Origin of the sequence: Haliscomenobacter sp. (assembly GCF_041740695.1) — a bacterium.
Taxonomy (GTDB): Bacteria; Bacteroidota; Bacteroidia; order Chitinophagales; family Saprospiraceae; genus Haliscomenobacter.
Window position 1 is genome coordinate 1 of record NZ_JBGSLK010000093.1, and the last position, 57671, is coordinate 57671.

General features: G+C 46.9%; 50 protein-coding genes (1 of these 50 running past the window's edge). 14 read left to right on the top strand and 36 right to left on the bottom strand.

What is annotated here, in order from left to right; all coding sequences use genetic code 11:
- Positions 1 to 110 precede the first annotated feature (110 nt).
- The 7 genes from ACEW9O_RS18380 to ACEW9O_RS18410 all read right to left on the bottom strand — a co-directional run bounded on the left by ACEW9O_RS18380 (position 111) and on the right by ACEW9O_RS18410 (position 8863).
- Positions 111 to 821: a Bax inhibitor-1 family protein gene (locus ACEW9O_RS18380; protein ID WP_373551649.1), complete on the bottom strand. Its 711-nt coding sequence runs from the start codon at positions 819 to 821 to the stop codon at positions 111 to 113.
- Positions 822 to 904: 83 nt separating this feature from the next.
- Positions 905 to 2587, bottom strand: a complete 1683-nt coding sequence (locus tag ACEW9O_RS18385; RefSeq protein ID WP_373551650.1) for a glutamine--tRNA ligase/YqeY domain fusion protein — start codon at positions 2585 to 2587, stop codon at positions 905 to 907.
- 58 nt (positions 2588 to 2645) lie between these two features.
- Positions 2646 to 4490, bottom strand: a complete 1845-nt coding sequence (argS, locus tag ACEW9O_RS18390) for an arginine--tRNA ligase (protein WP_373551651.1) — start codon at positions 4488 to 4490, stop codon at positions 2646 to 2648.
- Positions 4491 to 4657: 167 nt separating this feature from the next.
- A complete protein-coding gene (locus tag ACEW9O_RS18395) occupies positions 4658 to 5230 on the bottom strand; it encodes a hypothetical protein (RefSeq protein ID WP_373551652.1) in 573 nt (190 codons plus the stop codon).
- A 44-nt stretch (positions 5231 to 5274) separates the two neighbouring features.
- Positions 5275 to 7305: a type I pullulanase gene (pulA, locus tag ACEW9O_RS18400; RefSeq protein ID WP_373551653.1), complete on the bottom strand. Its 2031-nt coding sequence runs from the start codon at positions 7303 to 7305 to the stop codon at positions 5275 to 5277.
- 77 nt (positions 7306 to 7382) lie between these two features.
- Positions 7383 to 8180, bottom strand: coding sequence for an anti-sigma factor domain-containing protein (locus tag ACEW9O_RS18405; protein WP_373551654.1), 798 nt, complete (start codon positions 8178 to 8180; stop codon positions 7383 to 7385).
- 128 nt (positions 8181 to 8308) lie between these two features.
- Positions 8309 to 8863: an RNA polymerase sigma factor gene (locus ACEW9O_RS18410; RefSeq protein WP_373551655.1), complete on the bottom strand. Its 555-nt coding sequence runs from the start codon at positions 8861 to 8863 to the stop codon at positions 8309 to 8311.
- A gap of 173 nt (positions 8864 to 9036) precedes the next feature.
- Between ACEW9O_RS18410 and ACEW9O_RS18415 the strand changes: the two genes are divergently transcribed.
- A complete protein-coding gene (locus ACEW9O_RS18415) occupies positions 9037 to 10311 on the top strand; it encodes an MgtC/SapB family protein (RefSeq protein ID WP_373551656.1) in 1275 nt (424 codons plus the stop codon).
- Here ACEW9O_RS18415 and ACEW9O_RS18420 read toward each other — a convergent pair.
- Positions 10297 to 11265 carry a hypothetical protein gene (locus tag ACEW9O_RS18420; RefSeq protein ID WP_373551657.1) on the bottom strand — a complete coding sequence of 323 codons (969 nt, stop codon included), beginning with the start codon at positions 11263 to 11265 and terminating at the stop codon, positions 10297 to 10299. The genes ACEW9O_RS18415 and ACEW9O_RS18420 overlap by 15 nt on opposite strands.
- Positions 11266 to 11650: 385 nt before the next feature.
- Between ACEW9O_RS18420 and ACEW9O_RS18425 the strand changes: the two genes are divergently transcribed.
- Both ACEW9O_RS18425 and ACEW9O_RS18430 read left to right on the top strand, forming a co-directional pair.
- Positions 11651 to 12826, top strand: coding sequence for an alkaline phosphatase (locus tag ACEW9O_RS18425; RefSeq protein ID WP_373551658.1), 1176 nt, complete (start codon positions 11651 to 11653; stop codon positions 12824 to 12826).
- Between the two features lie 155 nt (positions 12827 to 12981).
- Complete coding sequence (locus ACEW9O_RS18430) at positions 12982 to 14127, top strand: acyl-CoA dehydrogenase family protein (RefSeq protein ID WP_373551659.1); 1146 nt, start codon at positions 12982 to 12984, stop codon at positions 14125 to 14127.
- Between the two features lie 138 nt (positions 14128 to 14265).
- On the opposite strand, the gene ACEW9O_RS18435 is transcribed toward ACEW9O_RS18430, so the two are convergent.
- The 7 genes from ACEW9O_RS18435 to ACEW9O_RS18465 form a co-directional block, all read right to left on the bottom strand.
- Positions 14266 to 14988, bottom strand: coding sequence for a Crp/Fnr family transcriptional regulator (locus ACEW9O_RS18435; RefSeq protein WP_373551660.1), 723 nt, complete (start codon positions 14986 to 14988; stop codon positions 14266 to 14268).
- Between the two features lie 199 nt (positions 14989 to 15187).
- Complete coding sequence (locus tag ACEW9O_RS18440; protein WP_373551661.1) at positions 15188 to 16111, bottom strand: DUF4249 domain-containing protein; 924 nt, start codon at positions 16109 to 16111, stop codon at positions 15188 to 15190.
- Positions 16112 to 16193: 82 nt separating this feature from the next.
- On the bottom strand, positions 16194 to 18872 hold the full coding sequence (locus ACEW9O_RS18445; RefSeq protein WP_373551662.1) for a carboxypeptidase-like regulatory domain-containing protein: 2679 nt from the start codon (positions 18870 to 18872) through the stop codon (positions 16194 to 16196).
- An 83-nt stretch (positions 18873 to 18955) separates the two neighbouring features.
- Positions 18956 to 19963: a FecR family protein gene (locus tag ACEW9O_RS18450; protein ID WP_373551663.1), complete on the bottom strand. Its 1008-nt coding sequence runs from the start codon at positions 19961 to 19963 to the stop codon at positions 18956 to 18958.
- 131 nt (positions 19964 to 20094) lie between these two features.
- Positions 20095 to 20679 carry an RNA polymerase sigma-70 factor gene (locus ACEW9O_RS18455; RefSeq protein ID WP_373551664.1) on the bottom strand — a complete coding sequence of 195 codons (585 nt, stop codon included), beginning with the start codon at positions 20677 to 20679 and terminating at the stop codon, positions 20095 to 20097.
- A gap of 49 nt (positions 20680 to 20728) precedes the next feature.
- On the bottom strand, positions 20729 to 21361 hold the full coding sequence (locus ACEW9O_RS18460; RefSeq protein ID WP_373551665.1) for a phosphatase PAP2 family protein: 633 nt from the start codon (positions 21359 to 21361) through the stop codon (positions 20729 to 20731).
- Positions 21339 to 22964, bottom strand: a complete 1626-nt coding sequence (locus tag ACEW9O_RS18465; protein ID WP_373551666.1) for an LptF/LptG family permease — start codon at positions 22962 to 22964, stop codon at positions 21339 to 21341. Before ACEW9O_RS18465 ends, ACEW9O_RS18460 begins: the two co-directional genes overlap by 23 nt.
- 238 nt (positions 22965 to 23202) lie before the next feature.
- Here ACEW9O_RS18465 and ACEW9O_RS18470 point away from each other — a divergent pair, with 238 nt between their 5' ends.
- The 5 genes from ACEW9O_RS18470 (at position 23203) to ACEW9O_RS18490 (ending at position 26001) form a co-directional block, all read left to right on the top strand.
- The gene (locus ACEW9O_RS18470; protein ID WP_373551667.1) at positions 23203 to 23709 is read left to right on the top strand and encodes an RNA polymerase sigma factor; all 507 of its coding nucleotides are present in this window, start codon (positions 23203 to 23205) and stop codon (positions 23707 to 23709) included.
- A gap of 5 nt (positions 23710 to 23714) precedes the next feature.
- A complete protein-coding gene (locus ACEW9O_RS18475) occupies positions 23715 to 24236 on the top strand; it encodes a hypothetical protein (protein ID WP_373551668.1) in 522 nt (173 codons plus the stop codon).
- Positions 24237 to 24374: 138 nt separating this feature from the next.
- Entirely contained in the window at positions 24375 to 24899 is a 525-nt protein-coding gene (locus tag ACEW9O_RS18480; RefSeq protein ID WP_373551669.1) for a DUF4252 domain-containing protein, read from the top strand.
- Entirely contained in the window at positions 24896 to 25441 is a 546-nt protein-coding gene (locus tag ACEW9O_RS18485; protein WP_373551670.1) for a DUF4252 domain-containing protein, read from the top strand. Before ACEW9O_RS18480 ends, ACEW9O_RS18485 begins: the two co-directional genes overlap by 4 nt.
- A 32-nt stretch (positions 25442 to 25473) precedes the next feature.
- On the top strand, positions 25474 to 26001 hold the full coding sequence (locus tag ACEW9O_RS18490; RefSeq protein ID WP_373551671.1) for a DUF4252 domain-containing protein: 528 nt from the start codon (positions 25474 to 25476) through the stop codon (positions 25999 to 26001).
- Positions 26002 to 26074: 73 nt separating this feature from the next.
- On the opposite strand, the gene ACEW9O_RS18495 is transcribed toward ACEW9O_RS18490, so the two are convergent.
- Positions 26075 to 27394, bottom strand: a complete 1320-nt coding sequence (locus ACEW9O_RS18495) for a peptidoglycan DD-metalloendopeptidase family protein (protein WP_373551672.1) — start codon at positions 27392 to 27394, stop codon at positions 26075 to 26077.
- A 239-nt stretch (positions 27395 to 27633) separates the two neighbouring features.
- Between ACEW9O_RS18495 and ACEW9O_RS18500 the strand changes: the two genes are divergently transcribed.
- Both ACEW9O_RS18500 and nth read left to right on the top strand, forming a co-directional pair.
- The gene (locus ACEW9O_RS18500; protein ID WP_373551673.1) at positions 27634 to 28806 is read left to right on the top strand and encodes an AIR synthase-related protein; all 1173 of its coding nucleotides are present in this window, start codon (positions 27634 to 27636) and stop codon (positions 28804 to 28806) included.
- Entirely contained in the window at positions 28784 to 29446 is a 663-nt protein-coding gene (gene nth, locus ACEW9O_RS18505; RefSeq protein ID WP_373551674.1) for an endonuclease III, read from the top strand. The genes ACEW9O_RS18500 and nth overlap by 23 nt, the downstream gene beginning before the upstream one ends.
- A 231-nt stretch (positions 29447 to 29677) precedes the next feature.
- On the opposite strand, the gene ACEW9O_RS18510 is transcribed toward nth, so the two are convergent.
- Together ACEW9O_RS18510 and ACEW9O_RS18515 are read right to left on the bottom strand one after the other, a co-directional pair.
- Positions 29678 to 31828: a T9SS type A sorting domain-containing protein gene (locus tag ACEW9O_RS18510; protein ID WP_373551675.1), complete on the bottom strand. Its 2151-nt coding sequence runs from the start codon at positions 31826 to 31828 to the stop codon at positions 29678 to 29680.
- 49 nt (positions 31829 to 31877) lie between these two features.
- On the bottom strand, positions 31878 to 32633 hold the full coding sequence (locus tag ACEW9O_RS18515; RefSeq protein ID WP_373551676.1) for an MbnP family protein: 756 nt from the start codon (positions 32631 to 32633) through the stop codon (positions 31878 to 31880).
- A gap of 243 nt (positions 32634 to 32876) precedes the next feature.
- On the opposite strand from ACEW9O_RS18515, the gene ACEW9O_RS18520 reads away from it, so the two are divergent.
- Entirely contained in the window at positions 32877 to 33653 is a 777-nt protein-coding gene (locus ACEW9O_RS18520; protein ID WP_373551677.1) for an MbnP family protein, read from the top strand.
- A gap of 95 nt (positions 33654 to 33748) precedes the next feature.
- On the opposite strand, the gene ACEW9O_RS18525 is transcribed toward ACEW9O_RS18520, so the two are convergent.
- The 17 genes from ACEW9O_RS18525 to ACEW9O_RS18605 all read right to left on the bottom strand — a co-directional run bounded on the left by ACEW9O_RS18525 (position 33749) and on the right by ACEW9O_RS18605 (position 51651).
- On the bottom strand, positions 33749 to 36058 hold the full coding sequence (locus ACEW9O_RS18525) for a TonB-dependent receptor (RefSeq protein WP_373551678.1): 2310 nt from the start codon (positions 36056 to 36058) through the stop codon (positions 33749 to 33751).
- Between the two features lie 94 nt (positions 36059 to 36152).
- Entirely contained in the window at positions 36153 to 37004 is an 852-nt protein-coding gene (locus ACEW9O_RS18530; protein ID WP_373551679.1) for a DJ-1/PfpI family protein, read from the bottom strand.
- A gap of 106 nt (positions 37005 to 37110) precedes the next feature.
- Positions 37111 to 39255, bottom strand: coding sequence for a T9SS type A sorting domain-containing protein (locus ACEW9O_RS18535; protein WP_373551680.1), 2145 nt, complete (start codon positions 39253 to 39255; stop codon positions 37111 to 37113).
- 43 nt (positions 39256 to 39298) lie between these two features.
- A complete protein-coding gene (locus ACEW9O_RS18540) occupies positions 39299 to 40048 on the bottom strand; it encodes an MbnP family protein (RefSeq protein ID WP_373551681.1) in 750 nt (249 codons plus the stop codon).
- A 146-nt stretch (positions 40049 to 40194) separates the two neighbouring features.
- Positions 40195 to 40782, bottom strand: a complete 588-nt coding sequence (locus ACEW9O_RS18545) for a DUF2911 domain-containing protein (RefSeq protein ID WP_373551682.1) — start codon at positions 40780 to 40782, stop codon at positions 40195 to 40197.
- Between the two features lie 2 nt (positions 40783 to 40784).
- Positions 40785 to 41594 carry an MbnP family protein gene (locus ACEW9O_RS18550; protein WP_373551683.1) on the bottom strand — a complete coding sequence of 270 codons (810 nt, stop codon included), beginning with the start codon at positions 41592 to 41594 and terminating at the stop codon, positions 40785 to 40787.
- Between the two features lie 197 nt (positions 41595 to 41791).
- On the bottom strand, positions 41792 to 42181 hold the full coding sequence (locus tag ACEW9O_RS18555; protein ID WP_373551684.1) for a hypothetical protein: 390 nt from the start codon (positions 42179 to 42181) through the stop codon (positions 41792 to 41794).
- Between the two features lie 131 nt (positions 42182 to 42312).
- The gene (locus ACEW9O_RS18560; RefSeq protein ID WP_373551685.1) at positions 42313 to 42690 is read right to left on the bottom strand and encodes a hypothetical protein; all 378 of its coding nucleotides are present in this window, start codon (positions 42688 to 42690) and stop codon (positions 42313 to 42315) included.
- Between the two features lie 69 nt (positions 42691 to 42759).
- Entirely contained in the window at positions 42760 to 43674 is a 915-nt protein-coding gene (locus ACEW9O_RS18565; RefSeq protein ID WP_373551686.1) for a hypothetical protein, read from the bottom strand.
- Between the two features lie 11 nt (positions 43675 to 43685).
- On the bottom strand, positions 43686 to 44705 hold the full coding sequence (locus ACEW9O_RS18570; RefSeq protein ID WP_373551778.1) for a cytochrome-c peroxidase: 1020 nt from the start codon (positions 44703 to 44705) through the stop codon (positions 43686 to 43688).
- Positions 44706 to 45012: 307 nt separating this feature from the next.
- Positions 45013 to 45840 (bottom strand): MbnP family protein, encoded by an 828-nt coding sequence (locus ACEW9O_RS18575; RefSeq protein ID WP_373551687.1) that lies wholly within the window; start codon positions 45838 to 45840, stop codon positions 45013 to 45015.
- A gap of 426 nt (positions 45841 to 46266) precedes the next feature.
- Positions 46267 to 46656, bottom strand: coding sequence for a hypothetical protein (locus ACEW9O_RS18580; RefSeq protein WP_373551688.1), 390 nt, complete (start codon positions 46654 to 46656; stop codon positions 46267 to 46269).
- A gap of 263 nt (positions 46657 to 46919) precedes the next feature.
- A complete protein-coding gene (locus ACEW9O_RS18585) occupies positions 46920 to 47393 on the bottom strand; it encodes a hypothetical protein (RefSeq protein ID WP_373551689.1) in 474 nt (157 codons plus the stop codon).
- 46 nt (positions 47394 to 47439) lie between these two features.
- Entirely contained in the window at positions 47440 to 48069 is a 630-nt protein-coding gene (locus ACEW9O_RS18590) for a hypothetical protein (protein ID WP_373551690.1), read from the bottom strand.
- A gap of 37 nt (positions 48070 to 48106) precedes the next feature.
- On the bottom strand, positions 48107 to 49057 hold the full coding sequence (locus ACEW9O_RS18595) for a hypothetical protein (RefSeq protein WP_373551691.1): 951 nt from the start codon (positions 49055 to 49057) through the stop codon (positions 48107 to 48109).
- 78 nt (positions 49058 to 49135) lie between these two features.
- Positions 49136 to 50308 carry a helix-turn-helix domain-containing protein gene (locus tag ACEW9O_RS18600; protein ID WP_373551692.1) on the bottom strand — a complete coding sequence of 391 codons (1173 nt, stop codon included), beginning with the start codon at positions 50306 to 50308 and terminating at the stop codon, positions 49136 to 49138.
- Between the two features lie 173 nt (positions 50309 to 50481).
- Positions 50482 to 51651, bottom strand: a complete 1170-nt coding sequence (locus tag ACEW9O_RS18605; RefSeq protein WP_373551693.1) for an ROK family protein — start codon at positions 51649 to 51651, stop codon at positions 50482 to 50484.
- Positions 51652 to 51855: 204 nt separating this feature from the next.
- Between ACEW9O_RS18605 and ACEW9O_RS18610 the strand changes: the two genes are divergently transcribed.
- Entirely contained in the window at positions 51856 to 52938 is a 1083-nt protein-coding gene (locus ACEW9O_RS18610) for a glycoside hydrolase family 10 protein (RefSeq protein ID WP_373551694.1), read from the top strand.
- 66 nt (positions 52939 to 53004) lie between these two features.
- Here the strand turns inward: ACEW9O_RS18610 and ACEW9O_RS18615 are convergent, their stop codons facing one another.
- Entirely contained in the window at positions 53005 to 54114 is a 1110-nt protein-coding gene (locus ACEW9O_RS18615; protein ID WP_373551695.1) for a M12 family metallopeptidase, read from the bottom strand.
- Between the two features lie 243 nt (positions 54115 to 54357).
- Between ACEW9O_RS18615 and ACEW9O_RS18620 the strand changes: the two genes are divergently transcribed.
- Both ACEW9O_RS18620 and ACEW9O_RS18625 read left to right on the top strand, forming a co-directional pair.
- Positions 54358 to 55980 (top strand): ABC-F family ATP-binding cassette domain-containing protein, encoded by a 1623-nt coding sequence (locus ACEW9O_RS18620; RefSeq protein ID WP_373551696.1) that lies wholly within the window; start codon positions 54358 to 54360, stop codon positions 55978 to 55980.
- Positions 55981 to 56026: 46 nt separating this feature from the next.
- Positions 56027 to 57671, top strand: partial view of a glycoside hydrolase family 2 protein gene (locus ACEW9O_RS18625; protein WP_373551697.1) — the 5' portion only. It continues 1163 nt past the right edge of the window; 1645 of the gene's 2808 nt are visible here — the first part of the coding sequence; the start codon lies at positions 56027 to 56029; its stop codon lies beyond the right edge, outside the window.

The following is a 57671-nucleotide window of genomic DNA, read 5'->3' on the forward strand; positions in this document are numbered from 1 at the left end:
TCGAGGGGTCGGGGTTCCAAAGTTCCAGGTTCCATCCGGCACTTCGACTTCGCTCAGTGACCGGATGGAACCTGGAACTTTGGAACCCCGACCCCTCGAACCTTTAGTAGTTAGTCATTCGAGCGTCCAAACAAACGCAGGAGGTACAAAAACAAGTTGATAAAGTCCAGATAAAGCGTCAACGCGCCCATAATGGCTTCCTTATGATCCTCTTCAGTACCTTCATTCCCGATGATGTTCATCTGTTTGATCTTCTGGGTATCATAAGCCGTCAAACCTACAAAGATCAGGATACCAGCATAGGTGATGATCCAATACATGATCGGGTGGCGGAAAAAGATGTTCACCACGGAGGCAATCACCAAACCAATCAAGGCCATATAGAGCAGGTTACCCGCTCTGGTCAGGTCCTGTTTGGTGAAATAACCGTAGATACTCATTGCCGCGAAAGTTCCTCCGGTAATCAGGAAGGTGCCCACGATAGAGGCGCCCGTGTACATGATAAAGATGCCCGACAAAGTCACCCCGTTGAGCACTGCATACAGCATGTACACCAGCGTAGCCGTGGCTGCAGACATGCGCGTAACTGCGGCGGCGAGGTAACCCACCATCAATAATTCACCAATGATTAAGCCCCAAAAAAGCAGCTTGTTGCCAAAGATCAATTGGAGCAAAGCTGGTGAGCTCGACACCAAATAAGCCACTGCCCCCGTTAGTGCCAGCCCGATCGACATCCAGCCGTATACTTTGGTGATGAAACGCGCCTGTTCGGCTTCGATGGATGCTTGCCTTTGATCACCTACAAAAGGATATTCATTCATTTTTAATTGGGTTTTTGTTTAAAAAAAATACCGATTGTGAAACAAGTTTAAGGATAGTTTTGGTTCCACACAAATTTAATTGCTCAGGGTTTATAACTATCCTTCAGTCCCACAGTAAGATTGAACACCGGGCGCTCAGGTGTACCATCCTGATCGGCGCAGAAATACCCCATGCGCAAGAATTGGAAGCTGTCGCCAGCTTTGGCCTGAGCCAGACTGGGTTCCAATTTAGCATTCGGGATTACTTTGAGGGAATCAGGATTGACAAACTCGAGGTAATCGCGGTCTTCATGGTTGGTCGGTTCTGGATCCGTGAATAGTTTATCGTACATCCGCACTTCGCCATTCACTGCCTGAGCGATCGATACCCAGTGCAACACACCTTTGGCTTTGAGGCCGGAGGTATCGGAGCCCGAGCGACTATCCGGGAAGTAAGTACAATGCAGTTCTGTAATCTGACCAGTAGCCGGATCTTTTTGTACCGCATCACACTGAATAATATAGGCACCTTTCAGGCGTACCATTCCACCTGGTGCCAGGCGGAAAAATTTCTTGGGCGCATCTTCCATAAAGTCTTCCTGCTCGATGTAAATCTCGCGGGAAAAAGGAATGGTGCGGGTGCCCGCGTTAGGATCCTCTGGGTTGTTCTCCAATTCCATCTGCTCCACTTGCCCTTCTGGATAATTGGTGATGACCACTTTGAGGGGGTCGAGCACTGCCATGGCGCGGGTAGCGGTTTGGTTCAGGATTTCGCGGACCGAAAACTCCAACAAACCGTATTCAATGGTATTGTCGCGTTTGGCAACTCCGGCGCGTTCGCAAAAATTAATGATGCCTTGCGCTGGATAACCGCGGCGGCGCATACCGGAAATGGTGGGCATGCGTGGATCGTCCCAACTGGTCACATGACCTTCGGTGACCAACTTGAGCAGTTTGCGCTTGCTGGTGATCAGGTACGCCACGTTCATCCGGGCAAACTCAATCTGGCGGCTGGGGAAAATGCCCAGTTTTTCGATGTACCACTCGTACAATGGGCGGTGGTGGATGAATTCCAGCGAACACAAGGAATGCGTGATGCCTTCGATCGAATCACTTTGTCCGTGGGCGAAGTCGTACATCGGATAGATGCACCACTGATCGCCAGTACGGTGGTGGTGGGCGTGTTTGATGCGGTACATGATGGGGTCGCGCAGGTGCATGTTGGGAGAGCTTAAGTCACCCATGGTGCGCAGCACCCGGGCACCATCGGGGAACTCCCCGTTTTTCATGCGTTCAAACAAGTCCAGGTTTTCTTCGATGGAACGACTGCGGTAAGGGCTGGCCTGCGCAGGTACGGCGGGATTACCTTTCAGCGCTTCGATTTCTTCCTTGCTGGAATCGTCGACGTAGGCTAGGCCTTTTTTGATCAGTTCAACCGCATAAGTGAAGAGTTGGGGGAAGTAGTCGGAAGCATACAACTCGTTGTCCCAGTTGGCACCCAACCAGCGTACATCGGCACGAATGCTGTCCACGTACTCTACATCTTCGGTAACGGGGTTGGTATCGTCAAAACGCAGGTTGAATTTGCCCTGGAAACGTTGGGCAATGCCATAATTAACCGTGATGGCCTTTGCGTGGCCGATATGGAGGTAGCCATTGGGCTCTGGCGGGAAACGGGTGTGAATCCGGCCAGCGTGTTTGCCATTGGCAATGTCTTCTTCGATGATTTGCTCGATAAAATTCAGTGAACGTTCTTCTTTTTCAAGCAATGGTTTGTCGGCACTCATATTTGTTTGGTTGTAGGGATTCAATGAAGTCTTTTCCAAAACCTTACTGGATAATGGATTACATCCGCTCCGGCGTCTCAATGCCCAGCAAATCCAGACCCATCCGTAGGGCATTCCGCACTGCGATCGACAACTGAATCCTGAATGCTTTGGCTGCTTCCGATTCCGCTTGCAAGATGCGATAATCGTGCCAGAAGCGGTGAAAAGCCTTGGCCAATTCATAGCTGTACATCGCCACCATGGAGGGGTCGTAGGTTTCAGCTGCCTGTTTGATGACCTCTGGGAACTGATAGAGTTGGGCGATGATGTCCTTTTCGGCAGTTTCCAGGCTTGTATATTCGCTGGCCGCACTCAGGTCGGGATTTCCAGCCTTGTTGAGCATGGAGCTGCAACGTACGAAGGCATTTTGTACGTAAGGGCCCGTTTGACCCTGCAAGTCAACCGACTCTTTGGGGTCGAAAATCATGCGCTTCTTGGGGTGTACTTTAACGATGAAAAACTTCAAAGCGGCCAAACCAATTTTACGAATGACTTCTTGTTGGGCTTCGGGCGTCATATCGGCCAAAGAGCCCCGTTCCTTACTGTTTTCCCAAGCTTCCTGAACGACTTCCGCAATGAGGTCATCGGCATCTACTACGGTACCTTCCCGCGATTTCATTTTGCCGCTCGGCAAATCCACCATGCCGTAAGACAAATGGAACAAACCACTCGCATAAGGCTCACCCAGACGCTTCATGATTTCAAAAAGCACCTGGAAATGGTAGTTTTGTTCATCGGCCACCACGTAAATCATTTTCTCCGCCCCAAAATCCTGGTAACGCATTTGGGCGGTACCAATGTCCTGGGTGATGTATACCGAGGTGCCGTCTTTGCGCAGCACCAATTTTTTATCCAATTTGGCGTCTTCCAAATCGATCCATACCGAGCCGTCTTCGAGGCGGAAAAAGACCCCGGAGTTCAAACCTTGGTCGACGGTTTCGCGCCCGAGCAAATAGGTGTTGGATTCGTAATAGAGCTTGTCAAAAGTGACACCCAATTTGTCAAAAGTGGAATCAAAACCCGCATAAACCCAGCCGTTCATCCGCTTCCACAGCTCGATGGTTTCCGTTTCGTGGGCTTCCCAAGCGAGTAGCATTTCACGGGCTGCTTTGCCCAGGGTGCTGTATAGGTTGAAATACTGGTCTTTGTACGTTTTAAAAAACGCTTCGGGGCTTTGATCGGCTTTTTTCTTTTCGGTGTAAATGGCCAAAGCCTCTTCGCTTTGTTGCCAGGTTTTGTATTCTTCCTGGAATTTCTGTTCAAACAACACGTAGTAGTCGCCTACAAAGTGGTCGCTCTTGGTGTTGGTTGATTCGGGAGTTGCGCCTGCTCCAAATTTTTTCCAGGCCAACATACTTTTACAAATGGCGATGCCCCGGTCGTTGATGATTTGTACGCGCACGACGTCGTAGCCCGCGGCTTCGTAAATTTTGCTCACCGACCAGCCCAACAGAATATTGCGGATATGCCCCAGGTGCAGGGGTTTATTGGTATTGGGGGAACAATATTCCACCATGACCTTGCGGCCATTGGCGGGTTGGGTGCCGTATTGCGGATTTTGGTAAATGTCTTGCAAAAACTCCAGCCAGTACTGATCGTCAACCACCAGGTTCAAAAAGCCCTTGATGACGTTGAAATCTTTGATGTACTGCACTTGCTCCACTAAAAAAGCGCCCAATTCCTGGCCGATGGCCTCGGGACTTTTTTTGATGTGTTTGGTAAAAGGAAAAACAACCAGTGTATAATCTCCTTCAAACTCTTTACGGGTCGTGCTCAAAGGGAAGTCTTCCGCCTTGATTTCCAGGTTGTACAATTGCGCAGCGCCTTGAACGACGCCTTGCTGAATGATGTTGACAATGTTCATTTGTCTGGGTATGTTGTAGATTGAGTGGCAAAAATAGAAAAAAAGTTGAGAAGGTTTAGGGAGGTTGAGAAGGTTGAGGCTACCGCGAGCGATTTTGACAATGTCCTTGTCTAAGTCGCTCGCGGTAGCCTCAACCTCCTCAACTTTCTCAACCTCCCTCAACCTACTTATTTCATTTTGCCATAAAGATATTCCAAAACTTTGCCTGTCGCGGCTTCACCTGACAGGCGGAAATCGTCTTTCGCACCCCGGTATTTTTTCACTGCACCTTTGTTGGTATCATCTGGTGAAGCACCCTCGCGGCTTTCTGCACCGATCAGGTCTTTGGGGCCGTAGTAAAAGCGATTTTGTACAAAACCACTTTCGGTCAAAGCAAGTTCCTTCAAATATACCGGACGGCGATCCTTGAGGTAGTACCAGCTTTCCAGTTTGGGCGTTTTGCAATAAACCATTTGTGGCATCCCTTCATAGGAATAGACGAATACCTCGGTCTTTTCTTTGCCATTAAAAACGAAATTGGGGCCAGCTACATTCATACTATCCTGAACCGCATCAATACCTTTGACCAGCTTTTCAACTTCAGCAATGGATTCAGGACCAGTGATGGGTGGGGCATCCACTTCAAACACGTCATTGGGGCCCAATACTTTGGTTTCCCCATCGTTCTTTCCATCATTTTTGCAGGCTACAAAGCCCAGCAAGAGCAACAAACTCAATAGTAAAATGCTTTGATTTTTCACTTTGATCAATTTAACAAGAATAATAAATTCGCGCAAAGCTAAGATTATTTCTCCATCCCTCCACTTTGCCCGGGAGCAATTGGTGTGTAAAGGATTAACGCAGAATAAGCGGGTACCAGCACACCAGAGTTGCGAATTACGGGGGGATTTTTGACATCAATGGCCATACCGTTGCCCACTACTTTCCATTCTGCCAGGGGTAAAGTGACTGCGTGTACTTTATCCGAACCGTTGTAAATCACCGCAATGGTATGCCAGGGGTCACCATTGGCGTGGTTGGAGATGAGAAACCCGGTCAGGTTATCTTCCGTGGTAGGGATGAACTTCAAGTGTTCCCGAATCATCGCTGCTGAAGTCATGCGGAAGGCCGGATGGCTTTTGCGTAGGGCAATCAGGTTTTTGGTGTAATCAAAAATCTCCTTGTACTGGTATTTACGCGTCCAATCGAGCTGATTGATTTCGTCGGGTTTGTTGTAGGAATTTTCCTCGCCTTTTTTGGTGACGACCATTTCGGTGCCTGCATGCAGGAAGGGTACACCTTGGGCCGTAAGCACCATCGATAAGGCTAAACGGTACATTTTGATGCGTTCCTCATCCAAGAGCATGGGGTTGTTGATGGCCAGGCGATCCCAGAGGGTATGGTTGTCGTGGCAAGAGGCATAAGTGATGGTTTGATCGGGGCTATTTGCCCAGGCGGCCTTAGAATAGTTGACTTTGGAATAATCTACTTCGGGATGCCAGGTAGAGGCGACCACGCCAAATTTTACACTTTCTTTCAAACCAGGTTTGCCGCTGACAAAACCTTTTTCAGTATGGGTAAACACGTGCCCCCGAATGGCATCGCGCATGTCGTCGCTAAAAGCAGCCACTTTGTCCAACTTGAGCACATTGGCTTTGGTGGCTTTTTGGTCGTCGGGTAGGGGAGATGCCCCAGCCGTCCAACCCTCACCATAAAGGTAAATCGTTGGGTCAATGGCATGCACCGCTTTGCTGATCTGGTTCATGGTTTCGATGTCGTGAATCCCCATGAGGTCGAAGCGGAAGCCATCCACATGGTATTCTTTGACCCAGTGCAACACAGACTCGATGATGAATTTGCGCACCATCGGGCGCTCCGAAGCGGTTTCATTGCCACAAGCTGACGCATCCGAAAAACCACCTTTGTCATTCTGGCGGTAGTAATAACCAGGGACCAATTGATTGAAGTTTGAAGGTCCGGTAGCACCCGTGTGGTTGTATACGACGTCCATCACCATGCGGATGCCCGCGTTGTGCAGCGCACTTACCATTTGTTTGAACTCGCGGATGCGCACCGCCCCATCGGCTGGATTGGTACTGTAACTGCCTTCGGGCACATTGTAGTTTTGGGGGTCGTAACCCCAGTTGAATTGGGGCTCGTTGAGTTTTGACTCGTCGACCGACAAGTAGTCAAATACGGGTAATAAATGGAGGTGGGTGATGCCCAGTTCTTTGAGGTGCTCCAGACCAGTGGATTGGCCTTCGGGGTTGCGGGTTTTTTCCTCGGTCAATCCCAGGTATTTGCCTTTGTTGCTGATGCCTGAAGAGGAATGGGTGGATAAATCTCGCAGGTGCAACTCATACAAAATGATGTCGGTAGGATTCTTGAGGCTGGGACGGGTATCGTAATTCCAACCCGAAGGATTGGTGGTTTTTAAGTCAATGACTTGCGCTCTTTTGCCGTTGGTACCTACTGCATAGGCATAAGGATCGGGAACCTCATCGTACCATTTACCCGCTATTTGGGCTTGAAAGGTGTAATAACGCCCTTGTAAATTGCCTTTAACCGTAGCCACCCAGGTACCTTGGGGGCCTTTTTTCATTTTTATGGACTTGGAAGCTTTCCCACCCAGGCTTTGTTCATAAAAGCGGAGGATAAGTTGAGCCGCAGGAGGAGACCATACTTTGAAAGTGGAAGACTTGGCTGTATAGGTAAGTCCTAGATCGGTACCCTCATAAACGGGGTAATCATTGAAATTTTCAGTAGGTTGGTCCATTGCTGCAATGGACAGGAGACTCAGGATCATCAATCCAAATTTTGCTAATCTATTCCTCATCACCAGACGGTTTTTTGAAGAGGTAAAATTAGCAAAATTTGGGGCGATATAGAAAATAGACTTTATGAACAGAAGATTTAACCTTGATTTAGAACAGCAGCACTGGCACCTTTGACATCGGTAGGCGATGGCGAGCCACCGAATGGTTCCAGAGAAATGGCAAAGGCTTCAGGTTTGTTTTTGAACTCAAAACTCACCAAACCTTTTTGGAGCGCTTCCCAATCCACTACCCCAATACTTACAGGTTTGCCACCTACAAAGGCCCAAAGTTGATATTGTTTGCCGCGGGGATCATCAAGGTTTTCCAGTTTCAGATGCGCCAATCGGGCATTTTTGTTCCAGTAAACGGATGCAATCGGCTGATCAGCAGCTTTAACGACCAATTTTTCAGCACAACAGCTCCCTTTCAACTCGTTCAATTCCTGCTCCGTGACTTGTAGCCTACTGCTGATTACCTGCTCGTTGGAACGCAAATTTTCTGTAGTCTTTTTCAGTCCAGCAATTTCTTGCTGCGCCGATTGTTTGCCCATGTACATCCAGCCAGCTAGGGCTAAACTTACCACTGCCGCAGCCATTGGCCAAAGTAAAGACAAAGTACGCTTAGGCAAAGTCGTTACAATAGGTTCCACAATAGCAACAGTGCCAGGCGCAGTAGCGGACATGATATTGGACAAAATATGAGCAGGTGGAGTTAGACCTTCCAGGGCATGGTAAGTTCCCATGGCCTCTTCCACTTCCGCGATTTCTTCCCGAATTTCTGGATATTGGGTAGCCAGTTTTTCAACTGCCTCCCTTTCTGCGTCATTCAATTGATCCAAAACATACATTTCTATGACGCCGCTATCCAAATATTCCTGAATATTGAATTTTTCCACTTGTTAGAGGATTAATGGTTATTTATTCATTAAGAGACAACAAACCTGTTTAAAACGATCCGCACTTAAGCGGTAAAATCAAAAGGTCTTGGTTTGTTTGTGCTCTTTTAGGTTCACAAATTCTCGCATTACAACTTTTCATTGCGCAAAATTTTACGTAACTCACCGATGGCTGCACGGGCACGCGTTTTTACTGTGCCCAGGGGTATCCCCAGCAGTTCTTCGACTTCGGATTGCGTATAATTTTGGTAGTACAACAAGTCAATCATTTGACGATGACGGTCATCCATTCGGTCAAGCACTTTGCGCAAACCCACATCGGGAATCTGCGCTTCAGATTTGGGGCCCTTAACATCAGATACGAAGTTATCCATCTGATCGGTTTTTGATCGCTGCGAAACGACGCGCGATCGGGTGTGGTCTAAAGCAGCATTTTTAGCAATGCGCATCATCCAGCCGAGCAGTGAACCCTTGTCTTCTTGATACTGATTTCCCCTTTGCCATATTTTGATGAATACGTCCTGGAGTATCTCCGAGGCGTCCTCTTGATTTCCTATTGTCTTTACGATTAATCCATAAAGTGCAGAAGAATAACGTTGATAGAGCATGGGAATGACAGCACGGTCACCGTTCTTGACCATTAGAATGAGTTGGGAATCGGGAATTGTGATTTTTTGTTCCATAAAGTAATTTGTCAGACGCTGCAACAAAATAGAGCAGGGAACTTGTTCATGAAATCTTTCAAAATGCTTAAAGAATCTTTAAACGCTCCATTTTTTACAATTCATAAGGCAAGTTAAAAAAATTAGTAGGTTAGGCCAAAGTTTTGCATATTTAATGGATAAACCGTAGGCAATTGAACATTTCAGACTTTTTCGACAACCCCTTTGGAACCTTTGTCATTGGCCTTTTGGTAGCCAGTGGAGTGGGCTCAATCATTGGACTGGAACGCGAATTTAATACCCATGGAGAGGCTGCCCATTTAGGTGGACTCCGTACGTTCACACTTATTGCGCTGGCTGGGTTCATCGTTGGGGAACTTGCCCAACACACCCATATTTATTTGTTGTTGGCCGCTACCACGGGGTTTATGGGTTTGATAGGAGTTGCTTATTTCATTCAGGCGCAAAATCAAAGACTGGGTTTGACTTCGGAATTGGGCATGTTATTGACCTTCTTTTTAGGTATTTTGATCGCCTATGGCTATATCCAGGAGGCATTGGCGGCAGTTGTGGTCATCACGACCATCTTATCCCTGAAAGAGCAACTACACAACATTGTCAAAAAATTGACCAATGAAGAGCTATTTGCCTTTATCAAATTCATCATTCTGGCGCTTTTGATTTTACCCATGTTGCCGAATCAAACTTTCGGCCCAGACAATTCCATCAATGTACGGGACTTGGGTTTGATTGTGATGGTAGTCCTGACTTTTAGTTTTGGTGGCTACCTCTTGCTGAAATTTGGGAGCCCGAATAAAGGAATTTTGCTGTCGGCATTAATCGGTGGCTTGTTTTCATCCACGATGATTGCCTGGGTTTTTGCTTCACGGAGCCGGGAAAGGCCGGAATATGGGCCTGTATACGGTGCCGGGATTGTGCTGGCCTCTTCGGTTATGTTGGTGCGGGTATTTATTTTGACTGCCATTTTTGCCTATCCAGTAGCCAAATTGTTGATTTTACCTTTGTCGATGATGTTGCTGGCCAGTGTTGTACCTGCCATTGTCAGTTGGCGCAGAGATGAACAGGTTCAAACCGGAGCGCTGGACGCCGGGAATCCGCTAGATATTAAAAATGCCTTATTCTTTGCAGGTTTGTACATTGCGACCACCCTGTTGATGTATTATACCCGCGAATGGTTGAGTGCTTCGATGGTGTACGTCAGCGCTGCCATTACGGGGATTGCTGATATTGATGCCATTACCTTGAGTACGGCCAGATGGGCTGCGACTCATCAAGAGGAAGGCACTGTGGCTCAACGCCTGATTCTCAGCGCTATTTTTTCCAATTCTATTTTTAAACTGAGTGTCAGTTTGATCCGAGGTGTTCCAGCGTTGCGCATTGCCACATTGAAGGGCTTTGGCTTGGTCCTTGGTGCAGGTGTATTGTATTTGGTTTTAGTTACTTTGTGATGCAAGCAATTTGCCAGCATCCCGTGAGAAGAAGGAGTTGATGTACCGAATGCTTTCTTTTTTGGAATTTTCCTTCAAGTAGGGGAAACCTTCAATGGATTGGATGAAGGCATTTTGTTTGCCCTTGTATAAGCTCAGCGTCTCCTCCCAAATGGCTTTATCCGCTTTAAACCCTAAAAAGGCCCGCTCTTTGACCGTTTGAATGTTGGTACCCGTGGCAGGCACAGCGTACCCCGCATTCACAAAACCACTGAAGTCGAAATCGTGTGGAATGACCACCATCTTGCCACCGCTAGTTGGTTTAAAATACTTAACATTTTTTTGGCCTTTGGCGATGCTCCAGTCGGTATTTCCAATCATGTATTGAAAAACGGCGACACTGTTTTCACTTTTCAAGTCGAGTGAATCGCGATTGGCGACAAAACAATCTTTACATTCTTTAAGGTTCAAGCGCTGGGAAATTTCGGCATCGTCTTCCACGAGAAAAGCAAAACGGACTATTTTTTGATGCGGTTGGTTGGTATTGATGTAAGTTACTTTTAACAACTGAGTCCGATAGCTGTAGGGGGAAATTTGCTGGTACAAGCCATACGCTAGGTACTCGCGCAGGAGATGCTCATCCGATTCATGGTCTTCAAAGCAGTGGGTTACCCATTTGAGATCGTTGAAGCTGGCGAAACCTTTGGCCTGCAAGTCTTTTTTAGGAAAAACAACCTTGACGGGCGGGAAATCACAAAAAAGTCGGCGGTAACGTCCCCGCACACTCAATTTTATATTCCAGGAAACGGAATCTCCGCTAGCATTTTTATACTTTATGCTTGCGGGGAAAGATTGATCCTTTTTGCGCAGTTCATTTAATGCTTCAAAATCCAACACCATGATAACTTCTTGGTTTTCAATTTGCCCTAAGGCCTGGAAAATGGAAGGAATCTGAGCACTTAACGTGCTTGACATCAGCAGGGATATACTTATTGATAAAACAAAAATCCAGGGTTTTTCGATCTGATTTCTCATGGTGTACTTTAACTTGTGAGTAAATAATCAACTAAGGGGCGATAAAAAAATAAGTGTTCATTTTGGCAAAGGATTAGATGAGTAAACGGTTCATTTAAAGTGCCTTATCTAATCCTTTGGCTCAGAAAAAATGAACACTTATTTTTGCCCCACTACTAAGACAGGTTAATTGAAAGTAAGGTTACTAAAGGAAATGTTAAGATAAAAGTTGAACTTGGGTGGCAATGCCTGCAAATTTTTATCTTTGCTCCCCAATTTAGCATTTTTAAAAACCGTTCAATTCAATATAATTGGTTACTTTCCCCAAATCTAATCTGGAGATGCGATGTTGAGAAGATTGCTACAACAAATATCGGGTAAAATGTTGCTACTGTGTAGCCTGAGTTTCCTGTTTTGGGCTTGTGGGAGCACTGCACCTGTTGAAAGCGCTCTGCCTGAGAGGCCCAAAAATGTCATTTTACTGATCGGTGATGGGATGGGTTTGTCCCAGATCAGTGCAGCGATGTTTAGCAACAACGCCAAGCTCAACCTGGAACAGATGCCCGTTTTGGGCTTTCACAAATCCTACTCCTACGATGATTTGGTGACGGATTCCGCTGCTGGAGCTACTGCTTTTGCCTGTGGCATCAAAACCTTTAATGGGGCCATTGGGGTAGACAAAGATACGTTGGGGGTTAAAACCATTTTGGAAGAAGCCGAAGAAAATGGTATGGCTACTGGCTTGATTGCTACTTCTACGATCGTACACGCTACGCCAGCCGCTTTTATCGCCCACGTAGTATCCCGGGAGCAATACGAAGAGATTGCTGTGGATATGCTCAAAACAGAAGTGGATCTGCTGATTGGTGGCGGAAAAAAGTATTTTGACCGCCGTGAGATGGACAACCGCAATTTGTATGAAGAACTGGCCCAAAAAGGATACAAGGTCACGGACTATTCCTTGGAAGACATGCACGAAATGCGCTGGGACCCTTCCGAGAACCTGGTCTACCTCACCGCGGATAAACACCCACTCAATGTTGGTGCGGGTCGGGATTATTTGCCCTTTGCTACTCGACGCGGGTTGGAGTTTTTGGAAAAACGGGGTAAAGACAAAGGTTTTTTCATCATGATTGAGGGCTCTCAAATCGATTGGGCCTGCCATGCCAACGATGGGAAATTGGCCATTAAAGAAGCGCTGGATTTTGATCGTGCCGTGGGCGAAGCCTTAAATTTTGCCCGCACCCGGGGCAATACCTTGGTCATCGTAACCGCCGACCATGAATGTGGAGGCATGGCGCTAAACCCAGGTTCAAAATTGAATAAAATTGAAACGGCATTTACAACCATCAACCATACCGCGAGTATGATTCCGGTGTTTGCCTATGGTCCAATGTCGAAGCAATTTGCCGGAATTTTTGAAAATAGCAGTATCCATCAGAAGATGCGCAAAGCGCTGGGCTTTGCCGAACAAAAAGGCCAACCTTCCCGTGGAAGCGCCAATGGTCAGGAAAAACCCTGAGATCAGGTTTACTTCCCAACTGCAAGATTTTTTTTCCCCTAAACTGAACAATTCAAAAGCTGTTTTATTATAAAGGAGCTTTTGGAAACAACTATCGCTGCGCGGTTGTCATCATAGGATGGTTAAACCGTGTAGTAGGTGCAAAATATAGTTTTATGAATGTCGAAACCTTGGAAAATTTGCAATTAATCAAGGAGAGTGCCCGTGATTTTGCTGAAACGTACATTCGACCTCACGTGATGGAATGGGACGAAATTTCTCACTTTCCGGTAGATATGTTTCATCAGATGGGCAATTATGGCTTTTTGGGTGTCTTGGTACCCGAACAGTATGGTGGAGCAGGGCTGGGATACCAGGAATACATCACGGTCATTGAGGAGATTGCCCAGGTATGTGGGTCAATTGGGCTATCCGTAGCGGCACACAACTCGCTGTGTACGAACCATATTTTGTCTTTCGGGAATGAAGAGCAAAAACATCGATACCTGCCTAAGCTGGCCTCTGGAGAATGGATTGGAGCCTGGGGACTTACGGAACCCAATACGGGTAGCGACGCAGGCCGCATGAAATGTGTTGCTGAGCGCGATGGCGATTACTACATCATCAACGGCGCTAAAAACTTCATCACTCACGGTGCATCCGGCAATGTTGCAGTGGTGATTGTGCGTACCGGAGAATTGTTGGACAGCCACGGGATGACCGCTTTTGTGGTCGAAAGGGGCACTCCTGGTTTTTATGCGGGCAAAAAAGAAAACAAGCTGGGCATGCGGGCTTCCGAAACTGCCGAGATGATTTTTGACAACTGTCGCCTACACAATAGCCAAATCCTCGGCGAAGTAGGAGAGGGTTTTATCCAATCCATGAAAATTCTGGATGGCGGGCGCATTTCTATCGCTGCGCTTTCTTTGGGGATTGCCAAGGGGGCTTATCTAGCGGCCTTGAAGTATGCCAAGGAGCGCCATCAATTTGGGCAAGCCATTGCCAATTTTCAAGCCATCAGCTTTAAACTGGCGGATATGGCGACCAAAATTGAAGCATCGGAACTTTTGGTGCGCCAGGCTGGTGAACTAAAGGATCAAGGGAAGAATGTGACCAAACTATCGGCGATGGCCAAATATTTTGCTTCGGAAACCGCCGTGGAAGTATCTACCGACGCCGTGCAGATTCACGGTGGTTATGGCTACATCAAAGATTTTCCAGTGGAGAAGTTTTACCGCGATGCCAAATTGTGCACCATCGGTGAAGGAACCAGCGAGATTCAAAAGCTGGTGATTTCGAGGGAAATACTGAGGGGGAAGTGATGAGTGATGAGTGAAAAGTGAAAAGTGAAAAACAGGTACACCTGTTAGTTTTCACCTGTTTGGATTTATTTTTCTGAGCTTAAAGTTTGGAATTAAAGTGAAAGTGCATTTTTTCACTTTTCACTTTTCACTTTTCACTTACATCAGCCTCGCCAAATCCCGCACCAAAATCTTACCCCTGTTGAAATAGATCAGATCGGATTTGCGCAACTCATTCAAGACCAAGGTTACGGTTTGACGGGAAGTACAAGTGATATTGGCGATGTCTTGATGGGTAAGTGAATGCCGTAGAAGCATTTCATAACCTACTCGCTGGCCACGATCGGAAACCGAATCTTTGATGAAGTCTACAATCCGGGTGCGAGCGTCTTTAAAAATCAGGGACTCCATTTTTTGTTCAGCCAGGCTCAGGCGACTGCCCAGGTAAAGCATCACCCGATTACAAAGTTCGAAGTTTTGGCGCATCAGCCGACGGAAGTCCTCCACCTTGACGGCAAACAAAACCACTTCTTCTTTCATGGCTTGGGCGAATTCCTGACGGCGCACTTCGCCAACCAATCCCAATTCTCCAAACATCGCTAAAGGGTGAATCAAGGCTTTGATGACTTCCTTGCCATCGTGGGAGGTAGCACCAATTTTGATGGCACCTTCGGCAAGCAGGTACAGCACCTCAGAACTTTCTCCTGTCTCATAGACGAAGCCATAACGGGTTTTTTCCCGATGCTCCATCTGATTGGCCAGTTGCATTTTTTCCTCCGGGCTAAGGCAAGAAAACAGGGGGTACCGCTCAATAAAAGCCATTTTGGCTTCTAAACTATTGCCCAAATTCTTTTTGCGGGTATTACTTGCGTATATGGTCATGAGTCAAGAGTTTTTTCAGAAGTGTAGATTATTTTGAATCAACACAACCTTGACACATAAGAATTGGCTTACCCCCACGCCAATGCGCATTTTTTTGGGGAAAAATGAAAAAAAAGAAAGGAAAGTCGTCGAATGATGACAAAAACTAGATAAAAGCTAAGGAAGGGTGAAAAATGCACCTTTATTTTTGCCGCACTACTTATTGTGGCTTGAGGCTGACTATTTTTTCAGCCTGACTATAGCCAGCGAAGACGCCTTGGCCATTGCGGATATTGTTGTACAAAACTACTGGGTCAGAAAAAGGTTGGTCACTATTGTTCTGTTGGCGACTCACCGTGGAGTGGAACAGGTAGTACTCTTCCGACACGGAGCGCAGTTCAACGATCATTTCGTCAAGGTTTCGGACATCCGAGGGCATCCGAATACTAATCGGAATCGGAATCCGGATGGCATTGCCATCGATGGGTTTGTCTTCGATTAAAAAACCACCATCATAATTGGCGACAATGTAATTGGTATTGATGTCTGAACTAAAAATCAATTTTTTAATTTGTTCAATTTGCTCTACTCCATCTTTTTGTACAACCACATTTTTTTGGAAAATATTGACATGATAAAAATTGCGCTCCATCCGCGGATCGGTAAAATAGATGGCTAAATCAAACTTATAATTTACAAATCCAGGATCGTCGGCAGCAGCGACCAATTTTTCAATTTTTACACTATCCAGATTGACGCTTTCCGGAATCCTACTGGTTGCAGTAACTGATCTAAAACCTTTGGCAGAAACTTTCACGGTATATTCAACGCCGACCCGAGGTTTGATCACTTCACTGGTATAAAAAGGAGTTTTCATCTCTCGAATATCACTTAAATTAAGCCTTTCCATTAACAGGTCAGATTCCCAAATTTCTACGGTGGCATTGGTGATGTACTCGGTAGGGCCGTTATCCAAAGGGGATCGACTTTTAGAAACCTGCACCTGGATTCCATCTAATGTTGTAAAATTAGAAATGACAACCAAACTAGGGGTGTAATTTCCCAGCGGCAATTGAGGCTTTTCACACGCAAAGTTGAGCAGTAAAAGACCAATAGATAATATGCTGTATAGCTGTTTTTTCACACTATGTCATTGATGTATGCTGAAATGACGGTTAAAAAGGCCGAGTGGTTGGCCTTTTTTGTAAAAAACTAGACAAATTTAACTAAAATTTTACAGAATAGTTGATTGAAGGTAAAAAAGGTAGGAGGTGAACCCCAACTAGCTTAGAATCTTTCTTCAACTCGCCATTCTCCACTATATATACAGTACGGAGTTGATAGTACAATGGATTGCGGCGACTATAGACATTGTATGCACCTACTTGTATGTGGTGTTGAGGTCCTTTGGAGGATAAAAAATGAAAATTCAGGCCAATGTCAAATCGATGGTATGCTGGCAATCGTTGGCTGTTTTTTGGCCCATAGTCAATCACGGTAACGGGCGGAGATACGCCGGGGATTTCAAGCGTAAAAGCATCAATGGGTACATTGGTGGCCAACCCAGAGCTGAAGGTCCAGGAAGCAGAGAGGTCGATTTTAGCTGAAAAACGAAAATCACTCCAAATTTTCAAATCGTGCCGATGATCGTATTTAAAGGGGTAACGTTCGCCAAGATTGATTTTTGGGAAGACCCGATCAGTGCGGCCCAATGAATAGGCAATGTAAGCATCGATGATTCTATTGTTTTTGCGCAGCATCAGGTCAAGGCCAAAAGCACGGCCTGACCCAATGGTGATGTTTTGTTCCCAGTCATCCAAAAAATCAGCTCCTTCAGAATAGTTGACCAGGTTTTTCATCTCCTTGTAGTAGCCTTCCAGGGCGACATTCCAGCCGTAGTTTAGATTTTTTCGAAGACCCAGGGTGTATTGCCAGGCCAATTCAGGCCCAATCTCACCAGTGGAAGGAACCCACAAGTCGGTAGGTAAACCAAGGTTGGTACCAGACAAAAGGTGCAAGAACTGACTCATTCTACTGACCGACGCCTCCAAATAGGTTGAGTCACTCAGGAGATAGGAGAGGGCCAAGCGGGGCTCCAAAATGGAATAATTCCGCTGATCCACATTCCAACCCGACCAGTTCAAACCATAATTGAGGTACAAACGCCGGGACAACATCCGCCTCTCATTTTCCAGGTAAAATGCCCAGCCAGTGGTATACACTTTACGGCTGATTTTCCCATCTGGTGAAATGTATTCCTGGAAATCGTCGTCATACTCCTGAATACCGGGTACAAAATGATTGTGTTGTACCCGCAATCCAAAGCGTACCTTATTTCCGGGGGCGATGTCCCAGTGAAAATCAGTTCGAGCTCCAAAATCGCGAATACTGGACAGGTAGCGGCCATAATCGGCATCAAAGTGGGTTTGTGGGGGAGCGCTAGAGAGGATATTCACGGTATCACTTGACGCTGTAGTAATGTTGACATTGAGCTGACTAAAGGTAAAAGTTGTATTGGAAAAAAGTTTTTTCCCTAAAATATGGCTCCAACGCAAGGAACTCCCGGTATTGGTCCAATACAATTTCTCCCGATAAACTTTTCGAAATCGATAAACTTTAAAACGATCATCCACCAATAAGGAAAGGGTATCCTGGGAGTCTCCGGTATTGCCAAAGTGATCTTGGCCACGGTAGAAACTGAAAAAAAGGCGATCTTTTTCTGAAAGCTCTATGTTGAACTTGGCATTAAAATCATAAAAATTATAATTGCTTTGCCCTTTTTCTCCCTTGCGAGATTTGTAATGTTGAGAATAGGGTTTGAGCATCCAATTGAGTAATGAAGTGCGACCAGCCAGCAACAAAGAACTTTTGTTTTTGACGATCGGCCCCTCCAAAGTTAAACGACCAGACACCAGACCTAATTCCCCGCTTGCAGTCCAAAATTCTTTGTTACCATCCCGCATCCGTACATCTAATACCGACGAGAGCCGCCCGGCATAACGCGCCGGAAATGCACCTTTAAGCAATTCCGCGGATTTGACAATGCTGGTATTAAAAACCGACAATACCCCTGCCGCATGGTTGAAATTGTAAATGGGCACATCGTCGATGATTACCAAGTTGTGTCCCGATTCTCCACCACGAATAAATATCCCTCCTACACCATCAGGCCCACTTTGAACTCCAGGAAGCATTTGTACTGCACGGATCAGGTCGGTCTCACCACCAATTTTAGGCATACGTTGCAGCTGATCCAGATCAAAGCTGTATTTCCCAATGCTCATGCCTTCACTTTGCATCGCAGCGGGGATAACCACCCCTTCGATTTGTTGGCTTTCTCGGTGCATTATAATGCGTAAGAAGGTATCTCGCTGCAAGTTGATGTTTAACGTATCAGAATGAAACCCAATGTAAGAAATACTGATGCGGGTACGCCCTTGAGGAAGCGTCAGGCTAAAGATACCTTGTTCATTAGAATGGGTACCCTCATCGTGGTTGATGGCGAAAATATTTGTACCCATCAACGTTTCGGCACTTCCCCCAGTTTCTACAATCCCTTGAATGGTATACCGTGAACGGATTTTAGGAGTCAGCATCACTCGGGTAATGATAATGCCTGCTGGATCGGATTGATAGGCAAATCCAGTATTGGCTAAAATGGCATTGAGGATGTTTCGAATGCTCTGCCGTTTAAAAACAAGTGGGAAGTTGTTGCGTTTGGGCAATTGGCTATCAGAAAAAACAATGTTAAGGTCATAATATTTGCGCAGTTGCTGCAAGGCTTTGGCAGGAGATTGGTCCTCAAAAGTAATGGATACGATACGATCAAGGGCTTCTTGCGCATGCAGGGAAGAAACCAATAAAAAACAGAACATCATCAGCTTGGGTAGAAGTTTCCCCTTCATACTGCTGATTTCGACAAAGCGATTAGGCGAATGGGAATAATCGCTCTGTGTTTATGATAAGCTAATTCTAGCCCAATCTAAGTTTATTTAGGACAAGCCTTTCCTTCCAAACGGAAAACAGTGGAACTTGTTATATCCAAGTGGAAATCTCCAGTTTTTGCCAACAATTTCAGACTGGATTCGGGGTTGTCTAACTCGAAGTTCCAGGTGAAAATACATTTGGCAAGCTGAGGATCAGAGAATTCCAAACGATAATCAGAATAGCGGCGCATGATTTCTTGTGCTTCGCCCAAAGTTCGGCCCACGAGTTCTATTTTACGGGTTCTCCACACTTTCGTAGAGGCAAAAACCTGATTGTTGTTGCTTGGTACTTTGCTCGGCTGCTTTTGGATCGTGTGGATATACCCTACATAATTTGCAGCAACCTCAATTCTTTGCTTGTTATCACCCTTACCCATCAAAGCAACCCGCCCCGACATCACCTGCACTTCCGTTTGGGGTTCTGTCTTTAAAGCGCGTACATTGAAACTGGTCCCTAACACTTCGATCAAACCATGCGGAGTCTCGATGCGGAAGGGCTTTTGGGGATTGGCCTGTACCTCAAAGTACGCTTCACCACGCAGTTTTACATTGCGTACCTTGCTATTCTTTAAGTTGGGGTCAAAACTCAGTTCACTGTTGTTGCTCAACCACACTACCGAATGATCGGGCAATTCGATTTTTTTGGTTTGCCGTTTATTGGTCGCTAGAGAATTGAATTCGCTGGACGTAGAACTAGGGTTGATCACCCACCAGGCTGTAGCCAATAGTGCAACAATCGAAGCAGCAATCAACCAAGCCCGAGGAACCAATCGACGCACTGTTGTATTTTCTGGGGTGTGGTTTTCCTGGATTTTGGATTGAAATTTTTTCCAATTGGCTTCTACGTCTGGCTCAAAAGATTTTGATTTATAACTCCCCGCTTTTTGCCAAATGGTTTCCAATTCTTGATCCAGTGCAGAAGCATCCGAACCAGCGTCTGTGCGCTTAGATTCTGGATCTACATCTCCATTTTTCCACTGTTGAACTAAAAATCGAATCTTCTTCTCCATTGGCCTGAATATTGTGTAGGGTCTAGTACTGTTTCGTTTTTCCTTAGACACAAAGAAACTTACATACCCCTATATCCGCACAGCGTTTTTCCATACAATTATGCCGTATAGCAGACAAACGCAACTAGATTTTAGCCCCCCAACCATAAAAATAACAAAATCAAGCCACTTTTTAAATGGGGGAGTAGTCGTTGACGAAGGTATTTGAGGGCTTTGGATACCTGATTCTCTACCGTTTTTTCAGCAATGCCCAGCTCGGTAGCGATGTCCCGATACGATAATTCTTCATATCGACTGAGTACAAACACCATCCGGCATTTTTCTGGCAATTCGTCAATGGCGGCATCGACCAGTTCCTGTAATTCTTCACTACGCAGCAGGTCTATAGCGTCACTTTCTTCAATGGCGATTTCGGGCATACGTTCCTCTGAAGTCCACTTGCGGTTGTCTCGCAAATGGTTGAGGGTGCGATTGAGTACTGCGCGCTTGAGGTAGGCTCGCAATGAGGTGGAAATAGTCAGTTTGTCCCGTTTACGCCACAATTCATACAACACTTCTTGCACCAGATCCTGGGCCAAATGTTCATCGTGTGCTACGCGATAGACCACCTGACACAATTCAGCAAAGTACCTGCGAAACAACCATTCAAACGCTTTTTCAGCATTTGTGGACAACAAGTCAAAAAATTCACGGTCGTTGTTCGGCGTAGTCTGCAAACAGGATTTGGTTTAGGAAATGAAAAATGAAAAGGGAAGATAAAAAGATTTATACTCTTGCTAATATTTTTTGTTCAATTTGATTCAGAACGTAATAAGCCAAGATCCCGAGCCCAACACCCAAGATGGCCCCTAAGTATACATCTTCAAAAAAATGCTGAACGAGATACATTCTTGAAAGGCCCACCAGTGAAGCAATGCAAAAACAGGTGATGCTCAACCAGGGTTTGCGAGGAAAACAAAAAGCAAAAAAAGAAAAAAGTGCAAATGCCGCCATAGTGTGACCCGAAGGGAAGCTGGTCAGGCCTTTGTGCATCTCTATGCCAGGAATCAAGTGCAATTGAGCCAATAACCCTTGCTGTTCAAAATACCGATAGGGGCGGGGGTGGTGGAACAAGGTTTTTCCCAACCATGCTACCAGCGAAACGGCTACACCCAAGAGGGGAATCCCCCAGGCCGCCCGGCGTTTGTACACGAATAAAATGAGGAACACCGCCAAATAACCATAACCTTCACCTACTTTGGTAAACCAGCGGAAGAAAAAATCGGCCCAGGAGCTTCGATGATCATTCAATTGAATCAACAAAGTGCCTTGGTTAGCAAATAATAGTGGAATACCACCCAGCAGGAAAAGGGCAAAAATCGTGAAAAACCAAGGATTATCCTTGAAAAGCTTTGGCATTTCTGATTCGATTCAAAAGGTTTTGGAAAAAATAACTCAAGCCTTCAAACAAGTTTAAAGGTTGATCATTCATGGCTTTGTAGGTCAGCCACATGCCGAGAGGCATCAAAATGATGCAAGGGATCCAGGCCGCTAAGTAGGCTGAAACGACGAAGGTTTCCGCAATTTTGCGGCAAAAGATGGTCAGAATCACAAAAAACATAAAAAATACAATCGCGACGAGCAGGGGATACCCAAATCCGCCCTTGCGCACAATGGCGCCCATCGGTGCACCAATGAACATAAAAATGAAACACACTGCGGCAATGCTGTATTTCATTTGCCAATCGTAAATGAACTTGACCCGATTTTCTTTGGTCGCATCCAAAGAAGAAGCGGTACTAAAGGTCTGGTTTTGTACCCCCCGTGCTGCTGATTCGGCACGCCCACGCAAGGTCGCTTTCTCTGCATCACCAAAGGTATCGGCAAATTTAGTCACCACCCCAATCGGTTTGACCCTTTTCAAAATGGTGGAGCGGGCTACCCCAATGCTGATGCTGTGCGTTGAGTCGAAAGTGGATTCGATCGGTGTCGAAACATTGAGTGGAGTGGGCCCTGATCCCGAGTTACTGACCTGATCGGGTTTGCGCGTATTGGCTCTTTTGAGTTCTTCACGCAGGTAAGTACTGTCTACCTTAAAAATAGACACGTAATTGGCCACATAGTTGCCGGCTACAACGGTGCGCTTGTGGATATCGCGGGCCATTGAGTCAGCCGCTGCCTTGAGCGCACGGGAGTCCATGGTCTGGCGGCTTTGTTTGAACAATTCCTCGTTGGTCCGGCTCATTGAAAATTCACTCAGGTCAAAAACTTTGGTGAATTGTTTGAAACCCGTACGGATAAAGGGGTACTTGCTTTGGCTACTCGCCTGGTAGCCCCTGGATTCAATACATTGGGTGCCATTGCGCAGCCGCATGACAAAGATGTTGCCACCTTCAGCGCTAAACATTTCACCATCTTTGGCGGTGATGACGGTGTATTTCCCGGAGTTCGACTCGGTATGGTCGTAAATGATCACATCTTTGATGGTGCGGCCATCGCCCATTTTTTGGCCAATGTGAATGGTGAAGCCCTGAAAGTCGTCGTTGAATACGCCTACATCCAGGCGCAAGGCCGGTTTGGTTTGTTGGATATCCCACATCCGTGAGCCAAACTTGAGGTTGGCCGCAGGAATCATATAATCGGAACAATACCAGGAAAAGGCTACGGCAAAAAGGGCAAAAACCAGCAATAGGCGCATGATGCGTACCAGGGACAAGCCTGCTGATTTCATACTGGATAGCTCGTAATGCTCCGCAAAATTCCCCATCAACATGACCGAAGAAAGCAGAATGCCCAGTGGCAAAGCCATCGGCACAAAACTCACTGCCCGATAAGACAATAATTCAATGACAGTGAAAAAGCCCAAACCTTTTCCAGCTAGATCGTCGATGTAAATCCACAACATCTGCATCAACAACACAAACAACGACACCGAAAAAGCCACCAAAAATGGAGGAATAAAGCTGGTAATGACCAGCTCGTCGATCCTTTTTAGTTTGGGCAATTTGCTTAAAATACTCATTCGCTACACGTTTCGAAACTTAAAGTATAGGCTCACTCGCAAATACGATGCAATTTCCATGAAAAACGCTGCACTTGCAAATCGTTTTTTGAAAAACAGCGATAAAACAGGGCTTTCAAAGTTTTTTCAAAAAAAATTTACTTTGCTGTAACTTTATTTTTTCCCTGTCGTCTTCCATTTGTTTACGCCTTGGGGACAATAAAAATAAGTGTTCATTTTGCCCCACTACTTAGGATCTATGAACCCGACTGATTTTAAAAACACCATCCTGCCATACAAGGACAAAATGTTCCGCCTGGCTTTGCGCTTGTTGAACAAGCGGGAAGAGGCGGAGGATTTGGTCCAGGAAGCCTTGATTAAACTCTGGCAGCAGCAGGATCGTTTGGCAGAGGTGCAAAACCTGGAAGCCTGGGTGATCCGCCTGACCAAAAATCAGTGCATCGATCGCCTTCGCGGCAGCAAAAATGGGCACAAGGAATGGAAAGATGGCCTGGACTGGGCAGATTCCACTCCCTTGCCCGATGCACGCACCGAATCGGCAGATACCATGAACAAGTTACAAAAACTCATGGAACGCCTGCCCGAAAACCAACGCCTCGTGATGCAATTGCGCGATGTAGAAGGCATGAGTTACCAGGAAGTGGCCGAGGCATTGGACTTTCCACTGGCTCAGGTGAAAATCAACCTATTCCGAGCGCGGCAAACCATGAAAAGCATTTTAAGTAGTAGAACCCCACAAGTTTAAATACCATGAAACAGCAGCAAATTCAATCCCTTTTAGACAAGTATTTCGCTGGCGAAAGTAGCCTGCAAGAGGAAGCCCAACTGCGGCAATTGTTACAAACAGAACCCATTTCAGCAGAACATTTGAATTACCGCGAATGGTTTCAATTGCTGGAAGAAGAAGCTGAACTGAGTTTGGGTGATGATTTTGATGCTAAAGTGATGGCCGCGATCGAAGCCTCCAATAAGCCAAAACCAGTGATCCGCACTCTTTCAGTAGCCTGGGTCTTGCGCATTGCCGCAGTGTTCGCTCTTGTCGCTACTGGATTGTGGTGGCTGGTTCGCTCCAACCCAGTCGAGCAGCCCATTGTGGCTGAGGCAGAGGTGAAAGTCATCGATTGGTCCAAATACGAGCCCAAAACGGTTGAAGAAGCCTATGAAGTTACCCGTAAAGCCTTGCGTAAGGTAGCCACTGAATTCAACGAAGGCACCGCCATTGCTACCCAGAGTATTGATAAAATGGGGGAAATGGGGAAACTGATTAAATAAGTTGAGGAGGTTTAGGAAGGTTGAGAAGGTTTAGACTACCGCAGCGATTTTGACGGTGTCCTTGTCCAAGGCGCTGCGGTAGCCTAAACCTTCTCAACCTCTCTAAACCAAACAGACATCCTTTTTAAATCAAGCAATATGAAAATCAAGCATTTTTTCACCCTGGCCATCATTGCAATGGCCGCTGTAAATGGTCTGGCTCAAGGGACTACGAATACCGCTGCCAGTGCCATTGACAAGTACTTTTCCAGTTATGTGGAGGACAAACGTTTTGATGTGGTGTACATCAGTCCAAAATTGTTCCAGATGATTGGCCGGATCGATTCCAAAATCCTGGACATGGAGGATGACGCTGAAGCCAAAGCGGTGCTGGATATGGCCAAAGACCTCCAGGGCTTGCGCATCCTGACCACCGACGAAACGCCGGAATTTTTTTATAAGGAAGCCAAAGCCAAAATCAATACCAAGGAATACGAGGTACTGCTGACGGTGCGCGACAAAGATGGCGACAATGTGGAATTTTTGATCAAAGAAACCAATAATGTCATCCAGGAACTCCTCCTCTTGTCCGGTGGTAAGGATGAATTTGTGCTCTTGAGCTTCATGGGCAACCTGGATTTGAACAAAATCACCCGTTTGGCCAAAGAAATAGAGAAGAAATGAGAACGGCGATCCTCCTCCTGACCCTGGCCGCCCTGAGTAGCAGCTTATCTGCTCAAAGCTCAGTAGGCGAATTTTACCAGAAATTCAAAAAGCAGGAAGCCGTTACCAACTTCAAATTACCCGGTTGGCTGGTCTGGATTGGCACGGGGCTCGTTTACAACAGCATTAAGGATGAAGAAACCCGTACCTGGCTGCGCCTGTCGCGCAAGATGGGTAAAATTCGCCTGTTGCAGAGTGAAAACAGCAACAGCATTACCAAGGAGGATTTGTCAAACTTTGTCGGCGGTCTCAAAGCCAACAACGGATATGACGATTTGGTCTACGTTCGCAACGAAGACACCGACCTCAACATCATGATTCGGGAAGGTTCTAAAGGTCGGCTCAAAGAGCTCCTGGTTGTGGGCAGCGATGATGGGGAAACCATCTTCCTGAGCGCCAAAACCCGCCTGCGCATGAAAGACATCAACGAGGTGCTGGATCATTACCTGAAGGAACTGGGTTGGAAAGAAAAAGCCAAAGCCAAAAAATTACCTCAAGCCTAGCTGCTACTTAGCAGCACAAACTCATCAACACCATGAAGAAGATTATTTTTAGCCTGGCACTGCTGGGCCTGGGCTTCGCCTTGCCCGCTCAAAACCAGGTGGTACAGGATTTTATGCGCAAATTCGGCAAATACGAACAAGCTACCCGCCTAAACATCGGTGGCCTGTTCCTCAAACTCGCCGCCAAAGACAGCGACGACGATGAAGCCATGCGCATCATGCGTAGCATCTCCAGTCTGCATCTGCTCAATTTTGACGAGGGGAACCCCGTGGAAGCCAACGACGTCAACCACCTGATGGAACAACTGAGGGCCGACAAATTTGAAGACCTGGCTTATTTCAAAGGGGACGATGCCCATGTGCGTTTCATGATCAAAGAAAACAATGATGTCATCACGGATTTGGTCATGATCGTCAAAGGTGAAAAGAATTTCTTGCTACTCAACCTGGAAGGCCGCTTGAAGTACACCGATTTGAATGATTTCAACATGGAGGTGAACGGGAGTAAGGAGTTCAAACGACTGCCCGAGGATCGGAAGAAATTGCCGAAGAAGGTGTGAGGTTACGTTCAATAAAAAAGGGTCAAGTTTTGAATTCAAAACTTGACCCTTTTTTATTGGAATTAAGGCCTGCTTATGGCGCTACCGCCCCTTCCACCTTAATCTCCTTCAACATCTCCATATACTTGTCGCGAATCGGTGCGAATTTCTCCATTTCAGTCTTCGGCAGTGGCTCCGGTGGTGGCAATTTCAGGCCATTGTGATTTACCTGACGGCCATTCATCCAGAAGCGGAAACAAACGTGTGGGCCAGTTGCCAAACCTGTTGCACCCACATAACCAATCACTTGACCCTGAGAAACCCGTGCTCCTGGGTGAATACCCCGCGCAAATGCCTGCATGTGCAAGTATTGCGTTTGTACCTGACCAGTGTGTTTGATTTTGACAAAATTGCCATTGCCACCCCGGCGGGTAGCTTCCAGCACAGTACCATCACCCACGGCAATGATCGGAGTGCCATAAGGCGCCGCGTAATCTGTGCCAAAGTGGGGGCGAACCGTGCCCAAAATCGGATGCAAACGACGCATATTGAAACCCGAAGAAATGCGTACATATTTAACCGGTGCACGCAGGAAGCCCTTTTTCATCGGGCGACCATCCTGATCGTAATAACCAGTGTACTGTGCGCTTTCATAGTAGAAAGCAAAGTTTTCCTTGTTGTTGGTTTTGTACAAAGCGGCATGTACTCGACCCGGATCAACCGCCTGACCTTCCACGTAGTGTTGATCGTACACCGCTTTAAACTCTTCACCACGATTGAGGTGGTGGAAATCTACACTCCATTTAAGAGCTTCTTCCAGGGATTTGATCAGGGCAGGATCTGCACCGCTGCGCTCCATCGACTCCCAGAGTGAAGACTCCACAATTACCCCCGAAGAGCGGATGGCCGTGGTGATGGGTCTTTCGATTTTTTCGATAAACAAAGAATCCTTGAGGTGAAAAACGTAGTATTTGTACAAATTGGGCTCATAGATCATGTAATCTGGCCCTTGAGTAGAATCTTTGGATAAAATCAGGTAAGGTTTACCTGCGGTGAGGTCGCGTACATCAAACACGTCGCGGCTGTTCCGCACCAGGTTGTCAATGTCGGCATATTCCATGTTGTGGCTCACCAAAATGTCCCCCAGATTTTCGCTGCGGTGAAATTCGGACTCAAATACCTGGAAAGTATCGAGTGCAAAACCATATTTGATGGTTGGAACCACTACGGGGAAAGCACCAATGGGTGCGTTGCGGTCTTTGCCCAGTAAAGAAGCCTTGAGGTGGCGGGAAGTGCTGGGCGATACGGCTAGCGTTAAAATCAATCCCAAGCCCAGTGTACCGATTATGACCCACGTCCAGTTGAGCCGCGTGAGTTGCTCACGCAGTCTAAAAGGAATTTTTGTGTTCAACACAGTTTGCAGTTTATAGGTCTAATGCTCGCTATCGATTACCGTGCGAATAGGGGGGATATGTGAGCACTGCCTAATGTTACGAATAATGCCTTTGTGCAAATATAGGATACAGAACGGAAGGACAAAAGGAATGTTGTGATTTTTACACACCCTAACAGATTCTTTTTTGTCCACAGCGCAGTGTCGTCGGGACAAGTCTTGTATATTTGCGGCACATTTTGTCAACCACAAATTAAAAAATGGACCAATACCGCTATGATCAACGGGGCGTTTCGGCGAGTAAAGACGAAGTACACGCGGCGATCAAAAATCTAGATAAGGGTTTGTATCCCAATGCTTTTTGTAAAATCATTCCCGATGTAGCGGGTATGGATCCCGATTATTGCAACTTGATGCACGCCGATACTGCCGGCACCAAAACCAGCCTCGCTTACCTGTACTGGAAAGAAACCGGCGACCTGAGTGTGTGGAAGGGCATTGCGCAGGATGCCATCGTGATGAACCTCGATGACATGGGCTGTGTAGGCTGTATCGACAATATTTTACTTTCCTCTACCATTGGCCGCAATAAAAACCTCATCACTGGTGAAGTCATCAGTACCCTCATCAATGCTACCACCGAACTGGTTGATCAACTGACTGCTCTGGGTATCAACGTTTTTTTGACCGGAGGCGAAACCGCTGATGTAGGCGACATTGTACGCACCATCGACGTAGGCTACACCGCTTTTGCCCGTATGCCTCGTGTTGAGGTCATCAGCAACAACATTCAGGCGGGTGATGTAATCGTAGGTTTGTCTTCAGCAGGCCAAACGACTTACGAAACTGAATACAACGGCGGCATGGGCAGCAATGGCCTGACTTCGGCCCGGCACGATGTACTCGATCATGACTACGCGGCAAAATACCCCGAAACCTTTGATCCTGCCACTCCCGAAAGTTTGGTGTATTCGGGCAAACGTAAACTGACCGAAACGATAAATATTCAAGGGCAGGAAATTCCGATTGGCAAGCTGATTTTGTCACCCACTCGTACCTTTTTGCCCTTTATCAAGCCCCTGCTGGAGCAATTGCGCCCCCACATTCACGGCATGATTCACTGCACGGGTGGCGGCCAAACCAAGGTTTTGAAGTTTTTGGACAATAAAAAAGTCGTCAAAAATGACCTGCTGCCTACCCCGCCATTGTTCCAGTTGATCCAGGCCGAATCGGGAGCTACCTGGAAGGAAATGTACCAGGTGTTCAACATGGGGCAACGTTTGGAGGTGTACCTGCCCGCGGCTTATGCCCAGCAGGTGATCGAGCTGGCGCAGTCTTTCAACATTGAGGCCAAAGTGGTGGGACACGTTGAAGAAAATCAATTCAATCAGGTCAGTATCTACAGCCCTTATGGACACTTCGAATACCAATAAACCTCAACGGGCACCCGGTCGCCGCCAAAAAGCAGCGGCGATCATGCAAATCCTGGAGGACCTGTATCCCGAAACACCCATCCCGCTGACACATAGTGATGCCTACACTTTGCTGGTGTCGGTACTGCTTTCTGCTCAGTGCACCGATGAGCGGGTCAATAAGGTCACACCGCATCTTTTTGCCCTGGCAGATAACCCTGCGGCGATGCAACAACAACCTGTAGCGGCGATCCAAGACATCATTCGTCCTTGTGGCCTGGCGCCGCGCAAAGCCCAGGCGATTTGGGATTTGTCGGGCATTTTGTTGCGGGAACACGGTGGGGAAGTGCCCCAATCCTTTGAAGCATTGGAAGCCCTGCCTGGGGTAGGGCACAAAACCGCCTCGGTGGTGATGAGCCAGGCTTTTGGTGTACCCGCATTCCCCGTGGATACCCATATTCACCGCCTCGCCGAACGTTGGGGTTTGAGCAGCGGCAAAAACGTAGAGCAAACCGAAAAGGATTTAAAAGCACTTTTTCCTCGTGAAAAATGGAACAAGCTGCATTTACAAATCATCTTTTTTGGTCGGCAGTATTGTCCGGCACGGGGGCATAAGCGGGAGGCCTGCCCGATTTGTAGTTTGTATGGGAAAAAGGGTTGAAAAAGGTAAGATTTTAAATAAAAACATTGAAAATCAAATATTTATGTATTGATTACTGTTTGGCTTATCGCCTTCTTTTCTAAGGTGAACTAAAGTGTCTAATGTGGTGAAATCATATCCTGCTCGGCAGTTTTTTTTCTTTTCACCACCTTAGAAACCTTAGTTCACCTTAGATGTCACCATAGAAAATTTGTGCCCGTTGCACACAATAGGCAGACTTCAACTTGTATTTTATCGAATCACTATCCGTTTAACCGCATTGCCTTCCTTCGTACGAATGTGTACAAAATAAACTCCGCTTGGCAAATTCACACTTGTCCGCAGGTTTTGCAAGTCACTAGACTTGCCCAAATCTTGAATCCTTCGCCCCATGTTGTCAAACAAAATGATCCCTTCCACTTTGGTATTGGCATTTTCCAACTGAATGGCGAAATGGCCATCATTGGGATTGGGTACAATACGAATGGATGCGTTTAAGGCTGGATTGAAGTCTTTTGTGCCCGTGACTACCGTCGGAAGTTCAGAGAGTGCATTGGAATACACAGAATTGAATTCTGTAGAAACAAACACCCGGGTAGTCACAAAAGAAATCCTGTGCACGCCCGTATAACTCGGCAAATTGAACTGATTCCCACCCGCGATCCAGGTTTGGCCATTGTCCGAACTAGCCAATAAACCACCCTTGTAGCTGGCAAAAATATAACCATTGTAATAGGCCATGTCCTGAATTTTGCTACCGTCCAGGCCCATCAAAGTGGTATGTGATATGGATGTAGCCGCCGTTGGAGTCCAGCTGGCGGCGTCGAGATTGGCCACAAATACCCCAGCACCATCGGTTCCAGCAAATAACTTGTTACCATTGGTAGCCACTGAAGTTACTCTAAGATTGCCAAGTCCAGTGTTTATAGCTGTCCAGGTTCCTGAGGCCGCCTCGCGGGTAAAGACCCCTTGGCCCAGGGTGCCCAGCAGGATTTTGCTACCGTAAAATGCCATTGAGGTGAGCAAGGTATTCGCTGGCAAGCCAGCTTGAATGGAACTCCAGGTGCTGCCGTTCAACTGAAATACGCCATAGTTGTCGTCCAGGATGTAGACGTTGCTACTCGAGGCGTAGATTTTTTTAATATTCAAGTTGAGCAATCCTGCATTCAAGGCAGTCCAGGTTTTTCCAGTATCGGCACTGATAAACACGCCACCATTTTGGGTTGAGGCGTACAGGCTGCTGCCGTAAAACTTCAGGTAGGTGACATTGAGACTATCGGACAGACCCTTGTTGGCGCGGACATAAGTGGAAGCCAAGTCCCGACTGACAAAGACCCCTTTCTCCGTAGCGGCTACCACAATCCTTTCACCACTGGATTCCAGGGCATAAGTTTCAAGGTTGTTGAAATTGGTATTGCGGCTCACCCAGTTGAGAGCGCTAGCTGGAGTGGTGTAAATGCCTTCTATGCGGGTGCCCAGAACTACTGTAGTCCTAAAGCCCAGAACCACGGTAACATCGACTGTGGCTAGTCCGCTATTGGAGGGAGCCCAGGTAGCGCCCGTGGAGGAAGTATAAACCCCTTTGTTGGTGGTCAAAAACCAATTGTCGCCATTGTTTGCAATGGAACGCATGGTCGTTCCAGCAGGCAAGCCGGGTTGGATGGTACGGTAGTTGATGTTGCCCGTCACTGCGCTGGCATTGGACAAAATGAACAGGCCATCCATGTTGATGACCGCCAGCTCATTGGTTTTGGCATTGTACGAGATGGAGTTGGTGCCACCCACGTCAAGGGTTTTTCCATCGCTGAAACTGTCCCATCCGTTGCCGTCTTTGGTCACAAATACCCCACCTTCGCGGGAAGAAGCGATGATCCGGTTGCCGAGTTTTAATAAACCGGTGATCGTGGTGCCATTCAACCAGGCGCTATTGAGGAATTTCCAGGTTGCACCCTTGTCGGTGGTTTTGTATACGCCACCACTTTCGGTGCCCGCGATTAAGGTATTGGCGTCTAGCGCTACAAGAGAGGTAACTTTTAGATTGGTCAAACCATTGCTGATTCTCACCCAATGTTTGTCGGTACCGACCACACCACTGTAAATGTAGACCCCATCATCCAGGGTTCCGGCGAATAAATTGGTCCCAGAGTGGGCAAGGGCGGTTATTTTGCCGCTTCTCAAGCCTACAGGCAAAGCCCTCCATGCCGTCAACCTGGAGTTGGTACTCTCGTAAACGCCACCGTTGAAGGTACCAATGTATACGGTAGAATCGTTGCTGATGGCTACACTGACTGAGCCACCGAAGGGGCCTCTGGAGCCAAAATGTGCGCTAAGCTTCTGGCTGGAAAACAGCAAGAGGGCCAGCAAAGCGAGTATATTGACGGAGAAATGGTAAAGATGTTTCATGAATGAATGTTGTTGGGTGTTAAACAATAATGAGCCATTAATCCAGTGGTTATTCGTAGTTAAACATGGACGGGATGTTCTTGGCGATTTTCTGCCCCAGAGCAGCGTTGTTTTCGGCAGCGGTTTTAACGCTCAGCGACGCAGCTTGATTCAGGGTGATTCCAGTAAAAAGTTTACTGTAGTCGACGATGATGTGCCCGTATACATATGCATCCTCTTCAATGGCGAATTCTTTTTCGCCCAGTTGGACTTGTACATAATTGACATTGGTACCGATTTTATATACAAAAGGCACAGGAGCTTTATCCATGTTGAGCGAAGTGTCGATTTTCCCTTGAACGTTCAAAAAGACGTATCCGCCGGGTTGGGCGGTATTTCCCCACCACATGCTGGGTTGATTGAGCATTGCGGAATCACTTGGCGTTGTGGGATTCAAGGCATTGATACTCGGTGGGAGGCCCACTTTGAAGCGGATCGACTTGTACGTGCCTATCGGTACCTGACCAATCTCATAGGTGTGCACTTTGAGGTTCTTCAGGAAACTTTTGCCTTTGATCGCGTACAGGGAACCGTCGGCTTTGACCAACTGCACATCCGAAATGTACAACTGGGAAAAGTCCAGAGACATGCTGCGCCCCTCGGGCGTTTCGTAATTGATGCCGTACAAGTCTACTTCTTGTAAACCTACATAGGCATGTAAATGCAGTAGGAAGGTGCCTTTTACGGTGGGTTCCTCGGGCTCGACTGCCTCGTTGGAGCATGCGGCAAGGAGGAGCAGGGTGAAGATTGGCAATAGGTTTTTCATGGTCAACTCGGTGGATTGAAACTTGTTAACAAGTTGCGTTAGGATTGGAAATAGGTAAAGCTTTACCCTATACTTCTTTTAATGCTCTTGGGTTGCCTTTTTCTATTTTCTTTTATCAGCAAAGGCCGCTCTCCTCCACTGCCCAAAATCATTGTCCACTCCCGACTAAATCCCACATTTTGGAGTTTATTTGATGGGAAAAATCTATTTTTGAATAGTTTGATCAAAAAAGCCTTTAAAACCATGAATAGAATCAATTTTTTACTTTCCCTGTTGCTCGCTTTCAGCCTCTTGACCTGCGACAAAAATGACGACAACAACGATAGAGGCGGCGAATTGACCCTCAATTTTCGAGGTTTTTTTGACCAGAACAAACTGAAAATGTTCAACGCAGATTATCCTTACGAGGACAATACGAAGCTGCGTTTACAACTGTTTCAATTTTACATTTCGGATGTAGCTTTATTAAAAACCGATGACCCCAAGGGGGATAGCCTCCAACTCATTGATGTTGAACTTGTGTCTTTCAAAAACATCCAATCCGATGACGCGGCGCAAAAAGGCATTTCCTTTAGCCTCAAAAATATTCCACCGGGCACCTACAAAGGCCTCAAACTGGGGCTGGGCGTTTCGGCGGACCTCAATGCGGTAGGCCCAAGCAGCTATACCCCCCCCCACCCATTGGACGACAATTATTGGTCCTGGGCCAAGGGCTACGTTTTTACCAAAATTGAAGGCAATGCCGATTTGGACAATAGTGGGAAATTCGCTACCAAACTCACTTTCCACGTGGGCGAGAATGAATTTTTTCGTAAAAAAGTGTTTTTGACAGACATTGTCATCAAGGACAAAAGCAGCAGCAATTTTACCCTGGATGTTGACTTGCACCGCGTGTTGGCTAAATCTGCCAGCGATTACCTGGATTTCCGCAAGGTGACTCAGGATCATACGGTGGATAAGTCCATTGCCAAATTTATTGCGGATAATTTGCAGGAAGCCTTGAAGATTCAGGAAAAATAAGGTACTCAAAGAGAGCATAAAAGCGCCAATCAGATTTAATGCTGACTGGCGCTTTTTTCTTTGTCTATTGTATGCTGAAAGACTTTTGTGAAAAATCAGATTTTCACGCTTAAAGTCATGCCCACCATTCGCGGCGCACCAAGCATATACGAACCAAAAGTACCCCAACCGAGATACCTGGCATCGTTCAGATTGCGCCCCCACAACGCCAGATCAAAATGGGTACTGGTCAAACCCGCGCGGGCGTTGATGATGCTGTACCCTTTTTGTGATTCAGTGTTTTCAAAGTTCAATTGGTATTCACCCGTGTAGCGGTATTCACCTCGTACAAAAACGGCGAGTTTTTGCTTCGACGATTTGAAAGGCACCGTGTATTGTGCAGCTAGCATGGACTGAAATTTGGGATTGTAAATCGCATGATTGCCTTTGTAATCCTTCACCGCGAGGGTAGCAAAATCAAAAAGCGGCAAGCGGGCATACTCACTGCTTGAAGTACTCGCCGTCCAATCAATTTGCAAGTTGCGGACAGGTAGTGCCGACAGCTCTGCTTCAACCCCAAAATTGTTCATATCTCCCACATTAAGCGTGGCATAGTTAATGCCGTCTTTACTGGTCGTAACTTGCTGGTCTTTTTGTTGGAAATAAAAAGCCGTAAGGTTGAGGCGCAGCTTGCGGTCGAGTAGGTCGTTTTTGATGCCAATCTCGTAATTGTCAGATTTTTCTGGGTCGTAACTTGGAAAGGCACGGGAGTTGACATTAAAACCTCCAACCCGAAATCCTTTGGCGTAGGACGCGAATACCATCGTTGCTTCATTCAACTTGAAGCTCAAAATCACCTTGGGTGTAAATGCTGAAAAATCACGTTGAACGGTGGTGTCCGCAGTCAGAGGAGTAACAATGCCACCTTTTTCAAACTCATTATTTTCGGTGCGCTCCCGGTGTTCGGTGTCATACCGAGCACCTACGGTCAGATCAAATTTTTCCGAAACGGAGTAAGTTGCTTGTCCAAAAAATGCCACACCTCGATTGTTACGCTTGCCATTGGTGATGCTGCTATAGGGGGCACTAGGGTCAAAAAGCGCGTAGTCTTCCCCGAAATAGGTTTTTCCCACCGTATTGGTTTTTTCAAAAAACAAAAAGGATCCTATTGTCCATTTCCATGTCTGGGCAGTAGTTGGCGAAGAAAAGCGAAGTTCTTCGGTAATTTGTTGTTGCTCTGTATCATTGTCCCCACTGATAAACCGTGCCGGGGTGAAATCAAAATCAAATTGGTCAGGATACCAACCATGAAATTTGATCCCCGAGGTTTGTGAGGTGAAATTGAACTTCTGGCCATAATGCCGAGCGGTGAAGGAGGCGTTGGTATTGCTTATCCTTTCGGTATTGGGGAAGTTGCCAAAAGCCTGATAGGGTGCATTCAAGGCGATGGAATCGGTGGCAACCCAAGGAAATGAACCCGCATCTTTATTGCTTTCCGAACGCAAGGTGAAGTCAAATGCCCAATTTTCAGAGGCCAGGTAGCGCAGGTTCACAAATCCATTGAGCGATCGACGGCTGTCAAAATCCTTATCGTTGAGGGTTGGGTTTTCGTACACCGCTCCTCGTTTGTTGAGTTGGCCACCGAAACCGACGAAAAATTTGTTTTTTACCAAAGGCAAACTCACTGCTGTGTTGTATCGTTGCTGGCCATAGTCCCCTATGCTGATTTCTGCTCTTCCGGTAGCCTGGTTACTTGGCTTTTTTGTAATAACGTTGACTACACCACTAAAGGCATTTCGCCCGTACAAGGTACCCTGAGGCCCGCGCAGGATTTCGATACGTTCAATGTTGTTGAAGTTGAAAGGCGCGGAAAAAAAATCGAATTGATAAACGCCATCCACATAGGTAGCCACTGCTTGTTCATTGGTAAACCCTAATGCGCCGCGGATATTCAAAAAAGTGGAAGCTGTACTGTTGCCATGTTCGATCGTGAAAGCGCTTGGAGAAAGCGCGGTCAAATCGGAAATGCTCCAAATCCGGTAGTTTTCAATTTCTTTGGCGGTAAGCGCCGTTACGGCTAGTGGCGTTTTTTGCAATTGGGCTTCGACTTTGTCGGCACTCACAATCACTTCACTTAGCTGTGCGGTGTTTTCCTGCAAAATAAAATCCGCCTGCGTAGCACGGCCTTCTGCCACCACAACAGCACCCGTTTGGCTGGCAAAACCAACTGCACTGACCGCAAGTTGATAATTTCCTGCGGAAAGGGTAAGTATAAAATGGCCATCCCGGTCAGCCGTGGTTCCAATACTCGTGTTCAGCACACGAATATTGGCTAAGGCAATGCCTTCGCCAGATTGTGATTTAATACTCCCTTCTAATGTTTGGGCAAACGCGAGCTTGCTTATGAAACATAGAGTTAATGCCAAGAAGAAAATTTTGAAATTCATTTTGAATGAAGATTGAATGAAAAATATCAAACCGAATGATTGTGGATTTGGAAGATCAATCGGGTTGCTTTCATTATTCAGTTTTGTTTTTGCTTTGGGCCGCCTTCTTTTGTTTCTCCTTTTCCAGCAAGGGCTGTAGTCCCATGTCGTACATTTGCAGCATCATATCCACTACAATCGGTTCGGTCTTTTTGACTGAGCCTGCATTGTAAGGTGGCTTGGGATCGTATTCCAAATCCAGCATCACGCCTTGAGTGTATTTTTTCCCCATCAGGTCGTCCATGATGCCCAGGGCCATATCCATGCCTGCGGTAACGCCGGCGGAGGTCCAATATTTGCCGTCCTGCACATAGCGTTCAGGTTTGAAATTGGCTCCATACAGCTGCATAAACTCCTCGGCGCGGTACCAGTTGGTGGTGGCATTTTTGCCTTTCAAAAGCCCGGTAGCACCCAAAATCCACCCACCCGTACACACGCTAGTGGTGTATTTGGAGGTTTTGTCGATGCGGCGAATCCAGTTGAGTACTGCTGTATCTTGGGTTTGCATAAAGGTTTCTCTGGCACCACCAGGAATGACCAGGATATCGAGTTGTTTGACGTCTGCAATGGATTTGTCCACCTGCACTTTCAAACCCCGCTGGTTTTTGACCAAACCTTTTTCTTTGGCCACAAAGAAAATGTCGACACTCATGAGCTCGGAAAGCACCTGATAAGGGCCGATGGCGTCCAGGGTATTGTAACCGTCGTACACGTAAATGCCAATGGTTTTGATGGGCACTTTGGGTTGGGTCATGATGATGGCCATCAATTCATCGTGGTGTTTTTGGGCTTTAGCCAAAGAATCGGCAGTGGTGGTTTGGGCTGAGAGTAGGGTAGAGCCGAGAATAACAAAGCAAAAAAAGAGGAGCATTTGAAGTGATTTCACGATATTCAGGTTGAGGTGCAAGGCAGTTTTTTTACTGCCTTACCAAGATGAAGCAATTAAAAAACCGGCGAGCAGTAGCGCTCGCCGGCACCCTAGTTTCATTTGACTATTGGATAAGCAATTTTTTTACCCCAAGTCCCTCGTTCGTACGCACGTGTACGAAGTAGACCCCAGCGGGCAAATTGCTAGCCGTGTTGATGTTTTGGAATTCATTGACATTGACGATGTCTTGCAGCAGTTTGCCTTGCTGATCGTAAATGCGTACGCCTTCAATTTTGGCTTTAAAGCCCTGAAGCTCGATGGCAAACTGACCCTGGCTAGGGTTGGGGAAAATGCGGATGGAGGCATTCAATGCCTCATTGAGGTCATTTACCCCGGTTACGACAGCTGGCAACTCTGACAAGGCATTGGAATAAGGGCAGTTGAATTCGGTGGATACAAATACCCTTGTGGTTACAAAGGAAACTTTGTGGACATTGGTATAGCTGGGCAAATTGAATTGGTTGCCCCCGGCGATCCAGGTTTTGCCATTGTCGGAAGTAGCCAAAAGACCACCTTGGTAACTGGCAAAAACATAACCGTAGTACACGCCCAAGTCCTGGATTTTGCTGCCATCCCGGCCCATCAATACGGTATGCGAAATGGAAACTGGTGCTGCCTGAGTCCACGTTGCAGCGTCCAGATCGGCTACGAATACCCCGGATCCATCAGTACCTGCAAAAAGTTTACTGCCTTGGGTGGCCACTGAAGTGACGTTGAGGTTGCTCAAGCCGTTGTTTGTCGCGGTCCAGCTTGTTTCCGTTTCGGTTTTGCTGAAAACACCCTGGCCCAGGGTACCCAACAGGATTTTGTCCCCATAAAAAGCCAGTGAAGTAGGCACTGCATTTGCGGGCAATCCATTTTGAATGGCAACCCAGGTACTGCTCTGATATTGGTACAAACCATTGCCTGCATCAATCAGGAAGATATCCTTGCTGGAAGCATAAAGTTTTTTAATGTTCAAATTAGTCAGCCCTACATTCAGTGCAATCCAGGTTTTACCCGTATCGGCACTGATAAATACGCCGCCATTTTTGGTGGATGCGTACAATTTGCTGCCCAAAAAGCGCAAATATGTCACGTTCAAGCTGTCGGTCAGGCCCTTGTTGGCACGTACATAGGAGGCCGCCAAATCCCGGCTTACGAACACCCCGCGCTCAGTAGCGGTCACCACCACCGCTACTCCGCTGGCTTCAATTGCATAAGTCTCCAGGTTGTTGAAGTTGGTATTGCGGGCAGTCCAGTTAAGGGCCGAAGCTGGGGCGGTGAAAATCCCTTCCTTGCGTGTACCTGCCAGAAGGCTGGTGCGGAAGGGCAATACCACGGTTACGTCGTTTGTACTCAAACCAGTACCCGCTTTTGTCCAGGTGTTGGCTGCGAGTACATAGGCACCTTGATCCGTAGCCAGGTACCAGTTGCTGCCGCTGGTGCTAACGCTGCGCAGGGTAGTGTTGGCAGGTACGCCAGCCACCAAAGCAAAGGCTGGTGTAGCAACCGTGCTGGCGCTACCCAAGACCAATAAACCTTTGGCGTTGATTACGGCCAGTTCATCGCTGGTCGCATTGTAAGCCAAAGCGATGGTTCCAGCCACGTTCAAGGTATTGGCATCGTTAAATGCTGTCCAGGTGCTGCCATTGTCGGTGGATACAAAAAGACCAGCATCCAAAGTAGCCGCAACAACTTTACTTCCCACTTTCAGCAAAGCAGTGACTGTTTGGTTGTTCAGCCCCGCGTTGTTGACCAGGGTCCAGGTGGCACCTTTGTCCGTAGTTTTGTACAAACCACCACCTTCCGTTCCCAACAAAAGGGTGTTGGCATCTAGGGCAAGCAAGGATTTGATCTTGAGATTGGTCAAACCCTTGTTGATTTGGTTCCAGTGCCGGTCGGTTCCTACCAATCCGTTAAAAATATACACGCCGCCGTCAGCAGTCCCCGCAAACAAGTTGCTGCCATTGTGCGTCAGCGCAGTAATTTTACCGCTTCTCAAGCCAACTGGAATCGCTCTCCAGGCAACCAGGCGGGAGTTGGTGCTTTCATACACCCCGCCATTAAAAGTACCGAGGTAAACGGTAGAGTCATTGCTGATGGCTACGCTGACGGAGCCGCCGAATGGGCCTCTGGAGCCAAAATGCGCCCAAAGCGCCTGACTGCACAAAAAGGCAAGAACCAGCAAAGTAGCGGTTCTAGGGAAATTGTTGTTGTTTGTATTCATCGCTATAAATTGGTTAATGTGTGAATAATGTCGATGGTGATGTTCATTCATAAATAAACATGGAGGGAATGTTGCGTACAATTTGCTGGGCAGTAGCATTGGCGTTGTCGGCAATGGTTTGTACTGACAAATTGCTGGATTTATTCAAGGCAAGGCCCTTGAACAATTGGCTGTAATCCACAATGATGTGCCCGTAGAAATAGGTGTCTTCCTTGATCGTAAATTCGCGTTCTGGCATTTTGACGGCCACGAAATTGGCATTGGTGCCAATTTTATACACAAAAGGAACTGGCGAGTGACTCAGGTCGGCCGAAGTGTCAATTTTCCCTTGTATATTCATAAAAAGGTAGCCGTTGGCTTGAGCAGCACTGTTCCACCACATGGCAGGCTGGTTGAGGATTGCAGAGTCCTTGGGGGCAAGGGCATTCACCGCAGCAGGTAAGCCTACTTTGAAATGCACTGATTTGTATTTCCCCACGGGTACTTCGGCCACTTCATAGGTTTGGTCTCTGAAGTTTTTTAGCAGAATTTTACCCGGAATAGAATACAAAGAACCATCTGCTTTGAGCAACTGAATTTCAGAAATGTACATCTCCGTATAGTCCAGTACAATGCTTCTGCCTTCGGAAGTCTGGTACTCAATTCCGTATAAGTCGATCTCCTGCAAGTCAATGTAATTGTGCAAATGGAACAAAAAAGTTCCTTTAAGCACGGGTGGTTCGGGAGGGTCTACTGCCTCATTCTCACAAGCAAAGCAGTACAAGAGCCCTAATAGGAAAATGATTTTTTTCATAACAACTAGTTGATTAATCTATTTGGGTGAATTTGAAGTTTGAATAGTCGGGGCATAGAGAAGGAAAGGCTCGTGCAGTGCACGAACCCAACCCAAATAAGTTGCGACAAACCAATATCACAACCTGATAGCAAGTACTAATAATCTTATTCCTTCAGCTCAACGGGCAAACTGAGTTTCAATTTCTCCCAGTGCATTTCAATTTTCCCCTGTCGCTCATTGTCTGCCAGGACTTTGTACAACAGGCGTTCCTGAACTGTGCTGAGGGTATCGGGTTTTACCTTGAGGCGTAGGATGTCATCTTTTGCATCGTACTCATCCACCAGGTGTTGATCCCAATTGCGATTGAGGATCAAAGTCCATTCGCTGGAATCGGGGATGGTGAAAAAAGCATATTTGCCTTTGGGTACCACTTTTCCTGCAATTTTCACCTGATCGTAAAACTGGATGGAAGTAGCATTGTGCGCCCCCGTCACCCATACCTCGCCGAAGGGCACAAGGCCACCCCAGATGATCCGACCTCTTACGCCCGGCGAGCTGTATTCCAGGTGGATGTGTACCGGGCCAATATTGGCCATGGCACTACGCTGGGGGCTACCTTTGATCGTATCGGTATTGGCAGCGGGGCTTTCGTGCTCGCCATGCAGGTGTGCAGCGTGGTCATGGCCGTTGTTGTTTTGACAACTCCAGGCCAGCAAGCAAGCGCACAAAAAAGGGATCATCAATCGCATCATCGTTATTGAGCTTTAGGGTTTACAATCTGCCCGACTTTGAACAGACTGGTATGGTTGTTGGCAATCAACACCGACACCTCACCAGACATGACCGTGGTGTTTTTGGCAATGCTGATGGTATTGGGCCCATCAAAAAGTTGATTGGCGTCTACGTTGATGTTCAAGGTAGTGGTGGTGCCTTTGCCCACGGTTGCTACCTGATCCACAAATGCTTCGCTGAAATTCCGCAGGTTGTTGGTTGATTTACTGATCATACCTCCAAATCCGCCGATGTGGTAACGGAATTTTTGATTGCCCGCCCGATCGGCTTTGGCCTGCGTGGAAAGTCCTTCCATTTTCAGAAAAATGTAACCCGAATTCCAGGACCAATACATGTTTCCATCCCGCTCGCCAAAAGCAGGGTCCAACACTCCAGTGCGCTGACTTAGGTCCATGGTATTGCGCAAACTGTCTACACCAATCACAAAACTGATCCCGGTGTAGTCATCACTGGGTACATTTTTGAGTTGAATGGATTGGGAGGTGGCGTCACTGGCTCGAACCAAAAAATAACTGTCGTTTTGAGGAACTACATACTCCGATCCATTGCGGGTTTTGAGTTTGATGTTGCTCACAAAAAAGTTGAACAAGGTGAAATTGTAACTTTCACCCGTGGCGTTTTGGTACACCTGCTCGGTGTTCAGGCGCAGCGCCTGGTTTCCAGCCATTAAATTGAACTGGATGTTGACGTTGCCGGAAGGGCTTTGAGCAAACAAACTGCTGGACAAAGCAAAGGCCAGCAAGAGCATCAGGAATTGTGCTTTGATTTGCATGAATATTGTTGATTTGATGGCATGTCAAACCTTTATTTATTAGGCAGTACGACTAATAGATAAAGTGTTGATTGCGAATTTTGAAATCTGAGTCTGCTTGTATTTGTGCTAATTTGAAAAAATAATGTTGAGATGCACCAAGTCGAACTTCGACTTCAGCGCAAACAAAGACGGAAGCACAGCAATGAAATGGAAGGTCAGGCAATCGGAGGCCTGAAAACAGAATGGTTAAAATTGGAAAAAGGCACCTTGAGGTAAGCGAAACAGGCTTTGGCCTGAGTAGGAAGCAGGAGCTTGGTTGAATCTATTTTAAAAATAAATGGTTGAAAATCAAAAGATAAGATTTTGCCCATCAGGTCTTCTACACCATGTGCTACTTGTTTGTCCCTCTCTTTGGGCGTAGCTTTGAGTTGAAGACTAAGGAAACATTTGCCATTACAAGTCAATTCGGGCCTGCCCCGATTGATGCACAATTCCTGCGCAATGTAAGTTTGATTAACCATGAACCAAGCCCATACCAACCCAGTTCTCCACACGGGCCAGAGCATCAAAAAAACCAGAAAGTAAGTGTGAAACACTTTAATCATTCTGCTGATTCAATTGGTTAATTATCAAGCATAAAGATAAGTATTTTAGCGAAAAGCGAAAAACGAAAAGCAGGAAAAATCACCGGAAAATTAGTTTTTTCGCTTTCTATGTATTTTTTTCGCTTTTCGCTTTAATGCATACACTCCTCCATCACCTGGTGGAAGCGATCGTGCAGTGAGGTGATGGCTTTGGTCAACTCTGCATCCGCAGGTTTGGTTTTTACAAACTTGTCGATGGCTTTGGATTCTTTCGCCAGTAGCTTGATGGACGTTTTTACCCCGTCTTTTTGGTATTTTTCAGGGATAGCCGAAGCTTTTAGGACTTTAGCTTTTTCGGCCAATTCAGCAGAACGTTCCATCAGTGGTTTGAGGTTACCTTCTTCAGCAGGGTGGAAAGTTGCCGCCATTACCGAGTGGTAAGCATCCAATTCATCCCAGCCGGTGGCTTTTTGGGCAAAAGAAAGCTGGGCCAATCCCAGCAACAGCAATGCAAAAAAGTACTTTTTCATTGATTTGGTTTTATGAATTAATTGAGTACAAAGATATTAGACTTCAATAGAAAAAAACAGTAGCATTCATCACCAAAGAATGAGTAACTGTGCCATAAACCGTCGTTTGGCGTCAAGATGCCCTCCGCCCAAATTTTGGTACAAAGGCAATTGATACTTCAATCCCAGGGACCAGCGATTGTTCAGGTAAAAGTCCAGCCCAGTGTTGGCTGCCAATAATGTACCACCCGTTGATTCCACTTCGGCAGCGTGTTGCCAATCGGCAGCACTTTTTTCAGCATACACCCCGGCATAAGGCATTAAGCCTAGGCTTTTGCTCAATTGTCGGATCAAAAACAGGTTGCCATTGCCACTAATTCGGGTGCCAAAGCGGTAATCGTCCGCGTTTTTGCCATTGAGTTTGACGCTGCCTTCCAGGTTCAAACCCCAGCCTCGCCAACGCAGGGTATAATTGGAACTCAACAAATAGTCCAAACTACCGGTACCCAATTGAAAGTTGGCGTTGTTCACCTGAGTCGCATCCGTTTCGGTAAAACGAAACTGCCCAGTGGGTAATTTCAGCCCGCCCCCTACAAAAAAACTGTGTCGCCAGCCTTCCAGGTTGTTGCCTCTTGCGGTATTCCAAAGCTGGTAATTGGCCAAAAACAACACATCGCCCAAACCTTGAACCTTCATTTCCCGGTCGGTTTGCATGCGGTGATTGAAACTAAAAGGGACAAAACCCAGCAACTGTACCCGAGGATGTAAGTAATACCGGGTGAATAACTCCGTGCTTTGAAAAATATCGTGCGCACCATAAGGTACCAGCCCTCCGTGGCCATCGTAAATGCTGTTGCGGTAGCGGACACCCAGGAAATTGTTGTTTTGTTGGGGCATGATGCCCAGGTAATAACCCCCGGCTGAACAGCCGCATACGTCACAAGCCCAAGTGTAGGAGCAACTTAGGCTAAAAACGAGACTAAAAATCCAGGTGATTTTTGGCATGGCTCAATGGTTTATTGCTCCGATAATTTCCGGTCGCGCAGGAAAGTATCGTCACTTAAGGTTTTTAAAAACGCCTTGATTTGTTCTTTTTCCTCATTGCTCAACTCGATGCCCAGTTTGCCGTTTTGCTTTAGGAGTGGGTCTAAAGTTGGCTGATCTTTGAGGCCCAGAGTATAATGCGTCAACACTTCATCCAGGGTGTAAAAGCGGCCATCGTGCATGTAAGGGCCAGTATTGGCTACATTGCGTAGGCTGGGTACCTTGAATTTGTAGTCGTCTTCCTCATTGAGGGTAATGCGGTAACGACCCCGGTCTTTGTTGAATTCGTGGCTCAGGCCATTGTTGCGAAAACTGAAATCGGAGAAGAGTTCCCCTTTGTGACAAGAGGCACATTTTTGCTGAAACACCTGCATTCCGGCCAGTTCGGTCGTATTCAATTCCCCCCCCGCTTCCTTGCGCACATACTTGTCGTAGCGCGAATCGGCGGAAATACACATCAACATGAATTGCGACATGGCCTTGAGCATGCGGTCGGTAGTCACTTCTGTGCTGCCAAAAGTGGCTTTAAACATTGGCGCATATTTGTTGCTGTTGCGCACTTTTTCTACCGCTTTTTTCAGATCCTCATCCATTTCCAGCGGGTTTTCAATGGGGGCAATGGGCTGCAAATCCAAATCGTGAACCCCTCCATCCCAAAAGAAAGTATTGTGCCAGGCCAGGTTCATGATCGGCGGGCTGTTGCGCTCGCCCAACTGGTCGTCAATGCCATGGCTGAGATCATGCCCATGGTGGGTGAAGGCCGCACTTTGCTGATGACAGGAACCACAGCTGATGCTACCGTCGCGAGACAAAATGGGATCATAGAAAAGGGTACGCCCCAGTTCAAACCCGGCTTTGCTGATGGGATTCTTCTTCAGGTCATAAACCGGCTCTGGAAAATTGGCTGGTTTGACAAAAGTGATTGCTTCCTGCTCGGCTTCGGGTTGACAAGACCAGAGTAGGGCGGCAATAATGAGGATGAGATTGAGCATAGGCTTCATGGTAAATAGGCTTGAAAAACAGGAGTCATCCCGAATTTTGGGATGACAAACCGCGGATGCGGTTGAATTTAGAATAGCCCCGGTCGTCCGGGGTCATTTTGGTAGCAAACGGTTTCGCAACCGCGGATGCGGTTGAACTTTGTGCTAAATTGAGTTCAACCACTGCCGTGGTTGCCGCCAATTTGACCCAATTATTTACCCCGGACGACCGGGGCTATTCTAAATTCAATCGCTCCGCGATTAGGGTTATCCCCGGTTTTGACTTTTCAAAAATTTGGGATGACGAACTGTTTATTCATTAATCATTGTGTACATGTTGCACCTGAAACATCCCCACGTAATTGTTGGCGATGTTCACGGAATAAGGCGCAAACATTACGGTGGTATTGGTACCAATGCCCACTTTGCTACTTCCTTCGAATGCCTTCAGGATGTCTACGATGATGTGTACCTGTGGGGTGATGCTACTGCGGACAGTGGCTACTTCGCCGCCAAAAGTGCGGGTGACGGTTTTGATGTTGTTGATGGTTTTGCTGTTCAAGCCTCCAAAACCGCCGATGTGGTAGCGGAATTTTTTATTGCCTGCCGCATCAGCAGTCGCTTGAGGAGATAAACCTTCCATTTTGAAAAAAATGTAGCCCGAGTTCCAGCTCCAGTACATGTTGTCGTCGCCACTGTGGGCCGCAGGATCGAGAATGCCCGTACGTTTGGACAGATCCATGGTGTTGCGCACACTGTCGACACCTACCATAAATGTAACTTCGGCGTAATCCCCAACTGGGATGTTGCTCAGTTTGATTTCCCGGGAGGCAACATTGCTTTCCTGAACCAGGAAATAACTATTGTCTTGCGGAACCGTGTATACTGTCCCATCACTTTTTTTGAGTTTGATGTTGCTGATGTAATAGTTGAGTAGCGTTACGTTGAACTGGTCCCCGTTGGCGTTGGTATAGGTTTGAGGGCCGTTCAATTGTAGGTTTTGAGAACCCACCACGTTGTCAAACTCCAGGATGAGACTGCCCTTATCATCAGGGCCAAATTCTGCCTCTTCGTTTTTATCACAGGAAAATGATAGTACCATAGTTGCCAGTACGACAAGTGCCGCAAGGATATTTTTGAAATACATTGCTGTTGTGTTTTGAAGTTAAAATAACCTGAGTTTGGAGATTTTTTGCTCAAATACATCCATCATCTTGTAACCCGCCGCTTTATCGGCGGGACCAGATGTACCCCACCCCTCACATCTATCATCTTTCCAGTGGCTTGCATCCAATGATTGATGTGCGCTCTGGGAGGATGATAGATGTGAGAGGTGGGGGTGCCTGTATCCACCCGTTGAAACGGGCGGTTACAAGATGTTAGATGTGGCTAGTGTGAATACGTGGAGGATCAATTTGGATTCAATCTGCTTTAAAATCCCCGAACTCAAGTTATTTTAACGCCACCAAGGCTCGAAGGCACCAAGCAGCACCAGACGCGCCATTCTTTTGGTGTCTTTGTACCTTTGTGGCAAATAACAAGCTAGAGAATTGGGCAGACTTCCCCCATGAATTTACACCAAGGCAAAGGCGGGTGGCTTGATCAAAGTCAAAGCGTGAACCAATGAGCGTGGCAATGCATAAAAAAACTGTTGCTTGACTTGGGTAGCCAATATAACAGAGTTAAACTTCAATTTAAACACCTGGAAAACGTACACCAAATCTTTGCCCAGCAAGTTTTCTAACCCATTTACAAAATCGTCATGCCCCTGCCGGTGCACGTACCGCATTTTGATCATCAGGAAACATTTGCCATTACAGGTCAATTCTGGGCGGTCCCGGTTGATGCACAATTCTTTGGCAATGAACGTTTGATTGGCCTTGAACCACACCCATACCAGTCCCATCTTCCAGCTCGGCCAGAGGATCAGGATCAGGAAAAAGTAGGCAAAAAAGGTTCTCATGCGATTCAATTGCGCTGCAAGGAAATTATTTAATGGGACAAAGCTAAATTAAATGCGGTACATGCTCCAATGATTTTTACAAAAAGCAGTGAGATAAAGCTCGCTGAAATTTCGCAAGATGTTGCAAATCAAAATTTTGCGCCATTATTTAGATGAGTTCTAATTTAATGTGCCTCTTTTGATTCCACCGCAGTTGAGGTGTCAAAAACATTAGACGCCTATTTTTTGCTTTCCAGCGGCAAATTGGCTCAAATCTTTTCCGATTATTTCAACAAGCTCTCATCCGCTACATGCCCCGATTCTGGAGCACCAGCTGCAATCCATTGCCGGACAAATTCAATTTGATTGGCCGTTAATTTTAAGCCCCCACTGGGCATTTTTTGCCCAAATTGATACGCCGAACCTTCCCAACTGATTTTTGCATAAAGGAAACTTTTGGCAGGATCGCCTGGTTTGATAGACTTCAACCCAGCAGCTCTTGCCTGTGGATTGTGGCTGTCTTCAGTAAGTAAACGTTGATAGGTTTTTTCATCGCCTAAGCCATGGTGGCCAAAATCGCCTTCCTTAGCGTGGCAACCGGATAGGGCGCAGGAGGTTTTAAAAATTTTTTCGTAAATCAGATTGTAGCTGCCCGCTGGCGGTGAGTAGCTCGGCTTAGCAGTTTCTTCTTTTTTGCAAGCAATGGCGAACAAGAGGCTGGCAAAAGCGACCACGGTTATTTTTTTGGTTGAAAACATGTCGAGTGAATTAAATTTTGAGGAAAGAGGTTAAGGGACTATACCATTAAAACCCGTAGCGAAGTCCTATACGAAAGGTTTTATAGAGGTAAAGATTGGGCGCGCCTTCAGGATCAACAGGCATGTATTTCAAGGCCAGTAGCCAGTTGGCACCCAATTGAAAGTCGATAGGGTGGGCAGAATCTGGTGCAAAACGCCAACTCCACTGGATGTCGGGCCCCAGGGTTTGCCGCAAAAAACCTGGCGTTGAATTGTCGGTAGGTACCCATTTTCCTTCCTCGTAGGCGTAGCGAATGTCCTTGGTTTTGGCCCTGCCAATGCGGTAAATAAGGCTTGGCGTGAGCCGGAGCTGACCAAATATTCGGATATCAGCTCCCAGGCGGGTACCCAGGAACAAATAGTTTTCAGAATAAGGGTTTTGCCAAAACCCAGCGTGCAAATCCTGGAAAAGCCGGGTTCCTTTCCTTCTTCCTTCATCCCAGGTTCGTTCAAGCCCCAGAGAAAATCCTGGCCGAATCGTTACTGGATTAGTGGTTTGCAGCGAGCCAACATCCAGGTTTAAACCTACATCCTGGTGAAAAAAAACGAAATTGGCCGCCCAGGGGCTGGAATTTTGGCTAAACCCAGCTGATCCCCAGCTAAAGCAAATGAATGCAATTAAATATTTGATTTTCATTGTTTTAAAATTTATGAGCAACTTGTAGCTGCGTTTTCTACAGGTAGAAATAAAAGAAGATTCCCATTTCGTCTTCAGAGGTTACCCCAAACCGGATTTCCCGATTGGTATCATTTTCATAAGTAATGGCTGTCCTTACCCCGTTGCCTTTATCGATGTCAATAAAGTCGGGCAGGTATACAAACTTGGGGTCATGCCAATTGTCGTTTGTGTACATCAATTGCCCATCTTTGGGGCCGCCAACGTAGTACACCTCAAATTTTTTGCCTCGTTTGTGCATGTGAGAGAACAAGACCTTGAGTTTTCTTTTTTCAGGAAAGACATCGGTGTATTCAATGGTGGTGGTTTTTTTAGCAGGAAGCACCAGTACATCGATGTTGTCTGCACTTTGTTGTTTCAAAAAATACTTTACTGCTGATTTGGGTTTGGTGTAAATGTTCATACTCACTTCCCCAAAAATGGTTTGATTCGATTTGTTGAAATAGTGTGAGTTCAGGTCGAGCGTTGAATTGGCGGCAATGGGCACGGCAAAACCTTCCGGAAATTCAACCCGCTGGTAGGGCGAAGCCGCTTCGGCCAGCAAATTCATGTTTTCCATGTTGGAAAAAGTGTTGATGCGGCCATCGGCCTGATTTTGGTCCCGCATTTCGCCGATTTTGGGCAGCCCTACCTTTTTTTCATCTTTGTACTGGTACGCAATGACATGGTGCGAACCTTCGCGTTGTTTCACTTCATACCCCGACATGTAAATTTCTTCGGTGTTGCCGATAGGTACGCGCATAAACCATTCCCGTTCAAAGTTGGCCGGAATGGGAAAGGCGGGAACATGTAAATTGTAGCCCGTACCAGGATCTGGCTTTTTCAGTGGTACAAAATCCGCAGGGATGGTAGCTGGATCATAATCCCAAGGCTCAACCTTTACACAAGCATAAAGGGCAAGGCTTAGCAAAAAGAACAGCAGAGTGATTTTTGAAATGTTGGTTGCCATAATGAAATTGTTTTTCAATGGCTCAAAACTCCAAAATCAATCGGTCAGTGGTGTTCGAGGTTATAGATTGGAACAAGTTTATCGCAAAATAGAGCGGATATTGGGTTCAAATACGGGGTTTGATCTTTCCTGTTTTTGAAACTCAGTAGGGGAAATGCCTACGTTTTTTTTGAAGGCGGTATTGAATGCGGTTTTGGAATTGAAACCAGCTTCAAAAGCAATCCCAACCATGGTGAGGTGGCTATGCTTTTTCGAAATGAGTAAATTTTTGCTTTCCTCAACGCGGTAACGATTGATAAATTGGGCAAAATTTTCACCAAAGCCCAGGTTAATCAACTCCGAGAGTTCATGCAAACTCAAGTCCTGGTGTTTGGCTAATCCGGCAAGACTGATTTCGGGGTTGAGGTAGGGTTTGTCTTTTTCCATACTTTCCAAGAGCAAGGCTTTCAGTTGATCAAATTTATCTTCTGGAATGCGCTGGCGCCGTGAGGACAATGACTCGTCCTGTTCTTCTAAAATTTTCTCGGCCTCTTCGGCTTGTTCTGGCGAAAAAGGGAAAACTTCTTTTTGTTGCAATGAAAAATACCCTAAGGCATAAATGGCGATAAAATAAACGAATGAGTACTTACTTTCCGTTTGTTCGATGGGTAAGAAGAAGACTTCGAGCAACCAGGTTAGCACCATTAAACCTACGCCGCATAAAAAATAAAACAACCATTTGAGTTGAAATTCTTCGGGGGTTGCGGTGAAATTTTCAATGTTTCGCTGGTGCCTGAGGAGAACCCTGAAAGAAAAAAACAAATAACCTACTATCTGCAAGACAATCAAGGCGATCACAATGACATCAGCAACCTCCAATTCAACAGCAGTGGTGCTTGGTTCAGCTTGAGCCACCTCGGGAGTAGACAGCCAAACCAGGAAGTTCAGGATCATCAACAGCATACTTGGCGAAAAATGCCAAAGGTCTTTTATCCTGAAGTTTCGGTTGGGGGTCACAAATCGCAGAACACAGAGGTACAGCGTAGGGGCCAACACTAAAAAATTAAAGTTAAGCAATAAGATCAACCAGAAAGGCTCTTCAGCAAAGCCATAAATTTTCAGGTTTCCATCAAAAAGTGCGGAACTCAACAACAACAAAAAGAGCGCTAACCAACGGTTGGCAATGATGTTGACCTCACGGCGTACCGTAAGTACCAAAAAGGAAAGGAAAATGGCACTTCCCGTACTGAGCACATTGAGCAAAGTAAGCATGATCGGAATGACTTGTAGAACCTAGACGTTCTGTTGATGTTTGGTTTCCTGTAGATGGAAGAATTGTAGCTCACCCCCTATTTAAGGAATGTTAAGGCGCTATTCTAATTTTTTTTTAAAAAGTGTTATATTAAATTAGTATTGGAGACAAGGCTAAGCAAGTTACCAATGTTTTATGGTGCCAATACCCGTTCAAACACCATCGCATAAGCGCCCATCACCCCTGCATTGTCACCCAAGGTTGATACCTTGATCTCACAGTCGGAAGCCAATTGAGGCAAACTGTACAAGCTGATGCCCCGGATGATGGAATAGCGCATGGTTTCGAATACCGGCACAAACCCGCCACTGAGTACAATCAATTCGGGGTTGAGCAAATCGATCAAGACGGCCAGCGAGCGCCCAAGTTGTTCGCCCATCTGGTGTAAGGTCTCTGTGACTTGTGGTTGGCCACGTTCGACCAGACTCAGGATTTTTTTGTAAGGCAGGCTTTCGCCAGTCTGAGCTACGTAAGCCGACTCCAGTGCCAAACCCGAGACGAGGGTCTCCAGGCAACCTTTTTTACCACAAACACACAACCGTTTGTTGTCGGCGGCAAAAATATGCCCAAATTCACCCGCAAAACCAGAGTGCCCGCTGTGCAATTGGCCATTGGAAATCAAACTCACCGCCAAGCCCCGACTCAGATTGACACAAATGGCATTTTTTTTGTCTCGGGCTAGGCCAAAGGTATTTTCACCCCAAGCCAAAAGGTGGGTATCGTTGTCGATGAACACCGGGAAGCCCCATTCCATTTGTAAATAATTAGCCAGAGGTTGTTCCAGGTTTAGGTAAGAGTAGCTGATGCCTTTTTTGTGATCGACCCGGCCAGTGATGCCGATGCCAGCGCCCAGGATTTTTTCGGGAGGGATGTTTTGATTGGCTATAATTTGAGGAATGACGTGTTTTAGAAAATCAAGTGCAGCATTTTTGTCGCTGATGTCAAAGGTTTCGGATTCGTATTCGTAAACCAGCTCACGCTGGAGGTTGACTATACCTAGTTTAAAAGCGTTAGAGACCAGCTCAATGCCAATGACATAACCCATGTTGGGTCCTAGGCGATAGGCAACTGGCCGCCGACCGCCGCTGGATTCCCTTTTTCCGGCTTTGACCAACATCCCCTGATTTTCAAACTCTTCCACCAGCTTGGTGCCAGTAGGTACACTGAGCTTCAAAAACTGGCACAACTCAGGGATACTCAACTCCTGATGGTGAAACAGCAGGTGGATGATTTTCCGTTTTTGGGTGTTTTGTTTCGATTGAGTGCCGTATTCAGCCGTTTTTTCCAAAAAAGTCCAGGCCATGGTTTAATTTTTAAACAAAGCTTCAAATTTAAACAAATTCTCGTGCGGCTTGAGCAATTTTACCGAGAGCTCTAGTTCCAGAGGGGAAAAAGCTAAGGGGAAATGATGAATGATGAATGATGAGTGATGAATTGGACTTTTGATTCAAACTTATAATTTTGCAGTTCTGATTCATCACTCATTATTTATCACTCATCACTCTATATGCGTTATTTCATCATCTTCCTTTGCTGCTTTTTCAGTTATTCGCTACAGGCACAAGCACCGTATGGTGCCATTCGTGGTATTTGGTTGGCTGCTCAGGACAGCGTTTTGGATTCCAAAACAAACATTCAGCAGGTAGTCGCCAATTGTAAAAAAGCAGGCATCAACAACATTTACGTCGCGACCTGGAATCGGGGGCGCACCCTCTACCCCAGTGCCATCATGATGGAACGTTTTGGAGTGGCTATCGACCCACGTTATGGCAAACGTGATCCTTTGAAGGAGTTGATTGAAGCAGCCCATGCGGAAAAAATCAAGGTGCATGCCTGGTTTGAATACGGTTTTGCTTGTGCCTATGGCGATTCAGGGGCTTATTTGCTCAAAAAATATCCCTACTACGCTGCCATTGGTTCGGATGGGAAAGCAGTTGAAAAAAATGGCTTCAAATGGATGAACGCCTTTCACCCATTGGTGCAAAATTTTGTCAAAAGTTTGGTGCTGGAGGTAGTGAAAAAGTACGACATTGATGGCATTCAAGGCGATGACCGGATGCCTGCCGTCCCTTCGCTGGCGGGTTATGATCCTTATACCGTAGCTGAATACAAAAAAGAACACAACCGCCTTGCTCCGCCGAGCAATCACCTGGATAGCAACTGGATACAATGGAGGGCCAAACGGCTGAATACATTTGGCAAAGACCTATACCAGTCGGTTAAGGCCGCCAAACCCAATGTGTTGGTGAGTATGGCACCGAGCATATACCCCTCGTCTTTGCAAGAAAACCTTCAGGATTGGCCGACTTGGCTGCGCGAAGGCTATGTGGATTACATAGTTGTACAGCTCTACCGCGACAAGCTGGACGAGTACGAAAAAATCCTGCGTGAAACGATTCAACAGGTTGGGGTCAAAAAAGATCACCTTTATGCTGGAGTGTTGATCGGCCTGGAGGATGGTTACCGGGTCAAACCTGAATTATTAAAGGGCATGCTTGAGTTGAACCAAAAATACGACTTGCCCGGGGAGGTGTTTTTTTATTATGGCGGAGTATCAAAACAACTAGCGTTTTTCAAAAAAATCAAGTAAAAATGGGGGAATGTGTAGATTAATTGGTGTTGCATTTGCAAATCAGCACATTCCCCCATTAACTGATCAATAAAGCATCAGCGAACCCGATCCCGCCACTTCAGCGTAATACAGGCGCACCCGAATGATGTATTCCCGGCCTTGAATGAGCCGAAGTTGGATTTTTGAATTCAAGCCCGTGCCACTGTCGTCGTCTCCGGCGAGAAGAATCTCTTCACCAGCGGCTTTTTCAAAAAGCACCATTAAGGTGTCCATTCTTCCGAAGGTTTCGATGGTGTACCTGCGGGATACGGTGGGTTTAAAACGGAAGTTCTTTTGCTCACCCGCATTGATGTTGAACAACTGCGATACCGAAATTTTGAGCTCAATGTAGTCACTCGCAGTGAGGGGCGGGTAGAATTTTTTTATAAATTCCTTGTCCTTACTGGATAGCCCTCCAGGTGGGTTAATGCCCCTGCGGTAGGCCGCTGGCTCCAGAATCAGGCCCGCCTCAAAAGGATAATGCATGATGGAGTCTGGATCGTGCGTGGAGCCTTGTACTTCGTCGGAAGGTATTTTCCGAATGATGTTGTAGTAGGTAGTTTGCCGATCCCAGCCATTGGGCGGCGCAGCCAGGGCTTCGTAAACGGCCGGTTCGTCCCAAATAATGCCCGCATTGGGGTTTTGGTGTTCGTGTGGCGCACCCAGGGTATGCCCAATTTCGTGTAAGGCGGTATCGATGTCGTTGCTGATGTCCCAACCAAAATTCATGGTGCGTTCATTGGGCGAGCTGGCAATGTCAATGACGTCTCTGCCCACATAAGACCAGGCACCATCGCCTCTTTTAAAGCCGATTCTTACCTGGGCCTCATTTTTGTCGTTTGTTTCTTCAAATTCCAGGCCAATGCCTAAATCTTTCCAGGTTTTGAAAGCCTGTTTTACGGTGTTTTTTTGTGCAGTGCTGCCTTTCCAGGAACTTGGAGAGCCGTCGGTCGGCCCGTTGAAGAAGTAGTACTTTAGTTTGGTGCCATTGACCCATTTTTTGCTGGTCACTAGGATCATCCGCTCCCGATTGGGACTTACCTCAGGGTCGAATTTTCGCTCCTGGAGGGGGATCATGGAACAGTACTTGTGCTTGTCGGCTTTGGACTTGTTTTCGTCCTTAGGCATGGTGGTGGATTTTTTGGTGTTTGCCATTTAATTAGAGATTTAGTTGCGGTGAAATAGGGTTCACCCTGGGTTTGAAAAATGAATTGTGTTGATTACAAATGTATGGGGTTTGGTGGTGGTAGTCAAGAGGCCTTGTAAGGCAAGGCACGATTAATTAACGGGCTACAATATCAACTAATTTTGTGCGGATAGTTTTTTAATTAAAACTTTGGTTTAGCTACCCCAAGCATTTTTTTCTTACCTTCGCCCCGCAAAAAAATACCTCCTCCAATGCTTTCAGTTAGCGATGTGTCCTTGCAGTACGGCAAGCGGGTTTTGTTCAATGAAGTCAACATCAAGTTCACCCGTGGCAATTGTTACGGTGTGATTGGTGCCAATGGCGCGGGCAAATCCACATTTTTGAAAATTTTGTCGGGCGAAATCAACCCCAACCGTGGTTCGGTCTCTTTGGAGCCCAACAACCGCATGGCGGTACTCAAGCAGAACCACTTTGAGTTTGAGGAGTTCACCGTGTTGGACACCGTTTTGATGGGGCACCAGGAGATGTACAGCATCATGGCGGAGAAAAACGCCATCTACATGAATCCTGATGCCACCGAAGCAGAAGGACTACATGCGGCGGAGTTGGAAAACCAATACGGCGAAATGGGAGGCTGGACTGCCGAAAGTGACGCGGCCACTCTGCTCAGCAACCTGGGCGTAAAGGAGGATTTGCACTACCGCCAAATGAAGGATCTCAACGGTTCTGATAAAGTAAAAGTGCTGTTGGCGCAATCCCTTTTTGGCGATCCCGATATCCTGCTGCTTGACGAGCCTACCAACGACCTGGACGCCGAAACCATCACCTGGTTGGCCGACTTCCTGGCGGATTTTAAAAATACCGTGATCGTCGTTTCCCACGACCGTTACTTCCTGGACATGGTGTGTACCCACGTGGCCGACATCGACTTCCAAAAGATCAACACCTTTACGGGCAACTACTCCTTCTGGTACGAATCGAGCCAATTGATGCTCCAGCAGGCGGCCAACAAGAATAAAAAGATCGAGCAGAAGCGCCAGGAAATGATGGAGTTTATCCAACGATTCAGCGCCAACGCCTCCAAGTCGCGGCAAGCGACCTCGCGCAAAAAAGCCCTGGAAAAACTCAACCTGGAAGAAATGAAACCTTCCAGTCGCAAATACCCCTACATCTACTTCCAGATGGAACGTGAACCAGGGGATCAACTCCTGGCCGTGCGCGACCTCAAAGCCACTGCTTCGGACGGTAGCTTGTTGTTTTCCAATGTGTCGTTTACGGTCAATCAGGGTGAAAAAATCACCATCATCAGCCGCGAGGCCACGGCTATCACGGCCTTTTATCAAATCCTGGCGGGTAAACAAAAACCCGACGCGGGTACTTTCGAGTTTGGACAAACCATCACTGTAGGCTACATGCCCAACGAAAACCAGGAGTTTTTTAAAGCGGGCAAGGATACGGATTTGATCAACTGGCTGCGCCAATATTCCGAGAACAAAGACGAACAATTCATCCGCAGCTTCTTGGGTCGGATGTTGTTTTCAGGCGATGAAGTCCACAAACACTCCAGCGTATTGTCGGGAGGGGAGAAGGTGCGTTGTATGTTGGCCAAAGCGATGCTGGGTTTCCCCAATTTTGTGCTCATGGACGAACCCACCAACCACCTCGACCTGGAATCCATCACCGCCCTCAACACAGCCATGCAAAACTTCAAGGGCAATCTGCTCTTTAGCTCGCATGACCACGCCTTGACTTCCTCTGTAGCTAACCGCATCATCGAAATCACGCCACGCGGGGTGATCGATAGTTTGATGGATTACGATGAGTATCTGGTGTCGGAGAAAATTAAGGCGGATCGGGAGAAGTTGTATAAGTAAAATGAAAACAATGCTTAGTTTTGGCCACAACAAACAAAACGAAAGCATGGTTTCCTACACACTACATCAATGCCTGTCGCGCCTTTGCGTACTGGCTATCGCAACACTTTTTTGCCTTCCTTTTTCTCTTTTTGCCCAATCCATCCCCCTCCCGGAGCACCCCCGCCCCGACTTCGAGCGCCCGGACTGGATCAACCTCAACGGCACTTGGGCCTTTGAATTCGACAAAAACGATCAAGGTCTCGCCCAAAAATGGATGAGCGGCAGCCGCAAGTTCAGCAAGAGCATCAATGTCCCCTTTCCTTGGGGTGCGCCGCTATCCGGGGTAGGGGATGAGGCCGATATCGCCTGGTACCAGCGTGAGATCAAAGTACCCGCCTCTTGGAAAGGCAAACGCACCTTTCTCACCATTGGGGCCAGCGATTGGGAAACCATCGTTTACCTCGATGGCAAAGAGCTTGGCAAACACCAAGGGGGATACACGCCTTTCTCCTTCGACCTCACACCCCTCCTGAAATACGATAGCCCGCAGCGCCTCAGCATTCGGGTAGATGACAAACGCCGCCAGTTCACGCTGTACGGCAAACAAGGTTACGGTAATGCCCGGGGCATCTGGCAAACCACCTACCTCGAAGCCCGCGGCCAAAACCACCTCGATGCCCTGCACTTTTCGCCCGACATCGACAACAACAAAGTAAAAGTCAGCGCCTACCTGCCTGCACCTGCCAGCAGCGACCTGCAACTGGAACTCAAACTGGCGGGCAAAACCAGCACGCAGAAAATTGCAGCGGGCAGCTCAAGTTTGACTTTTGAAATACCCATCGAAAATACCCACTTGTGGACTTTGGACGATCCTTACCTCTACGATGTGGAAGCCAAACTCAGCGATGGCAAAACTGCGCCGGATGTGCTCAAATCCTATTTCGGCATGCGCAAAATATCAGTAGTCGACCTGCCTGGCACTACCCATCCCTACATCGCGCTCAACAACGAACCCATTTACCTGCAACTCACCTTGGATCAATCCTACCACCCCGAAGGGTTTTACACCTTTCCCGACGATGAGTTCATGAAAAACGAAATCCTGCTGGCGCGGGGCATTGGCCTCAATGGCATCCGTACCCACATCAAAATAGACATTCCCCGCAAGTTGTACTGGGCCGATCGCCTGGGCGTATTGGTGATGTCGGACTTACCCAACTCTTGGGGAGAGCCCGACGCTGCTGCGCGTAAAGAAAGTGAATACACCCTGCGGGAAATGATCAAACGGGATTACAACCACCCCGCCATTTTTTCCTGGATCACCTTCAACGAAACCTGGGGCTTGACCACCAAAGTGGAGGAAAATGGCAAACAGCAGAGCAAATATCTTCCCGAAACCCAAAAATGGGTGGCATCGGTGTATCGACTCGCAAAACAACTGGACCCGACTCGCCTGGTTGAAGACAACTCCATCTGCTGCGGCCGTGGTCATACCGAAACGGACATCAATTCCTGGCACGAATACCTTCCGGGTTGGGGCTGGGAAGAGCACCTCAAAAACATCGACGCAAATACTTTTCCCGGCAGCAAAAACCACATGGAAGCGGGCTACACCCAGGGCCGTCAACCCAATATCAACTCCGAATGTGGCAACGTTTGGGGCTACGACGGCAGCACCGGGGACGTAGACTGGAGCTGGGACTACCACC

What these genes read in the sequence shown, in the direction of transcription:
- ACEW9O_RS18380 (WP_373551649.1), bottom strand. Translation starts at nt 821, where the DNA reads ATGAATGAATATCCTTTTGTAGGTGATCAAAGGCAAGCATCCATCGAA.
- ACEW9O_RS18385 (WP_373551650.1), bottom strand. Translation starts at nt 2,587, where the DNA reads ATGAGTGCCGACAAACCATTGCTTGAAAAAGAAGAACGTTCACTGAAT.
- argS (WP_373551651.1), bottom strand. Translation starts at nt 4,490, where the DNA reads ATGAACATTGTCAACATCATTCAGCAAGGCGTCGTTCAAGGCGCTGCG.
- pulA (WP_373551653.1), bottom strand. Translation starts at nt 7,305, where the DNA reads ATGAGGAATAGATTAGCAAAATTTGGATTGATGATCCTGAGTCTCCTG.
- ACEW9O_RS18410 (WP_373551655.1), bottom strand. Translation starts at nt 8,863, where the DNA reads ATGGAACAAAAAATCACAATTCCCGATTCCCAACTCATTCTAATGGTC.
- ACEW9O_RS18420 (WP_373551657.1), bottom strand. Translation starts at nt 11,265, where the DNA reads ATGTCAAGCACGTTAAGTGCTCAGATTCCTTCCATTTTCCAGGCCTTA.
- ACEW9O_RS18425 (WP_373551658.1), top strand. Translation starts at nt 11,651, where the DNA reads ATGTTGAGAAGATTGCTACAACAAATATCGGGTAAAATGTTGCTACTG.
- ACEW9O_RS18430 (WP_373551659.1), top strand. Translation starts at nt 12,982, where the DNA reads ATGAATGTCGAAACCTTGGAAAATTTGCAATTAATCAAGGAGAGTGCC.
- ACEW9O_RS18435 (WP_373551660.1), bottom strand. Translation starts at nt 14,988, where the DNA reads ATGACCATATACGCAAGTAATACCCGCAAAAAGAATTTGGGCAATAGT.
- ACEW9O_RS18445 (WP_373551662.1), bottom strand. Translation starts at nt 18,872, where the DNA reads ATGAAGGGGAAACTTCTACCCAAGCTGATGATGTTCTGTTTTTTATTG.
- ACEW9O_RS18450 (WP_373551663.1), bottom strand. Translation starts at nt 19,963, where the DNA reads ATGGAGAAGAAGATTCGATTTTTAGTTCAACAGTGGAAAAATGGAGAT.
- ACEW9O_RS18460 (WP_373551665.1), bottom strand. Translation starts at nt 21,361, where the DNA reads ATGCCAAAGCTTTTCAAGGATAATCCTTGGTTTTTCACGATTTTTGCC.
- ACEW9O_RS18465 (WP_373551666.1), bottom strand. Translation starts at nt 22,964, where the DNA reads ATGAGTATTTTAAGCAAATTGCCCAAACTAAAAAGGATCGACGAGCTG.
- ACEW9O_RS18470 (WP_373551667.1), top strand. Translation starts at nt 23,203, where the DNA reads ATGAACCCGACTGATTTTAAAAACACCATCCTGCCATACAAGGACAAA.
- ACEW9O_RS18475 (WP_373551668.1), top strand. Translation starts at nt 23,715, where the DNA reads ATGAAACAGCAGCAAATTCAATCCCTTTTAGACAAGTATTTCGCTGGC.
- ACEW9O_RS18480 (WP_373551669.1), top strand. Translation starts at nt 24,375, where the DNA reads ATGAAAATCAAGCATTTTTTCACCCTGGCCATCATTGCAATGGCCGCT.
- ACEW9O_RS18485 (WP_373551670.1), top strand. Translation starts at nt 24,896, where the DNA reads ATGAGAACGGCGATCCTCCTCCTGACCCTGGCCGCCCTGAGTAGCAGC.
- ACEW9O_RS18490 (WP_373551671.1), top strand. Translation starts at nt 25,474, where the DNA reads ATGAAGAAGATTATTTTTAGCCTGGCACTGCTGGGCCTGGGCTTCGCC.
- ACEW9O_RS18500 (WP_373551673.1), top strand. Translation starts at nt 27,634, where the DNA reads ATGGACCAATACCGCTATGATCAACGGGGCGTTTCGGCGAGTAAAGAC.
- nth (WP_373551674.1), top strand. Translation starts at nt 28,784, where the DNA reads ATGGACACTTCGAATACCAATAAACCTCAACGGGCACCCGGTCGCCGC.
- ACEW9O_RS18510 (WP_373551675.1), bottom strand. Translation starts at nt 31,828, where the DNA reads ATGAAACATCTTTACCATTTCTCCGTCAATATACTCGCTTTGCTGGCC.
- ACEW9O_RS18515 (WP_373551676.1), bottom strand. Translation starts at nt 32,633, where the DNA reads ATGAAAAACCTATTGCCAATCTTCACCCTGCTCCTCCTTGCCGCATGC.
- ACEW9O_RS18520 (WP_373551677.1), top strand. Translation starts at nt 32,877, where the DNA reads ATGAATAGAATCAATTTTTTACTTTCCCTGTTGCTCGCTTTCAGCCTC.
- ACEW9O_RS18535 (WP_373551680.1), bottom strand. Translation starts at nt 39,255, where the DNA reads ATGAATACAAACAACAACAATTTCCCTAGAACCGCTACTTTGCTGGTT.
- ACEW9O_RS18540 (WP_373551681.1), bottom strand. Translation starts at nt 40,048, where the DNA reads ATGAAAAAAATCATTTTCCTATTAGGGCTCTTGTACTGCTTTGCTTGT.
- ACEW9O_RS18545 (WP_373551682.1), bottom strand. Translation starts at nt 40,782, where the DNA reads ATGATGCGATTGATGATCCCTTTTTTGTGCGCTTGCTTGCTGGCCTGG.
- ACEW9O_RS18550 (WP_373551683.1), bottom strand. Translation starts at nt 41,594, where the DNA reads ATGCAAATCAAAGCACAATTCCTGATGCTCTTGCTGGCCTTTGCTTTG.
- ACEW9O_RS18555 (WP_373551684.1), bottom strand. Translation starts at nt 42,181, where the DNA reads ATGATTAAAGTGTTTCACACTTACTTTCTGGTTTTTTTGATGCTCTGG.
- ACEW9O_RS18560 (WP_373551685.1), bottom strand. Translation starts at nt 42,690, where the DNA reads ATGAAAAAGTACTTTTTTGCATTGCTGTTGCTGGGATTGGCCCAGCTT.
- ACEW9O_RS18565 (WP_373551686.1), bottom strand. Translation starts at nt 43,674, where the DNA reads ATGCCAAAAATCACCTGGATTTTTAGTCTCGTTTTTAGCCTAAGTTGC.
- ACEW9O_RS18570 (WP_373551778.1), bottom strand. Translation starts at nt 44,705, where the DNA reads ATGCTCAATCTCATCCTCATTATTGCCGCCCTACTCTGGTCTTGTCAA.
- ACEW9O_RS18575 (WP_373551687.1), bottom strand. Translation starts at nt 45,840, where the DNA reads ATGTATTTCAAAAATATCCTTGCGGCACTTGTCGTACTGGCAACTATG.
- ACEW9O_RS18580 (WP_373551688.1), bottom strand. Translation starts at nt 46,656, where the DNA reads ATGAGAACCTTTTTTGCCTACTTTTTCCTGATCCTGATCCTCTGGCCG.
- ACEW9O_RS18585 (WP_373551689.1), bottom strand. Translation starts at nt 47,393, where the DNA reads ATGTTTTCAACCAAAAAAATAACCGTGGTCGCTTTTGCCAGCCTCTTG.
- ACEW9O_RS18590 (WP_373551690.1), bottom strand. Translation starts at nt 48,069, where the DNA reads ATGAAAATCAAATATTTAATTGCATTCATTTGCTTTAGCTGGGGATCA.
- ACEW9O_RS18595 (WP_373551691.1), bottom strand. Translation starts at nt 49,057, where the DNA reads ATGGCAACCAACATTTCAAAAATCACTCTGCTGTTCTTTTTGCTAAGC.
- ACEW9O_RS18600 (WP_373551692.1), bottom strand. Translation starts at nt 50,308, where the DNA reads ATGCTTACTTTGCTCAATGTGCTCAGTACGGGAAGTGCCATTTTCCTT.
- ACEW9O_RS18605 (WP_373551693.1), bottom strand. Translation starts at nt 51,651, where the DNA reads ATGGCCTGGACTTTTTTGGAAAAAACGGCTGAATACGGCACTCAATCG.
- ACEW9O_RS18610 (WP_373551694.1), top strand. Translation starts at nt 51,856, where the DNA reads ATGCGTTATTTCATCATCTTCCTTTGCTGCTTTTTCAGTTATTCGCTA.
- ACEW9O_RS18615 (WP_373551695.1), bottom strand. Translation starts at nt 54,114, where the DNA reads ATGGCAAACACCAAAAAATCCACCACCATGCCTAAGGACGAAAACAAG.
- ACEW9O_RS18620 (WP_373551696.1), top strand. Translation starts at nt 54,358, where the DNA reads ATGCTTTCAGTTAGCGATGTGTCCTTGCAGTACGGCAAGCGGGTTTTG.